The organism is Tritonibacter sp. SIMBA_163, assembly GCF_046535935.1.
Lineage (GTDB): Bacteria > Pseudomonadota > Alphaproteobacteria > Rhodobacterales > Rhodobacteraceae > Epibacterium > Epibacterium scottomollicae.
Genome location: NZ_JAWJBP010000003.1, coordinates 336027 through 391927, shown reverse-complemented (window position 1 = coordinate 391927; position 55901 = coordinate 336027). Strand labels below are relative to the sequence as shown.

Here is a 55901-nt window from a genome sequence, read left to right as displayed (position 1 = left end):
GCACGGCGGCCAGCCTCTCGATGAAACAGAGGGGCGCAGACGCCTGAACCGCCGAACCAAGGGCGTCATGAACATGAAACTGCATGCCACCTGCAACAGCCATGGGCGCACTTAGAAACGCCGGACAGGTCAGCGATCACGTCGGCACGCGGACTTAGTGCCGCGGCCTGCCAAAGGTCAGATGGATGCTCGGAAGGGGGGGGCTATGACACAATCCGACTCAGAAAAGTCCTGAAGAACGCGAGGATACGCCCCCGTCAAAAAACGACAGGCTTCGTGCCGTAAATCAGCGAAGCTTTACAGGTTGCTTGGTCGATAAAATCGACAAAACCGCGGGCCTCTTCAGCGAAAGGATCACCTTCCGCTGAAGAGATGCAATGTCAGGGAAGAAGTGACAAGCGCTTGAGAAAGAGGGATTTCACAGCCTCCGCATCAACGCCCATCGCCACATGCGTGTCGCCGCGAGCATCTTCTGCAACGCGGGTCTCACCGGATGTTTCTTGTTCGGTCGACACCGTGACCTTCACCGCGCGCGTCTCAAACAGCTCTGCATGGGTGCAGGCGATCACTGCGGCCGGATCGTGCAGGGAACAGCCATTGAGGTTTGCAACTTCCTGATAGAACTTGATGTAAAAGACGCTCATCTCCTTGAGCATGCCGCCTAGATCGGGCGAACGCTCCTTGATGGCGTCGAAATCCTCGGGCGTGCAGAGGATCTTCAGCGTTACATCCAAGCCCACCATGACCACCTTGCCCGCAGCCGCCGCGAACACCACTTCCGCCGCATGCGGGTCGTGGTAGATGTTGGCTTCGGCGTGAGGAGTGATGTTGCCGCCCGCCTCGAGCGAGCCGCCCATGATGACGATCCGTTTGCAATTCTTGACGAATTGCGCGTCACGCTGGATGGCGACGGCGATGTTGGTCAAGGGCCCGATAGGACACACCACCAGCTCGCCTTTGTGCTCCCGCGCCATGCGGATCAGGAAATCGGCGGCGTCTTCGGCCACAGCGGCGCCCTTGGGCGTGGCGGCGGGTATTTCTCCAAAGCCCTCATCACCATGCACATGAGCAGAGGGCTCGAACGGCGGCAGCACCAGCGGCTGTTCGGCGCCATGGGCCACCGGCAGGTCCAGTTCTGCTGCCTCCAGCAGGCGCAACGCGTTGCGGGTGGCGGTCTTGGTGGTCACGTTGCCAAAGATCGTCGTCAGGCCCAGAAGCTCGATATCCGGGGCGGCGGCGGCATAGAAAATCGCCATGGCATCGTCGATGCCGGGATCCGTGTCGATGATGAGTTTTGTTGTCATTGTTATCCCTACCACTGAATAATTGGATGGGTGTAGCAATGTGTTAGCGGCAACTCAAGCGCCTGCCGCGTTCGGCGAGGCGAAACACCAGTTCCAGAAAAATGCCCGCCTTTTTTCAAAGACGGGCATTGCGGACCATTCGGTTCAGAGCGCGCCGGTCAGGTGTTGAACAGGAAGTGCAGCACGTCGCCATCCTTGACGATGTAGCTTTTGCCCTCTGCGCGCATCTTGCCCGCTTCCTTGGCACCGCTCTCGCCGCCACAGGCGATGAAATCATCATAGGCGATGGTCTCGGCGCGGATGAAGCCTTTCTCAAAATCGCCGTGGATCACACCAGCCGCCTGGGGCGCGGCAGTGCCGGTCTTGATAGTCCAGGCACGGGCTTCCTTGGGGCCGACGGTGAAATAAGTCTCGAGGTGCAACAACTCGTAGCCTGCGCGGATCAGACGGTCGAGACCCGCCTCCTCCAGCCCCATTTCGTCGAGGAACATCTGCGCCTCTTCCGATTCCAGCTGGCTGATTTCCTCTTCGATCTGCGCCGAAATGATCACATGGCTGTTACCTTGGGCCGCCGCCATCTCTGCCACTTTGGCGGAATGGGCGTTGCCGTCAACGCTCTCGCTCTCACCGACATTGCAGACATAAAGCACCGGTTTGGTGGTCAGAAGCTGCAGCATCGTCCAGGCCTTTTGGTCGTCCGCGTCGACCTCCACCAGCCGGGCCGGTTTGCCATCTTCCAGCATCGCCTGCGCGGCGGCCAGCAGCCGGTCCTGCTGCTGGGCCTCCTTGTCGTTGCCCTTCAGCTTGCGCACCAGGTTGGCGCGGCGTTTTTCGATGCTTTCAAGGTCGGAGAGCATCAGCTCGGTCTCGATGGTGTCAGCGTCGGCAACCGGGTCGACGCGGCCATCCACGTGAGTGACGTCACCATCCTCAAAACACCGCAAAACATGGGCGATCGCGTCCACTTCGCGAATATTGGCGAGGAACTGATTGCCCAGCCCTTCGCCCTTGGAGGCGCCCTTCACAAGGCCTGCAATATCGACAAACGTCATCCGCGTCGGGATGATCGATTTCGATTGCGCGATCCCGGCCAGTTTCTCCAATCGGGCGTCGGGAACTCCCACCTCGCCCACGTTCGGCTCGATCGTGCAGAACGGAAAATTTGCCGCCTGCGCCGATGCGGTCTTGGTCAGTGCGTTGAACAGGGTCGACTTGCCGACGTTCGGCAGACCCACGATTCCCATTTTAAAGCCCATACCGGCCTCCTGATGCCATTTGGGAGCCAGCACTTAGGCTCTATCTGCCATTTTCGCAAGCGCACAGCGTCTGAGCAGGCGGCTCATAACTGTTGACACATAGCTGTCACATTCCTTTATCCTGATTTCACGCAACCCGCAGGCCGATGCGCCACGCGCCGGCAGCCCCAGTTCGCGAGGATCTCATGCGCAGACTTGTAACCACGTTTGCCCTTCTCCCGTCTCTGCTCTTCACATCTGTAGCACAGGCTCAGGAACTTGTTTTCGGCTTCGGGCATGCCGACTTCCTTGCGGAACAGGCCGACGATGGCGCCTATCTTTCAGCCGATTACCTCGGCACGCGAGACTGGCGCCTGCTCGGGTTTGATGCGGGACTTGGTGTCACCGCACAGGTGCATGAAACAGGTGACATTTTCCTCGGCGGCGGCCTTCAGGCCCAGCGCGACCTGGGACGGCGTTGGTTTATCGAGGCCAGCGTGATGCCGGGGGCGTTCTTCGAGGGGGAAAAAGCCAATGATCTCGGTTCTACCTTCGAGATCCGCTCGCTCGTTGGTATCGGGCGCGAGCTGCGCGGCGGGCGTCGTCTGTCGCTGGCATTCACACATATCTCCAACGCCTCCATTGGCGACCAGAATCCAGGCCTCAACGCCATCAGTTTGCGCCTTCACGTCCCCCTGCGACATCGCGCAAGAAACTGAGCTTTCCAAGACGGCTTAAAGTTAAACATCGCCCTGAGGTCTCGTCGGGATTGATTTTGCCGGGAAGTTTCGGCACATCAAACCAAGCAACAGAGATCTCAGAAGGCCCGCACATGACCCGTCCCACCACACGTATCGACGCCAAATTTGCCGAACTGTCTGCAGCGGGCAAAAAGGCCTTCGTCACCTATGTGATGGCGGGCGACCCCGACTATGACACTTCATTGGAAATGGTCAAAGGCCTGCCCGGCGCTGGCGTAGACATCATCGAACTCGGCCTGCCCTTCACTGATCCGATGGCCGACGGCCCGACCATTCAGCTTGCCGGGCAACGTGCGCTGGAAGGCGGCATGACTTTGGAGCGCACGCTCCAATTGGCGCGCGACTTCCGCAAAGAGGACGACACAACGCCGATCGTGCTGATGGGCTACTATAATCCGATCTATTCTCGCGGTGTGGAGACATTCCTTGCCGATGCCAAGGCTGCAGGCATCGACGGGCTGATCGTGGTAGATTTGCCGCCCGAGGAAGACAGCGAGTTGTGTCTGCCTGCCCAGGCAGCGGGTCTCAACTTCATCCGGCTGGCCACACCCACCACCGACAACGCCCGCCTGCCGCGCGTGCTGCAAAACACCTCCGGATTTGTCTACTATGTTTCGATCACCGGCATCACCGGTGCGGCAGAGGCCGAAGCATCGGATGTTGGCCCAGAGGTGTCGCGCATCAAAGCGGCGACCGACCTGCCCGTGATCGTAGGCTTTGGTATCAAAACACCGGAGCGCGCACAGACCATTGCGTCGATCTCTGACGGCGCCGTAGTGGGCAGTGCCATCGTTGCCGAAATTGGTGCCGGAAAATCCGCGTCCGAGGTGCTCGCTTTCGTGAAATCACTTGCGGATGGCGCACACGCGGGCTGACCCCGGCGTCCTGACACAGAATGCTAAACGGCGGCCAAGCGGGCCGCCGTTTAGCATTCTGCTGCTGAGCGTCGCCCGGGGACGAGGTTTAAGCGCTATCTTCGACGATTGGAGCATCCAGCAAGGCCTGCGCCATCACGCGAAGCAGGCGGTCCTTACGGATCGGCTTTGCCACATGGTAGTTCATACCGCTCTCAAGATAATGCCTGACTTGATGCACCAGCGCATTCGCCGAGACAGCAATGATCGGTACCGGCGTGCGATCCTGTGCACGTTCCTCGGCCCGGACCTGCCCGGCTGCAGTCACCCCATCCATCAACGGCATATTCACGTCCATCAGCACCAGATCGGGCTCGACCCGACGACAGGCCTCAACCGCTTGCTCGCCGTTCTCGACCCAAAGAAGATCCAGATCATGGTGGCGCAGGATATGGTGAAGCACCATGCGATTGGTGCGATTGTCCTCTGCCACGAGGACCCGCCAGCGCCGCCGGGCGATCACGTCCACATCCGCCTTCTGATCCGGTTCAGGCGTCTTTTCCAGCGGCGTGGCACGCGACACGCGGAAGGTGGCGCAAAATTCGCTCCCGTCGCCCATGGCACTTCGGCACTCCAGCTCACCGCCCATGCGCAGACAGATCTGGCGCGAGATCGCCAAGCCCAGTCCGGTTCCACCATGGTTGCGATGCACGCTGGCATCGGCCTGCACATAAGGCTGAAACAATCTCTCGACCTGCGCCTGCGACAAGCCGACACCGGTATCCCGCACTGTCACCGACAAGATCAGCGTGCCGTCCTGATGGTCCGTCAAATCAGCTGTCAGGGTGATCGCGCCACGATCAGTGAACTTCGCCGCATTGGACAGCAGATTTGTCAGCACCTGCTGAAATCGGGTCGGGTCGATATTCACCCAAGTCCCGCCAGCTGAAAGCGCACCACCATAAAGGCGGGTGAAATCCAACCCCTTCGCCTCCATTCGAGGCTGAAACTGGCGACAGACCGCATCCAGAAGATCCACCACGTCGATAGGCAGACGCTCCAGCTCCAGCTTGCCCTCTTCGATCTTCGACAGGTCAAGGATGTCATCAACAATACTGAGCAACAGGCGCCCGCTCTCGCGCAGGACATCGAGGATCTGCGCCTGCTCCTCGACCAGCGTGGTATCCGCCAGAGCCGAAGCCATACCCAGAACTCCGTTCAGAGGCGTACGGATCTCATGGCTCATGGTGGCGAGAAACTGTGTTTTGGCAGCGCTTTCCGCCTCTGCCTCGGCCCGATCACGTGCGAGGTCCTCTGTGCGTTCCTTCACCATCCGGTCCACTTGTCGCGCCAATGCCACCAGCGATCCATTGGCGCGGCGCAACGACTGGGACTTGCGCTCCAGCTGTGATTCCAGCTCCGCGCTCCGTTCCCTCTCCCGCTCCAACTCGATGAGAAGGTCACGATAGGACGGGTCATCTGACGCGCGTTCGGGCACCAATGGATCCTCGGGACGCAGTGTCATGACGGTCTCTGAGGGGCGGCTTCGGGACACATTGGACAACGACGCAGGGGCACGCGATGCAAAGGCACACGCGGCGCACGGGCAACCAGGGCGGCAATATCCCCGTCGTCCAGATTCGATATGAACACAACCTTCACGTTGCTTCTACCTCCAGAAGATGCCGCAGCCGTTAGGCCCTGTCTGCATGGATAAATTCCAGGCAGGACACGCATCAGGTCTAAAATCAAGAAACGACCCCGAGCGCTCTGCACGCGGGGCGGCATAAATTCAAAGCTGCGCACTGGTCAGCTCATGAAACTCCGGCAATTCTCCAGAAGCTTCGCAGGTGTCCGGTCCGCATATCATGACATCGCGATTCCGGCAGGTGTCCGTCAATAAACTTGCACAAAACCGTAAATGCAAGATTACGATGGCCTCGCTTGCCATGCCAGCGTCAGATTGGTAAGAAAACATTACCAGTCGCGCGCACGTCGAGGAGTTTATTCATGCCCGTCATTACCAATATAGAGGATCTGAAGCGCATCTACGCGCGGCGTGTGCCAAAGATGTTCTTCGATTATGCCGAGAGTGGCTCCTGGACCGAACAGACCTTTCGCGACAACACCACCGATTTCGAGCAAATTCGCCTGCGTCAACGCGTGGCTGTAGACATGGCCGGCCGCTCCACCGCCTCTCGAATGATCGGACAGGAGGTGGCCATGCCTGTGGCCTTGGCGCCCGTGGGGCTGACCGGCATGCAATCCGCCGATGGCGAGATCAAGGCCGCCCGTGCCGCAGAAGCCTTCGGCGTGCCTTTCACGCTGTCGACAATGTCAATCAATTCCATCGAAGAGGTGGCCGAGGCAACCACCAAGCCCTTCTGGTTCCAGCTATATACGATGAAGGACGAGGACTATATGCGCCGCCTGATCGGGCGCGCCAAGGCCGCCAATTGCTCGGCCCTGGTGATCACCCTCGACCTGCAAATCCTCGGCCAGCGTCACAAGGATCTGAAGAACGGCCTCTCCGCGCCACCGAAGCTGACACCGCGGACCATCGCGAACCTGATGACCAAATGGGCCTGGGGGATCGAAATGTTGAGCGCGAAGCGGCGCAACTTCGGCAATATTGTCGGCCATGTTGAAGGCATTTCCGATGCCTCATCACTCGGCGCATGGACCGCCGAACAATTCGACCCCTCGCTCGACTGGGGCAAGATCGAAAAGCTCAAGGAGATGTGGGGCGGCAAGGTGATCCTGAAGGGCATCCTCGATGAGGAAGATGCCAAGATGGCCGCCAAGGTTGGTGCGGATGCGATTACTGTGTCCAACCACGGTGGCCGCCAGCTGGATGGCGCATTGTCATCGATTCGCATGCTGCCCCAGATCATGGATGCGGTCGGCGACCAGGTCGAAGTGCATCTGGACAGCGGCATTCGCTCCGGCCAGGACGTGCTGAAGGCGCTGGCGCTTGGCGCCACCGGCACGATGATCGGGCGCGCCTTTGTTTACGGGCTTGGCGCCATGGGGCAACAGGGCGTCACCCGAGCGCTGGAGGTCATCCACAAGGAACTGGACACCTCGATGGCACTCTGCGGCGAGAAATCTGTCAGCAATCTTGGACGACACAATCTAATGGTGCCAGAGGATTTCACTGGTCGCTGGGCCTGAACGCCCAGACCTAGGCCACCACACCCGCCCTGCGCGCCGAGGCCCGCAGAGCGGGCACCAGAATGGCGGTGATGCACAGGAGCATTCCGCCCATCATCGCCAAGGCCAGCCGCAATCCAAAAGCTTCCGCCATGAACCCGATCACCGGCGGGCCGATAAAGAAACCGCAGTAGCCAATCATCACCATGCGCGAAATCGCGGCACCGCGCAGTCGGGATGGGATCGCCTTCCCCACCCAAGCCAACGCAGTTGGGCCAATGACCGACACACCCAGCCCAAGAATTGCAAACCCTGCATAGGCCAGCCCCTGCACCGGCGCGAAAGCGGCCAGCAAGAGCCCGAAAGCCGCGAGTGCTGCCGCGATCTGCATCAGCTTGCCTTCGGCAATACGGCGCACCACCTCCTGTCCGGACAAACGCCCGATCCCCATAGTCAGACCAAGGATCGCCGGCCCGATCGCACCTTCGGCGGCACTGGCTCCAAAGGCGCGCTCCAGGTGTAGGGCAGACCAGTTTTCCGTCGCCTGTTCCGCAGTGAAGGCGATCAACACGATCACCCCTGCCAGAACGACCATCAGCCCCGGCAACGCCGCAGACGATGTGCCATCCTCTTCGCCAGTGCGGTCTGATGGCACCGCATCGCGCATGCCAAGCGCCAGCAGCGCCGACACCGCAAGAATTCCCGCAAAGCACCAAATCGGCGGCACACCAGCCTCCCGTACCAGCCCGGCCACCAACGCGGCCAGCGCATAGGCCAGCGAAAACAAACCGTGATTGAGGTTCATCAGCGACCGCCCCGTGCGGGCTTCCAACCCGCTGAGCCGCGCGTTCATCACCACGTCCAGCAGACCAGCGGCTCCGGAGGCCACGAACATGGCCGCTGCAAAGGTGACCCAACTGTACGCCAACCCCGGCAACAGAAACGCTGCGGCCAACATCAGAGCGCAAATCACCATGGCTGCCGGACCAAGCCTTCGATCCACCCGCGGCGCCAGCCACATCGCGCCAACGGCCCCCACGGCCCCGACAAGAAGTGCCAGACCAAATTCGGCGTCGCCCAATCCCGCCTGTGACTTCAGTTGCGGCGCATAGGCTGCGAAGGCTCCGACACAGAACCCCATGACAGCAAAGGCCCGCCCATGCACCGCGCTGGTGCGCATATCCGTAAAAAATTCCATGCGCGTGAGGATGCACAGTGCGCACGGCGCCACAATCGGCAAATTGTACCGCTACAGATCTGGTCCATAGGTCTCGGCAGGGCTATGCCAATGAACATGCTGATCTTCACGCCCCAAGCTCTCGCATTTGTCGCGATTCCCAAAACCGGGACCACCGCCATAGAGCAGGCGTTGCGCCCGCACGCGGACATCGTGTTTCGCGGCGCCCGCAAGCATATTTCCACCAAGCGCTTTCACCGCAAGGTCCGCCCGTTCATCAGCGAAACCTTCGACGTCGCCCTGGAGAGCTTTGCGGTGCTGCGCGAGCCCGAGGACCAGATCCGCAGCTGGTATAAATATCGCACGCGTGACGAGATCAGGGACAAACCGGAATATTCTGGCCACTTGACGTTCGAAGAATTTGTCGAGGCGCTCCTCTCCGAGACCCCTCCCCCTTGCACCCAGATCGGCAGCCAGCTTCGCATGCTCAGCGGGCGCGGCGGACGGCTTCTGATTGACCATTTGTTCGCCTACGAACGTTGGGACCGACTGGAAACCTTTCTGAGTGAACGGTTCGAGCAGAGAATCACCTTCGAACCACGCAACGTATCACCACAGGTGCCGACAGAGCTGTCAGAGCAGACCCGTGCGCGCTTGCGTGTGGCGCGCGCGGCAGAGTTCGACCTTCATGCACGTCTGATGGAGTCTGACGGGAAACTGGCGCCGAGACAGGCAAAAGCGGCAGTTTAGGGCTTTCCAAACAGGGCTTTTCCGTCTAACAGAGCGGCTTCACGCGGGGTGACAGCCTTGGAGGCACCCCCGATTATATATGGAGAATAAAAATGGCGAATGAGATTCCTGATCTCGTATGCCAGGAACGCGCGGGGACGGGCAAGGGCGCCGCTCGCGCTGCACGCCGTGCGCATCTGGTTCCTGGAGTTGTATTTGGTGGTGACGTGGATCCGCTGGCGATTCAGATCCCCTACAACGAACTGCTGAAAAAGCTGAAAGCCGGCCGCTTCAAGTCGACCCTGTTCAACCTCAAGGTTGAAGGCCACGACGATGTGCGCGTGATCTGCCGCGACGTCCAGCGTGACATCGTCAAAGACCTGCCGACCCACTTCGACCTGATGCGTCTGCGTCGCACCTCGAAGATCAACCTGTTCATCCCCGTTGAGTTCATCAACGAAGAAGAATGTGTTGGCCTCAAGCGTGGCGGTGTCCTGACCGTTGTCCGCGCCGAAGTCGAACTGGTCGTGACCGCCGGTGACATTCCGGAAAAACTGACCGTAGACCTCGCAGGCAAGGCCATCGGCGATGTGATTCACATCTCCGACGTCACCCTGCCCCAGGGCTCCAAGCCGACCATCGACCGTGACTTCGTGATCGCGAATGTCTCTGCTCCGTCCGGCCTGAAATCCGCGGACGATGAAGCCGAGGACGAAGCCGAAGAAGCGGAAGCGGCTGCAGAAGAATAAGATCTCGCCCATTCCGGGCTGACGATTTTACAGAACGGGTCCCTCGCGGGGCCCGTTTTTATGTGCCGACTATTGAGGTGTCAGACCTGCTGCATGCGGCGGCGACGCGGCGGGCAGACCCACAACCGCTTGCCACCTTCTGAGGTCGCCTCACGGGCCGTCGTAGGTTGCCAATGCGCCGCCGTTGACGAGATGCGTCAGAAGCTGATCGCGCGCGTAGCGGTCTCGCTGTTTGATCGCGACAGCCTCTTGCGCGGTCAGCTCGCGACGCTCAAACCCCTGTTCCGACAGACAATCATCCACCGCATCAATCGCGCCATGACGTCGGGTGTGTTCTTCCCCGCTCGCCGCAGCGATTGCGCCGGGCAAAATACCGAGAAAGATCATCGAGGCGATATAGCTGGACGTCACCGCCGCCTTTCCGCCCTTCGGTCCCTGCGGCGCACAAAACGCCAACGACTGGCGCGCTTCGAAGACGGAGCTTCCGGTCTTAGTGGGCACCGACGGCCCCGGCTCCACCGCGCAGCCAGCCACAACTGTGCCGATGAGGAGCGCCGCAACGCCCCGCGCTCGCCCCCGAGAGCCATTCGTGCAGTCGCGTTGGTCCCGTTTCAAAAGTACTTTAAACATAATTATTGCCCCTAAATCCCCACACCATACCGCACAAACGGCACAGCCTTCGCAAGATCTGACAAACGTATTGGACCAATTTGTGGCAGAACTCGCGCGAAAGGAAGCCGACTGCCGACACTGGATTCTTGCCGACAAAACAGGCATCACTGCACCAACAGGAACCAGCGGAGCACATCATGAAACTCTTCGTCGGCCTCGGCAATCCGGGCGCGAAATATGCGGGCAACCGCCATAATATCGGCTTTATGGCGCTGGACCAGATCGCGGCGGATCATGGCTTTTCACCGTGGAAGGCCAAGTTTCAGGGACAGCTGAGCGAGGGAAGCATAGGTCGCGAAAAGTCCATTCTGCTGAAACCTCAGACCTTTATGAACAACTCCGGCCAGTCCGTCGGCGAAGCACTGCGGTTCTTCAAACTCACACCAGCCGATGTGATGGTGTTCCATGACGAGCTGGATCTGGCACCGGGGAAATGTCGTGTGAAACAGGGCGGCGGCCACGCCGGTCACAACGGGTTGCGTTCGATCCATGCTCATATCGGGGCGGACTACGGGCGCGTCCGTCTGGGCGTTGGTCATCCGGGGCATAAGGATGCTGTGGCAGGCTACGTGCTGCGGGACTTCCCAAAAGCGGATCAGGGCTGGCTCGACGACCTCCTGCGCGGCATCGCCGACGGCGCCCCCTCGCTCGCCCTTGGGGATAGCGGCAAGTTCATGAACGCGGTCGCCCTGCGCGTCGCACCACCGCGAAGCTCGACCGGAACCGAGGGCGGCAAACCTGCCAAGCGGACACAGTCGTCCCCGCAAGCCGCGCCGGAAAAAGCGGCTGCGACCAAGGCCGCAACGCCGCCCGCCCCTGAGGCGCCCCTCGCTGAGGACGCCCGTTCGCCGATGCAGAAGCTGCTGGATAAATTCAAGTAACGCGCAGACCCTGGCTACTGCCAAGCCCGGATTGAGCGGCCTTTGACTTGAAGGCGGCCGCCCTATTGGCGTAGGTCAGGGCATCGGCCAGCCGAACGCTTGCGTTGCATCAGCCAGCTTTGCTCCACACATATCTGCAAGAATGGACACTGCCACATGAGCTTTATCGCCATGAACCGATTCAAAATTCGCCCCGGCCGCGAAACCGATTTCGAAACCATCTGGAGAGAACGCGAAAGCCGCCTGCGCGAGATGCCAGGGTTTCGAGAATTTCGCCTGCTCAAGGGCCCCGAGCACGACGATCACACCTTGTACTCCAGCCATGTGATCTGGGAGTCCCGCGCGGATTTTGAGGCCTGGACGAAGTCCGACCAGTTCCGCGCATCCCACCGCGGCGCCGGAAAGCGTGACGGCGAAAGCCCCATTCTGGGTGCCCCACAGTTCGAAGGCTTCGAGACGGTCCTGCACGAAGGCTGAGCACTCTTTTTTCACCGAGGGGGCCGCGCCACGCAGGCGGACCCCTCGGTGAAATGTGGTCTGCTTCGCCCTATGACGCTTCGGTGTGCCCCGGAGGCGCGGCAGGGGATCGACGCAGCTCTTCTGCCGACCACTCTGCATCCTGCCTGTCTTCGGCGCTGTCGAGATCGAACTGCGCCACAGAGGCGCTCAGCTTGTCAGACAACGTATTGATGGCATTGGCTTCCTGCGCCAGCACGCCGGATTGCTCCGCGCTTTGTCGGGCGTCATTCTGCAGGATCGTGGCGGTGTGAGCGTTCTGCGACAGGCGCTCCTCATTACGTGTTGCGTTGCTGCGCACACTGTCGGCCTGTTGCCGCACATCCTCGATGGATCGCGCAACGGACTTGGCCTTGCTGGAGGCGTTGGCCATGCGTTCGGAAACCTGCCCCGCGACACGACGCTGCGAGTCGACTTCAGTGGTGATGCCCTCGACCGAGGCATGAATGGCCTTCATCAATTCCTTGATCCCGGAAATGACAGAAGAGGCATCGTCCGACTGCAATCGCATATTGGAGATCCGGCTTCGGATTTCCTCGGCAGCCATATTGGTTTCTGCAGCCAGGCTGCGCACCTGTGCCGCGACGATGGCAAATCCTTTGCCCGCATCCCCAGCCCGCGAGGCCTCGATCGCCGCATTGATTGCCAGCATATTGGTTTGCATGGTTATCTTCTGAATAAGCCCGACCACAGCCTCGATTTCCTCGGAGGCTTTGGACAACGCTTGCATGGTTTCGACCGCGTCGCCCGACAGCTGGTTGGCCTCATGGGTCACGCCGCTGGTCGAGCTGGCGTTTTGTGAAATATGGCTGATCGACGTCATCATATCCGAAATGGCGTCCGAAACGGCGGTAACCTCGCCCGACATACCCTCAGCGCTGGTCGATATCGTCGTCATCTCCGCCAGGATTTTCTCTGCAAGCGCACGGTTACTGCGCGCCTGCCCCACCACTTCGGTTGAGCTTTCGCTGACACTTCCGGTTAACTCCCCCGTCCGCGCCGCGCCCTCTCGAAAGGAACTGGACAGCGTTTCCAGCCCGGACGAGGACTGTTTCATTTTGCGAGCATTGTCGCGGATATCACAAACCAGAGCGTGCACCTGATCGATGAAGGGATTGAACAGGCCGGCCAGCTCCGCCGCCTCATCCCCGGCGGTTTCATCAAATCGGCGCGTCAGATCGACTCCGTTCTTCGTCATCGCTTCCAACTGCTTCTGCAGAGCCCCAGTACCCAGAGTGGCGCCATGTTCGGTGCTGTTCAGACCGATGATCTCATCTTCTTCGGGCACACGAATTCCGGCCACAAGATCAATCACCTTGAAGAACACGAGGCTCAGACCAAAAGCCCAAGCAAAGATGATCGCCACGCCCTCCAATTGCACCAGCGCCTGCGCGCCGGGCGTATCGAGCGCAAGCTTGCCCGGCAGCGCAAAAAAGACAAAAATAACCGTCCCATAAGCGCCACAGATACCATGCACAGACACGGCGCCCACAACATCGTCCAGCTTCAGAATGTTTTCCATCACCCATTCCGAGGCCACGACCAGCATGCCAGCCCCTGCCCCGATGATCACAGCCCCCTGCACGGTGACAGCATCGCACCCGGCCGTAATCGCAACCAAGCCTGCAAGGCTGCCATTGATCGGACGGTGCGGAATATTCACGGGATCAATGACCCTCCCTGTCAGAATGCCCATCACGCCGCCGAAACAAGCCGCAAGCAACGTGTTCAGCACGATGTGGGCAATGTCTGGACTGGCTGCGGTGGTGGAGCCCCCATTGAACCCGATCCACCCCACCCAGAGGATGATCGCGCCCCCCGTGGCCAACACATAGCTGTGACCGTGCAGCAGGTTGGGTTTGCCGTCCGCATTGAACTTGCCGATCCGCGCACCCAAGACCACAATGCCAGCCAGCGCCACCCAGGCGCCAACCGAATGCACCACGGTGGAGCCGGCAAAATCGATGAAGCCCTTGTCCGCCAGATAGGCCGGGTTCTCACCGTTCAACAGGTTGCCCCAAGCCCAGTGGCCGCTGATCGGGTAAACAATCAACCCGATGAACAGCGCCGCGGCAACATAGACCCCATAGCGCATCCGCTCGGCGACGGCCCCGGACATGATTGTCGCGGCCGTACCTGCGAATACCGCCTGAAAGACGAAAAAGGTATAATGCCAGTCGTCCGCCTGCTTGATCGCGAAGGTATCAGTACCAAACCAACCCGCCCGCGACGTGCCGAACATCAGACCAAAGCCAAGCACATAGAATGCGCTGACGGAGACCAGAAAATCGGTGATGTTCTTCTGCGCGACGTTAATGCTGTTTTTCGACCGCGACATCCCGGCCTCGACGAGCAGAAACCCCAGTTGCATCATCAGCACCAGTGCCGCGGCGATGATCGTCCACAAATGATCAGCGGCAAGCTGCAGCTCCTGCACGGCCTGCAAAGTCGTATCCTGCATGGGAAAACCTGAAACCAGTTAAAAAACAGCCTCAGAATGGGGTGCGAGCCTATAACATGCCGTTAAAAAAGCGGTCCTTGCCGAGTGTTCCCGGCTCCATAGTACTAGAGCATCGCCATATAAAAAAGGCACACCCCACAGGGCGCGCCTTTTTATCGGTGTATTGTCGGCGCTCAGCTGCGCGGAGGTCACTCCTCCAGATCGCGGCCTTCCTCGGTGTCGGACATGTCAAATCCGAGGTGACGCGCCACGGTAAAGATGTCCTTGTCACCGCGCCCGCACATGTTCATCACGATGATATGGTCGCGGGGCAGCTCGGGGGCGATCTTCGTCACATGGGCCAGCGCGTGGCTCGGTTCCAGCGCCGGAATGATCCCCTCCATCGCGCAGGAGAGCTGGAACGCCTCCAGCGCTTCCTTGTCGGTGATGGAGACATATTTTGCGCGCCCGGTTTCATGCAGCCAGGAATGCTCCGGCCCGATGCCCGGATAATCGAGACCCGCAGAGATCGAGAAACCTTCGAGGATCTGCCCGTCGTCATCCTGCAGCAAGTAGGTACGGTTGCCATGCAGCACGCCGGGACGGCCGCCGGTGAGCGAGGCGCAATGCTCCATCTTCTCGTCCACGCCCTTGCCGCCGGCCTCGACGCCGATGATGTTGACGCTGGGATCGTCAAGGAACGGGTGGAACAGGCCCATGGCGTTGGAGCCGCCACCGATCGCCGCGATCAACGTATCAGGCAGACGGCCTTCGCCTTCCTGCTCCGCCAGCTGCCAGCGCACCTCCTTGCCGATCACCGACTGGAAGTCACGCACCATGGCCGGATAGGGGTGCGGACCCGCCACCGTGCCGATGCAGTAGAACGTGTCGCGCACATTGGTCACCCAGTCGCGCAGGGCGTCGTTCATCGCGTCCTTGAGCGTGCCGCGACCGGAGGTCACCGGGATCACCTCTGCGCCCAGCAGACGCATACGGAACACGTTGGGCGCCTGGCGACGCACGTCATGCGCGCCCATGTAGACCACGCATTTCAGACCAAACTTGGCGCAGACGGTGGCTGTGGCCACACCGTGCTGGCCGGCACCGGTCTCGGCAATGATGCGTGTCTTGCCCATGCGCCGCGCCAGCAGGATCTGACCCAGCACATTGTTCACCTTGTGGGCGCCGGTGTGATTGAGCTCGTCCCGCTTCAGGTAGACCTTGGCGCCGCCCAGATGCTCGGTCAGACGCTCCGCATAGTACAACGGGCTGGGGCGGCCAACGTAGTGCTTCCACAGATCGTCCATCTCGGCCCAGAAGTCCGGGTCCACCTTGGCGCGTTCATATTCCTCTTCGAGCGACAGGATCAGCGGCATCAGCGTTTCGCTGACAAAGCGGCCGCCAAAGATGCCGAAACGGCCATTCTCGTCCGGTCCGTTCATGAAGCTGTTGATGAGATCATCGGCCATGGGGGTATCTCCGTCTTCCGTATGCGCTGGTTCTAAAGCGCATTTAGGGCAAGAGAAACAGGTTTCTCGGTAAATTCACAGTACATGCTGCCGAAAGCCCGGCTCGAGAAGGGTTTTCGCGTCAGGCAGAGCCTTACGCGACCCGCCGCGCGCGCCCGTTGGGCGCGCGCGGCGCCTGGCCCATCGGATCGACGGGTCCCCTGACAAGGGGGCACAAGAGCGGGCGGGAGCCGCCCGGCCCGTTTGCCCTGTCCCGTCAAGCTCTTGCTGTTCGCTTCAATCCGGCGCGACAAGACCCCTCCGCAGATCCGGATCCGTCAACACTGCCGCCAGACTGTCCAGCGCGGTGCGCAGGGGCGGGTCGTGGCGCGCCTCGTGGTGGCTCACCAGCCATTCCTCATGCGCCAGCGCGCCGATCTCCGAGCTCACCTGCTGCAGCACCGGGAACAACAGAGCTGCAAACCTCGGCAGCACCACACGCCCCGCTCCGGTACAGGCCAGATCCGCGAGCATCCGCGGCGTGCTGGCGGTCACCGTGATGTCTTCGCCATGCTGCGCCCGCACCCAGGCCGAGCTGGGCGTCTCCACCGCGCCTTCCCGCAACGCCACATAGCCCTGCACGCTGTCACGCAGCGCGTATTCCGCATAGCTGATCCGTGCCGTGCGCCGTCCCGCCAGCCAGCTTTGCTGCGGTCGCTGGTTGCGGATGCCGATATCCGCACCGCGCCGGGCAATGTCCAGTCGCGCCGAAGCCTCTAGGAAGGAGGGCCGCCAACCCGCCTGCACCTGCCAGAACCGCGGCAGCTGTGCCGCCAGATAGGCCGACGTCCAGCTACCCGCGGTGATCCGCACCTCCACCGGTGCTGGCTCCGCCGCCAGCTGCCGCACCCGCCGCGCCTCCGCCCGCAGGCCTTCGGTCTCGTCCAGCAGCGCGCGCCCGCGCGCCGTCAGTCTATAGCCTTGCGACCCCCTCTCGAACAGCTGCCAGCCGAGCTGCCCCTCCAGCGCCCGCATGCGACGGCTCAGCGTCGGCACGCTCACACCGCGCTGCCGCGACACCGGCGCCAGCCCACCTGCCTGCCCCACCAGCGCAAACAGCTCGAGATCATCCAGAGACGGAGCATGTTTCATTTATGAAAGCCCCCTTGCAAAAACACCCGCTTAACGGGGCAGGCCTCGTACATGAGACTGCAGGAACCTTGGCAAAAATGAAAGGTCATCGGATGTGCGCCCACCTGCAGTCCCATTCTCCGCCTCCCCTCGTCAGTAGCTGGGAACGGGAGCGCGACCTCGCCCGCCGGCGGCTCCGCTCCTATCACAGGCGCAAGCGCCGCCTGCGCTGGTTGCGCCTGCTGCGCTGGATTGGGTCCTATTGCGGGAGACCAAACGCCTGAGGCGCGTGTCAGAGATCGCGCGTGGCCGCCACAAAGGCCTGCATCAGCTGCGGGTCCTTCTGCGCGGGCGCGCTTTCAACGCCGGAAGCCACATCGACCTGACGGGTGCCGGTCTTGCGGATCGCCTCGGCGACATTGTCCGGCGTCAGCCCACCGGCCAGCATCCAGGGCGCCTGCCAGTATTTCTTGCCCGCCAGCAGCTGCCAGTCGAAGGCCACGCCATTGCCGCCCGGCAGCACCGCTCCCTTGGGGGCCTTGGCATCGATCATAATCTGATCAGCGACCTGGGAATAGATGTCGATGGGGTCGAGATCCGCCGCCTCTGCCACGCCAATGACCTTCATCACTGGCAGGCCATAGCGGGCCTTGACCTCGGCCACGCGCTCGGGGCTTTCGGCGCCGTGCAGCTGGATCATGTCGAGCGGCACCGCGCCGGTGATCGCATCCAGCTCCGCGTCCGTCGGATTAACCACGAGGCCAACCTTCGCCAAGCCCACCGGCGCGCCCGATGCCAGCACTGCCGCTTGGGCGATGCTGACCGAACGCGCGGATTTGGCAAAGAAGTTCAGCCCCACATAGGCCGCGCCGGCCTCAGCCGCCGCCGCGATATCCTCGGGCGTCTTCATGCCGCAGATCTTGGACCGGATCGCGGTCATGTCAGGACGCATCGTCGAGAAGAGCCAGCACCTCGTCCTTGCCTTCGTGTTTCTGGCGCTTGAGGCGCTTCACCTCGCGCGACAGTTTCTTCACCTCACCGTGTTTCACGCGGGCTTCCCGGCGATGCTTGTGCTCGCGCAGGTATTCCAGCACGTAGCCAAGCGCCACACCAAGGGCCAGTCCGCCTAAAACCACAACAAACAAGGGCAGTGTGATCGCTGGGTTGAATCCCACCAGCTCCGCGAGGGCCTCTGGCATCAGCTTCAGGTTCACGAGACCGCGATTGGCGAGGCACACGGAGACCAGAACCACGGCCAAAACGCCCCAGACTGCATAGCGGATGTAACGCATTTACTCTTCTTTTCCGTTCAATCGATCCCGGAGCAGCTTGCCCGTCTTGAAGAACGGCACGTGCTTCTCCTCCACATGGACCGTCTCTCCGGTGCGCGGGTTGCGGCCCACGCGCGAGTCGCGCTTCTTCACCGAGAAGGCGCCGAACCCCCTGAGTTCAACCCGATCCCCACGCGACATGGCGGTGGTGACCTCTTCAAAGACCGTGTTGACGATCCGCTCCACATCCCGCTGATACAGGTGCGGGTTCTCGTCTGCAATCTTCTGGATCAGTTCCGAACGGATCATGTAATGGCCCTCCCAAAGCCCGTGTCTGACACATAGGGTAGATTAACTATAGGAAGAAAGTTGTTCTGCGGAAACAGGTTAGGCAAGCACTCATGGCTGAAATCCGCGTGTCAGGGGCAAATAGGGCAGAGAATACACCGCATTTCTGCGTCCATTGGTCCCGGCCTGCCCAAGTTTCAGGCGCGACCGGGCAAATGCTGCGGCAGCAAAGTCATTGATTCGGAAGCCTTAACAGGACCGCGCCTCAATGCTTGGGACTGCATTTCGCCGAAAACTGTGTCCCGCGTGCCTTGGAATAGGACTGACCTTCAAATCGGCTGAGCCGCATCGACCGGGCGCGGCAGGCAGCCTCGGCCTCACTGCGGATATCACTCTCGGACCAACCTGGCCCATAGCGGCCGGAGATCACGTAATTCTCGCCCTGTCGCGACATGTTCATGCCCATATGATCACGATCAATGGTCCCCGAACACGCTCCGACTGAGAGCATCACAAGGGTCAGGATCATATAGCGCATCGGTCTCTCCACTGGTCGGGTCAGGTCAGGTCTTGAACGCCTCGGCCGCGTGCCTTGCACAGGTCCACCGCTATAGGCGACACCGAGCTTCATCACCGCCCTTTGTCTCATGCCAACGTAAACAGGATGTGAGCGGAAACAGACTTTGCCTCCGCCTCCGGGCTGGCCTATGGCTGGTCAAAGGATGGGATGAGGCATCGGGACGCAGGTATCATGGATTTCGAAGGCATATTGCAGCAGATCGCAACCGACATGCAGGCGGAAACGGAGCGTGGAACGGCCGCAGGCTACATCCCGGAGCTTGCCTCCGTCGACACGAACCAGTTTGGAATGGCGGTGGCGCTGGCGGATGGGCGCAGCTTTGCGGTGGGAGATTCGGACAGGCGCTTTTCGATCCAGTCGGTGTCCAAGGTTTTCACACTCGCCCTCGCACTGGGACGTCTGGGCGAGGATCTCTGGCGTCGCGTCGGGCGCGAACCCTCGGGCCTGCCGTTCAACTCGATCCTGCAACTCGAACATGAACACGGCATTCCGCGCAATCCCTTCATCAACGCCGGAGCCCTGGTGGTGACCGATGCAATCCTCGCCGGCAACGCCCCGCGCGAGGTGCTGGGCGAGATCCTGCGCTTTGTGCGCGCCGCTGCCGGCGACGATGATATCCATATCGACGATGCGGTGGCCCGTTCCGAGACCGAGCACGGCGACCGCAATATGGCGCTGTCGCATTTCCTGGCGGCCCATGGCAATTTCGAGAATAGCCCTGAGCTGACCTGCGGCACCTATTTCCACCAATGCGCCATCGAAATGACCCCGCGTCAGCTGGCGATGGCAGGGCGCTTCCTCGTCGGCTCCCCGGATCTGCCCAGTATGATCTCGCGCGACAGAGTACGGCGGATCAATGCGCTGATGCTGACCTGCGGACACTATGATGGCTCCGGCGATTTTGCCTATCGGGTTGGCCTGCCAGGCAAGAGCGGCGTGGGCGGCGGCATCCTGGTGATCGTGCCGGGGCGGGCCTCCATCGCCGTTTGGTCGCCGGGGTTGAACCGGCACGGCAACTCCAAGCTCGGCACGCTGGCGGTGGAGCGGTTTGCCCAAGCCACCGGCTGGTCGGTCTTCGGCTAACTGCCGGAGCACCCGCCCGCCTGCCCGCCCCCTCTTGCGGCGCGTCACCACCTTCAATAACTGTTACGTTATTACATACAGAATCAAAGGACCTTTCAGATGATATCCCTGTCCCGCAGCGCGCTGGCGCTTTTGACCTCCGCCACCCTGTGCCTCGCCGCCCCGGCTTCCGCTGGCAGTAACCACGACCACAATCATGACCACGCGCACAAACATGACGAGCAGGTCTACAAGGGCTATTTCGACGACGCACAGATCCAGCCCCGCACCCTCGCCGACTGGCAGGGCGACTGGCAATCGGTCTACCCCTATCTTGCGGATGGCACGCTGGATCCGGTGATGGCGCATAAGGCCGAGCATGGCGACAAGACGGCTGAAGAATATCGTGCCTACTACAACACCGGCTACGCCACCGATGTGGACGCGATCAGCTTTGACGGGCAGACCGTGACCTTCACCGCAAATGGCGAGAGCTATGGCGGCGAATATGTGTCCGACGGTTACGAGATCCTGAACTACAAAAAGGGCAACCGTGGCGTGCGCTATATCTTCAAGAAAGACAGCGGCGATGATGCGGCCCCCGCCTTCATCCAGTTCAGCGATCACCACATCGCGCCGGAAACCGTCGGTCACTACCATCTTTACTGGGGTGACGACCGCGCCAAGGTCCTGGAAGAGCTGACCAACTGGCCGACCTACTACCCCGCCGACCTCAGCGGCGAGGACATCCTGCACGAGATGCTCGCGCACTAAGACGTCCTAGGACCTCCTGGTGGCGCCTCCGATCGAGGCGCCACACCTCGAACCTCCCTCGACCCAAGACATCGAACGCAAAAAAGCCCCGCAGGATTGCTCCTGCGGGGCTTCTTAATGTCGATCTAAAGAGAGATTACTCGCTCTTCAGTGCCGCGCCAAGGATATCGCCGAGGGACGCGCCGGAGTCGGAGGAACCATACTGTTCGACGGCCTCTTTCTCTTCTGCGATCTCGCGTGCCTTGATCGACAGACCCAGACGACGGGTCTTGGAGTCGATATTGGTGACGCGCACGTCGATCTTGTCCGCAACGGAGAAGCGCTCGGGGCGCTGGTCCGCACGGTCACGGGACAGGTCGGAGCGGCGGATGAAGGACTTCATGCCCTCATATTCCACTTCGATGCCACCGTCTTCGATCGCGGTCACTTCCACGGTCACGATGGAGCCACGCTTCACGCCGCCGATGGCGTCTGCGAACTTGTCACCGCCCAGTGCCTTGATGGAGAGCGAGATGCGCTCCTTCTCGACATCCACTTCGGAGACAACGGCCGAAACCATGTCGCCTTTGCGGTAGTTCTGGATGGCTTCTTCGCCGCGCTCGTCCCAGGACAGGTCGGAGAGGTGAACCATGCCGTCGATGTCGCCTTCGAGGCCAATGAACAGACCGAATTCGGTGATGTTCTTGACTTCGCCTTCGACTTCGGTGCCCTCGGGGTGGGTCTCGGAGAAGACTTCCCACGGGTTACGCATGGTCTGCTTGAGACCAAGGGAAACGCGACGCTTGGCGCCGTCGATTTCCAGCACCATGACGTCCACTTCCTGCGAGGTGGAAACGATCTTGCCGGGGTGCACGTTCTTCTTGGTCCAGGACATCTCGGAGACGTGGACCAGACCTTCGACACCAGGCTCCAGCTCAACAAATGCACCGTAATCGGTGATGTTGGTGACGCGACCCTTGTGCACGGAGGCCAGCGGGTACTTGGCGCCAACCAGATCCCACGGATCGTCCTGCAGCTGCTTCATGCCGAGGGAGATACGGTGAGTCTCTTTGTTGATCTTGATCACCTGAACCTTGACGGTCTCGCCGATGGCGAGGATCTCGGAGGGGTGGTTCACACGGCGCCATGCCATGTCGGTGACGTGCAGCAGCCCGTCAACACCGCCGAGGTCAACGAACGCACCGTATTCGGTGATGTTCTTGACCACACCCTCGACCGCCTGGCCTTCGGACAGGTTGCCGATGACTTCGGCACGCTGCTCGGCGCGGGACTCTTCGAGGATTGCGCGACGGGACACAACGATGTTGCCACGACGACGGTCCATTTTCAGGATCTGGAACGGCTGCTTCAGACCCATCAGCGGGCCAGCGTCGCGCACGGGGCGGACGTCGACTTGCGAACCGGGCAGGAAGGCCACGGCGCCGCCGAGGTCGACAGTGAAGCCGCCTTTGACGCGGCCGAAGATCGCGCCTTCGACGCGCTGATCGTCTGCGTATGCTTTTTCCAGGCGGTCCCATGCTTCTTCGCGGCGCGCCATCTCGCGGGAGATGACAGCTTCGCCACGGGCGTTTTCAGCCGCGCGCAGGTAGACTTCGACTTCGTCGCCAACGGTGACTTCAGCCGCTTCGCCGGGATTTGCGAATTCTTTGAGTTCGACGCGACCTTCCATCTTGTAGCCGACGTCGATGATGGCCTGACCGGCCTCAATGGCAATGATCTTGCCTTTGACTACGGAACCCTCTTCGGGGGTGTCCATTTCGAAGCTTTCTTGCAGGAGGGCTTCGAATTCCTCCATCGATGTTGTTTGAGCCATGTGGTCTCAGGTTTCCTTTACAGAGTTTTGCTGGCCGTGTGGTTGTCTCCACCGGTCTGAACAGGGTTGGTCGGTTCAGGACGCGAATCGCTGACAGTGCGGGAGCAACAAACAAACACAAAGGGCCGAGGTATGCCCCGACCCTGCTCCGACTGTCCTGGTGCGTTTACGCATCTCTGTTGACAGAGCGGTTTATAGGCGGTTTTGGCCTTGCTGGCAAGGGGGCTCGTACCCGGCATCCTGCGGGGTGGCAAAGCACCCCGAATGCATTTCTCCACGCTCGAACAGTGTCACGCTTTGCGCGGCGCATCTTCGGAGTATGCCTTCGACATCTGGGAGATATATTCGCGCAACAACCTGACCCGGTTTGGCCGAAAGCTCTCGTCAGTCGGCTCGGCAGTTTCCATGCGCCACATCATGAACTTTCGAAACTCCTGCCGCAAACAACACCACGCCAGTAGCGCGGCACCCCGATCAATGTACACGATCGCCAGCGGATAGACCCGCCGATGCGTGACCGCGCCAGCTGCATCTTGGTAACAAATGTCGAGCGCGCATTCGTCCCAGCATGCCGTCCTTATCCGGGACATATCCGGCGCCACGGCGGTCGGCGCCTGATAGCGATAGACCATATGTGTTGCGTGAACGATTTGACGCTGCAAGCGCTCCGGCATGGTCGCGGCGATCTTGGCAAGCGCGGATTCTGCTGCCTGTGCCAGCTGCGCATCACCGCGCTGGCGCACGTCGCTTAAGCCCACCACCAGCGCTTCCATCTCGATCCGGTCAAACGTCTGTGGCGGCAAGGCCGGATCTTCGGTCAGCGTATAGCCAAGCCCCGGCGCGCCATCAATCAGGGCCCCACTCGCCCGAAGGCTGTCGATATCACGATAGAGGGTGCGTTCCGACACTTCGGTTTCAAGTGCCAGCCGGGCTGCGGTCACAGGTTTGGGTAAAACGCGCAAGGCATTCATCAAGCGGAAAAGACGTTCGGGGCGGCTCATGACTTCCTGACGGAAACTGACAGTATGTTCTCTGTATATCCGACTTCCGATTCAAACCAACAAGGAAGTCGCCACCATGCTCACCCTGTATCATTCGCCGCGCTCGCGGTCGTCGCGCATTGTCCGCCTGATAGATGAACTGGATATCTGGTCCCAGATCGACATTCGCATCGTCGAAGTCACGCGGCAGGATGGCACCGGCGGGCACGACCCTGCGAACCCGCATCCCGAAGGCAAAGTGCCGTTGCTGGTTCACGATGGTGTCGAGATCTGGGAATCAAATGCCATCATTCTCTATCTCACCGACCTTTTTCCAGATGCAGGCGCGGGACCAGTTGCCGGTGATCCGCTGCGCGGACGCTATCTCAGCTGGCTGGCCTGGTACGGCAATGTGGTTGAACCGGTCATCGTCTGCGGCGCTGCGGACCTATCACACCCGATTCTGGATGCCACATTCAGGGGCGTGCCGGACATGACCCGCCGTTTGGCCGATGCCCTCGAACAAGCGCCCTTTCTAATGGGCGACACGTTCACGGCGGCCGACCTGTTGCTGGTTTCGCCCTTCACCTGGTTCAGTCACGAAGCCGCTGACCATCCTGCCATCAAGGCGTGGATCGAATGCTGCGAAGCGCGCCCCTCAGCGCAGCGGGTTGCAGAGTTTGACGCAAAGAAGCTCGACCAGATCACGTTCGACTGATCGGAATTGCCGCACCGCGGCGGTCGACCGCCAGCCACGAAAAAGGGCAGAGCCTCTTGGCTCCGCCCTCCTCTTCCGGCGCGCATTCGCGCAGATCAGTCGATTTCGGTGACCAGCGCCGCCTTGGATTTGCGCACCTTCGGCATCGGCAGCAGCCAGTCGCCCTCTTCGGCGCGGGTGCCCAATGGCAGCAGCACCTTGGATCGCAGCCCCTTGGATTTCAGGTCGAGGATCTCGTCCACTTGGTCGGGGTCAAACCCCTCCATCGGAGTGCTGTCGACGCCCAGTTCCGCCGCCGCGGCAAGGGCGAACCCCAGTGCGATATAGGCCTGATGGGAGGCATGGGCGTGGTTCACCTCTGCCGAGCGCGGCAGCAGCATCTCCTTGAGGTTAGCAAAATAGCCCTGCAACATGTCGGAATCGCCGCGCTCTGCTACCATCTGCTCGACCACCGCATCGATGCGCGCCTCGGTGTAATTGTCCCAGGCGGCAAAGACCAACAGATGCGAGCCGTCGGTGATCTGCGCCTGATCCCAGGCCACCGGGCGGATCGCCTCGCGCACAGCGGTGTTGCGGATCACGAAGAGCTCGAACGGCTGCACACCGCTGGAGGTGGGGGCCATGCGGATCGCCTCGACGATCCGGGCGACCTTGTCTTCCGGCACGGGTTTGGCAGGGTCCATCTTCTTGGCAGCATAGCGCCAGTTCAGCTTATCCAGAAACATCGGGGAGGTCCTTTCAGTGTGTCTCGCTTGCACTCATTTAGTAACTGAACTGGTTCGTTCAAGTTATTTTATCTCGACGTCGAGACTTAGGTAGACATCGAAGTCTACGACTGCAACCCCTGCCCCTACAGATCGTGAAAAAACAACGGCGCCCCGCTTGGGGCGCCGCTCAGACCTCATGCCATTCGTTACGGGACATCAGCCTTTTTGACGGGCTTCGACAACCGCAACGGCCTGGCCGATGGCCTCTTCAATGCTCAGGCTGCTGGTGTCGATGGTCACGGCATCCTCTGCCGGCTTCAAGGGCGCCTCGGCGCGGTTCATGTCACGCTCGTCGCGGGCGCGGACATCCGCCAGCACCTCCTCCAGCGTGATGATGCTGCCCTTGCCGGTCAGTTCCAGGAACCGCCGCGTGGCACGCACCTCGGCGCTGGCGGTCACGAAGAGCTTCACCTCCGCCTCCGGGCAGATCACCGTGCCGATGTCGCGCCCGTCCATGACCGCGCCGCCGGAGCGACGGGCAAAGGCACGCTGGAAGTCCACCAGAGCGGCACGCACCCCGGCGATCACCGCCACCTTGGAGGCGGCTTGCGCCACCTCGGCGGTGCGCAGGTCGTCGCGCTCCAGATCCACGACTTCGAGAGCTTCGGCAGCCGCGACCGGCTCCGCTCCGTCCAGCATACGCGCGCCGACCACGCGGTACAGCAGACCGGTGTCCAGATGCCCATAGCCGAAATGATCCGACACCGCCTTGGAAATGGTGCCCTTGCCCGCCGCCGCGGGACCGTCGATCGCAATGGTAAAGGCCATGGTGTCTCTCCTTGTGGCTGGTCTGGTCACAGGGGGCGCTGCCCCCTCGCGCCAAAGGCGCTCACCCCCGAGATATTTCTGAAAAGATGAAAGGGCTCAGGTGTTGTCGCGGCTGATGTGGGCGCCAAGATCGCTCATAAGGCGCTCAAAGATCGGGAAGGATGTGGCGATCGGGCCACCATCGTCCACCGAGACCGGCGCCTGCGCCCCCATGCCCATCACCATGAACGACATGGCGATCCGGTGATCGAGGAAGCTCTCGCAGGTGGCGCCGCCCTTGACGCCATCCGGGCCACAGCCCTCGACGCTCCACCAGTCCGCGCCCTCCTCGACGGTGACGCCATTGGCGCGCAACCCGCGGGCCATGGCGTCAATGCGGTCGCTTTCCTTGACGCGCAATTCCTTCACGCCCGCCATCATGGTGGTGCCGGTTGCGAAAGAGGCCACGACGGAGAGCACCGGATATTCGTCGATCATCGAGGCAGCGCGCTCGGGCGGCACGTCGATGCCTGTCATATCGGGGGAGTATTTGGCCCGCAGATCAGCCACCGGCTCGCCGCCTTCTTCACGTGGGTTCTCGAAGGTGAGATCCGCCCCCATATCCTGCAGCGTGTAAAACAGGCCCGCGCGGGTGGGGTTGAGGCCGATGCCCGGCACCAGCACGTCCGAGCCGGGGGTGACCAGCGCGGCGCAAACCGGGAAGGCGGCGGAAGAGGGGTCTCGCGGCACAGCGATCACCTGCGGCTGCAATTCGGGCTGACCGGTGAGGGTGATGACGCGACCTTCGTCGGTGTCCTCGGTGGTGATCTCGGCACCAAAGCCCGCCAGCATACGTTCGGAGTGATCGCGGGTGGCCTCGCGTTCGATCACAACTGTCTTGCCGGGTGCATTCAGCCCGGCCAGAAGCACCGCCGATTTCACCTGCGCCGAGGGCACCGGGACCTCGTAGCGCACCGGCACCGGCTCTGCGGCGCCGACGATGGTCATCGGCAGGCGACCCCCTTCGCGGCCTACGGATTGGGTTCCGAACAGCGCCAGCGGATCGGTCACTCGCGCCATAGGACGCTTGTTCAGCGAGGCATCGCCGGTGAAGGTCACGGTGATCGGCGAGGTTGCCATGGCGCCCATGATCAGCCGCACACCGGTGCCGGAGTTGCCGCAGTCGATGACATTCTCCGGCTCGGCAAAGCCGCCGACGCCAACGCCGAAGACGGACCATTCGCCGCCGCCGTGGTTGGTGACCTCGGCGCCAAAGGCCTGCATCGCCTTGGCGGTATCCAGCACGTCCTCGCCTTCGAGCAGGCCTGAAATTCTTGTCTCGCCCACGGCCATGGCACCAAGGATCAGCGAACGGTGCGAGATCGACTTGTCGCCGGGCACATGGGCCTCGCCCTTGAGCGGGCTGGCGCGGCGGGAGGTCATCGGAATGGGCGTGCCGTGTCCGGACATGGGCGGTTCCTCTTCTCAGTCGGTCGCAAGGCTGTTAGCGCAAGACGGCGCTGTCGTCCATCACCAAGCGCGCCTTGCCCGACCGTCTGGCAGCCTCTTAAGGAGAGCACACGACCTTGCAGAGTGCGGTGACGCAGGCCGCGCCCCTGGCGCGGCCTGCCGGGCCCAAAGGGCCAGGCTGCATTTTCAATGCAGATTAGACGCGCGGGAGGCTTCCCTCTTTGCGGCACAGCGCTCCAGTTGGCGATGGCCGAATGGTTGCGAGCGGCGCGCACTCACCTCGTGCGGCGGAAGGTAAGGTAGTGCGGCGTGCGCCCCTCACGCAGGGCCTTTTGTTCGTAGCGGGTGGAAATCCAGTCCTGCCAAGGCTGGCGCCAGTCGGTCGGCCCCTCAGCCAGCCATTCGAACCCGGCCCGCGGCACCTCTTCCAGCGTCTGACGCACATAATCGGGAATATCCGTCGCCACGCGGAAGATCGCACCGGGTTTCAGCGCACGGGCCAGCGGCGCCAAATGCTCTTGGGTCACAAACCGGCGCCGGTGGTGGCGCGCCTTCGGCCAGGGATCCGGATAGAGCAGGAAAGCACGCGACAGGCTCTGCGCGGGCAATACATCCATCAGATCCCGCGCGTCGCCCGGGTGAACACGCACATTTTCGACCGATGACTTGCGCAGCTTGCCCAGAAGCATGGCGATGCCGTTCACGTAGGGCTCCGCGCCAATGATGCCCACGTCCGGATTTGCCGTGGCCTGATGCACCAGATGCTCGCCACCGCCAAAGCCAACCTCAAGCCAGACGTCACGCCCGCCAAACAGCGCCTCAAGATCGAGCGGAAGCCGGTCGGGGTTTTCATCCCACCCCACCGCACCCGGGCTCAGAGCGGGCAACATCTCATCAAGGTCGCGCACCTGATTTGGCTTCAGCTGCTTGCCCTTGAAGCGGCCATAGAAGTTCCGCCAAGGCGCACCAGAGGCATGTTTGCCCTCAGCATCAAGGCCGGTTCCAACCTCTGTGAAAGCAGTGCGGGCGTTGTCATCGGACATCTGGGGCGGGTTTCCTCTGGTAAACTCACTGAAATACGCGCCATCGACGGCCACGCAAGGCGCCCCCCTCTGCCGCAGTCAGTCGCGAAGGTCAAGCGGCACAACGCCGGCGACGGTCAGTCGGACGGCCCGGTGCGGCGTGATCCCATGGTGTCCTCGCCGTCCCAATGAAAACAATGCAGCATACGATGCGCCACCGGCGCAATCATGATCCCGGATACAGCCAAAGCCACGAACCCGCTGTAGAGCGCGAACAGACTGGTGAAGAGACGCCCCGCCCCCGTCCGGGGCATCTCGGCCAGTCCCAACCCACTGATCAGCGTGCTTGCATGCAGGACCGCCTCGGACAAGGGCAGCGTCTCGAGATGCATCAGCGCCACTGCACCTGCAAAGACCGAAACGGCCAGCAGCATGACCGCAGTCAGGACATGCCACCACAGGCGGCGCAGAAAGCGAGGGCGCGAGAGCGGCGGCACATGCCGTTGTTCATACATTGCGATAGCCTCCCCCCTGCCCCGCCTGCGGCTGGCAGCGCAAATGACCCCGACCGGTGCGCTCAGGGCGCTTCGTCACGCAACACCCCTGCCTCGATCAGCTGCATGCGGGTGGGATACCATTCGTCACCCGAGTCTACCTGCAACGTCTGGATGGCAAATCCCGGCTCAACACCGTTGTCGACCATGTAGCTGAGGTACTCAAACATTTCGCGCTGCGTGTCGGTGTAGATCCAGGATCCAAAAACGAAGGGTGTGGCCCAGCCACGGCTTTCGCGCAGATCTTCATAGTAGCCTTCTACCGCCTGCGGCGGCCAGGAACGGCGATGAAATCCAATCTTCGAGCCCAGCGTCATTTCGCGACGCGCGCCTGCAAGGAACACGTCGACACAGGCACTGACGCATTCACCATCCACCTGCGTGTTCAGACCATAATCCGATACGATCCACGCGATTTCAGAACTGGCGTAAATGCTGCCACCGCTGGAGTTAAGCTGCAGCGTGCTGACGTCCGGATGTTCCTGCAGAAGGCTGCGGAACAGGTCGATATCGGAAATCACGATCTCGCCGGGTTGGTCGTCCGCAACCGCCTCGGTATCAAAGGACAGCGTGCTGCCATCCACGAACAGACGACCCGCCCCGTCGTCCAGTGCCGATGCCGGCGCGGCCAAGATCAAGGCCGCGAGGCTCAGCAACGCCCTGACTGGCCTCGTTTTGCATCCCAGTATCGCCATATTGGCCCCCTTGCCCGATCTGCTACGCCCCCTTGAATAGCGGGCGAAGGGTATAAGGAGCAAACCCGTTCTGCAGTTCAAGAAAAAGAGAGCAACAGAACGGCCCTGCGATATCACTTAGGCAAAGATGAGCATATGAGCGGCCCAGCTCGCGCGGCCTCCCTGTCATAGACAGCGCTGTCTGCCCTCGCGCAACGGCGGGCAATACCTGTCAGTTGCATTGGCCAGTCCGGCGGACCTGCGCGAGATCTGCTCCAGATGGCCGATACAAAAACGGGCGAGGGTTTCCCCCGCCCGTGATTCTGCGTGACGTGATTGTAGTGCCGCGCTCAGACCGCGCCCTTCAGCGCGCCGGTCAGGTCAGTGCGCTCCCATGAGAAGCCGCCATCGTCCTCCGGCGCACGACCAAAGTGGCCGTATGCGGCGGTGCGCTGATAGATCGGCTTGTTGAGACCCAGATGCGTGCGGATGCCGCGCGGTGTCAGGTCCATGCATTTGCGCACGGCAAACTCGATCTGTTCGTCCGGCACGACACCGGTCTCATGAGTGTTCACATAGATCGACAGCGGCGCAGCCACGCCAATCGCATACGAAAGCTGCAGCGTGCATTTATGCGCAAGACCGGCAGCCACAATGTTCTTGGCCAGGTAGCGCGCGGCATAGGCTGCAGAGCGGTCCACCTTGGTCGGGTCTTTGCCGGAGAACGCGCCGCCGCCATGCGGCGCGGCGCCACCATAGGTGTCCACGATGATCTTGCGACCGGTCAGGCCCGCATCACCATCGGGACCACCGATCACAAACTTGCCGGTCGGGTTCACGTGCCAGACGGTGTTGTTGGTCAGCCAGCCCTCGGGCAGAGACTCGCGAATATACGGCTCTACCATGGCACGGATGTCGGCAGAGGTCAGTGTCTCGTCCAGATGCTGTGTCGACAGCACCAGCGACGACACCTCGACCGGTTGGCCGTTTTCATAGCGCACAGAGATCTGCGATTTGGCGTCCGGACCAAGTGCCGGCTCGGTGCCGTTCTTGCGCACTTCGGCAAGGCGACGCAGAATTGCATGCGAGAACTGGATCGGCGCAGGCATCAGCGCATCTGTTTCATCGGTGGCAAAGCCGAACATGATGCCCTGGTCGCCCGCCCCCTCGTCCTTGTCGCCAGCCGCGTCGACACCCTGCGCGATATGGGCGGATTGCTCGTGCAGCAGGTTGGTGATCTCAACCGTTTCGTGGTGAAACTTGTCCTGCTCGTAGCCGATGTCCTTGATGCAGGCGCGGGTGATCTCGTCGATCTTGCCCATGTAGTCCTTCAGCTTGTCCTGGTCCGCCAGGCCAACCTCACCCCCGATCACCACACGATTGGTGGTTGCGAAGGTCTCCGCGGCAACGCGCGCCTCCGGCTCTTCGGCGATCAGCGCGTCGAGGACGGCATCGGAAATCCGGTCGCAGACCTTATCCGGGTGACCCTCGGATACGGACTCCGAGGTGAAGGTGTAGTTATTTCGACTCATAAGAGATGTGCTCCGCTAAATGAAGTCCGCCACGTCAGGAAGCCGTTGTGGCGGCGATGTAGAACGCAGTAGGCGCGCTCACTCCTTGGGTCAATCTATAGCTTCAACAGATTAAGCAAGTGTTCGCCGCCGGTTCATGCCCAGCCGTGGCAGACTGACGACACAAAGCAGCAGCAGGGAAACGAACAGCGCCGGCCAATCGCCACTGCGACTGTAAAGCGTCGGCGGCAAGGGGCGGGGCAAGCGTGCGTCAAGGTAGCCTGCGGTATTGAGCGCAAGACTGTCCCGGACATGACCATAGGGATCGATGACCGCAGAGACGCCGGTATTTGCAGCCCGCAGCATCGGCAAACCCTGCTCGGCGGCGCGCAACTGTGCCTGAACGAGGTGCTGATAGGGGCCGGAGTAGTTGCCGAACCACGCATCGTTGGTGATCAGAACCAGATAATCCGGCCGAGAGGGCGTGGCATTCACATCCTGCGCAAACACGCCCTCGTAGCAGATCAGCGGCAGCGCCCGGCCTGCGATCGTGTCCAGCAGCCGCCGTTGCGTCCCGGGCGCATAGCCACCGGCAGCGCGGGAGGCGAGGCCGAAGACGCCGAACCTCTCCCATAGCTTCGGGAGCGGCATGTATTCGCCGAAGGGCACGAGATGCACCTTGTCATAGATGTCGAGCGCCTCACCTTCCGCACTCATCACCACGGCAGAATTCATATAGCGCCCGTTTTCCTCGCGCTGGATGCCATAGATCACCTCTGCCCCTCGCGCGGCCTCGACCAATGCCGGGCGCACCTCGTCGATGTAGTTTTGCAAGGTGGGGATCGCCGTCTCTGGCCAGATCACCAGATCCGGACGTCCGCTTCCGGCCTGAGCCGGAGCGGCGGCGGTAAAATCGAGCATCCGCTGCACGAACATCCAGCGTTTCTCGGGCAGCCATTTTTCAGCCTGTGGCGCATTGGGCTGCACCAGACGCACGGTCTGGCTGGTCAGCGGCAGATTGCCACCAAACGGACGTCCATCGGGCAGCCAGCCTGACGCAATCACCATCAGGCCGATGGGCAGCACTGCAAACAGGGGACGCCGGGCCAGCAGCACGCAAGGCAGCACCGCCAGCAAAAGCAGCACCGCAAACCCATGCGATCCAACCCAGGGCACGGCCCGCAAGACCAGATCGCGTGGAAATGCCAGCTGCGCAAAACCCGCCCACGGAAAGCCCGTCAGAACATAGGCACGGGCCAGCTCGGCCAAACTCCATGTGGCCACCAACGCAAACACCCGCCAGTCACCGCGAGACATCCTTACGCCAGCCCAGAAGGCGAGCGCCCAGAACAATGCCAAACCTGCCGCCATCAGCACCAACGCAAAGGGCGCCATCCAGCCAAATGTGGCCGCGTCAATCTGAAACGGCTCCATGATCCAGCTGAGACCAAAACCGAAATAGCCGCAGCCAAACAGCCAGCCTATCCCGCCTGCGCGACGCGGCTGGTCCGAGCGCAAGAACAAGAGCGCAACGATCAGCAATGCCACCGGCGTCGTCCAGACCGCGGACACAGGCGCCAATCCCGGCGCCATCAGCGCACCCGCACCAAAGGCCAGCCCATAGGGGCCAAACCGACCAAGCGCGGGCGGCAAACTCATTCCGCGACGATACCGGGCAGGCGCACACGCAGGCGCTTGATCCGGCGGGGATCAGCGTCGACCACCTCGAACTCCGGACCTTCTGGATGCTGGATCACCTCGCCACGCGCTGGCACGCGCCCCGAGAGCATGAAGACCAGCCCGCCAAGCGTATCGATTTCCTCGCCATCCACATCTTCGTGACGGGTCAACGGAATGCCGATCTCACTCTCGAACTCGACCAGCGGTGTACGGGCCTGCGCAACATAACAGCCGGGCTTTTCCTGCACCCAGGTCTGATCCTCTCCGCTGTCGTGCTCATCCTCGATTTCGCCGACCACCTGCTCGATCAGGTCCTCGATCGTCAGCAGGCCGTCGACGCCACCATATTCGTCGATCACCAGCGCCATATGGCGGCGCTCGGCCTGCATCTTTGTCAGCAAGACACCAATCGGCATGGACGGCGGCACGAAGAGCAGCGGCCGCAACATATTGGCAAGGTCAAACCCTTCGCGCTCACAATCGAAGCCATAGGTCAGAGCAAAATCCTTGAGATGTACGAATCCCAGCGGCGTGTCCAGTGTGCCTTCGTAGACCGGAACGCGGGTGAAACCAGTGTCACGAAACATCTGCACCAGCTCTTCGCGTGCGATCGTCACGGGCACGGCATCAATCTCGGCGGTCGGAATTGCGACATCCTCGACCCGCAGCCGGCGGAGGTTCATCATGCCCGGTGGAGGGTCCGCGAGGATTTCACCGCCATCTTGCTCCGGCGCGTCATCCTCGGTGGTTTGGGAAAAACTCCCGAAAATCTTACTCAGGAACCCGGGCGTCTCCGCCCCGTTCAACGTTGGTTCCATCGCTTCAATGTCCTGCAGCGCGCTCTGCGCTGCGTTAGAACTGCCTTCTATATCGCCCATTGTTCCATTCCAAAGTGGCCGCTCACGGCCCGTCCTCCAAGATATATGGGTCAGGAATACCCAGTTTGCCAAGTATCCTGACCTCCAATGTTTCCATGACCGTGGCGTCGCTGTCACGAATGTGATCATAGCCCAATAAATGCAACGTTCCGTGAACGAGCAAATGTTGCACATGATGCAGCGGATCTTTGCCCGCTGCGGCCGCCTCGGCCATGCAGGTGTCATATGAGATCGCGATGTCGCCCAACGCCGCATCTCCCATGAAATCCATCTCCGGCTCTCGCGGCGTCGCGCCCGCCTCCTCGGCGGCCAGCTCTTGCGCCGGCCAACTGAGGACATTGGTGGCTTTGGACTTCTGACGAAAGTCCGCGTTCAGCTCGGCGATGCGCGGGTCATCACAACCGAGAATGGAGACCTCCCAGTCCTCGCCCCCGAGACCCAGACAGTCCAGCGTGGCCGCGATCGCGACCTCCGCCTGCTTTTCCAGCGCCACTGTTTCCCAGCGGCCATCTTCGATCACAACATCCAGTATCATCACCCCGCCTTACCTCGACCTTAATCGGAACAAAAGCACCGAAGATACGACACCGCACTGGCACACCCCGCCAGCACCGTCATCCGCCCGCTGCGCCTGACTTATACCGCAGTTAATGACGAGCAAGCGCAGCGCAGGCGGCGAACATCCGCCGTCCCGCCGGTGCTAGGGGCGGTTGCTCTGACGCGAAGTCCGCCGGGGGCGTTGATCAAAGACCACTGGACGGCGCAGCACAGCATGCCGAACGCGTTGTCCTGCCGCTCGACCTTACGCATTGGCCCAACTTCAGCTTTTCATAAATATCTCCGCCGGAGGCTCCTGCGTCGGCCCCTACCACCTAATCCGGCGACAGGACGAGTGTCAGACCAGGCAGATCACCCCGTCATTTCGTCCTTGTCATAGGCCTCGATGATCGCGGCCACGAGCGGGTGGCGGACCACATCCTTTGCGGTGAAATAATTGAACGAGATCTTCGGGATCGGCGCCAGCAAACGTTCGGCATCCTGCAGCCCGGATTGCACGCCACGCGGCAGATCGACCTGGGTCCGGTCGCCGGTGATCACCATGCGAGAGCCCTCACCCAGACGGGTCAGGAACATCTTCATCTGCATGGTGGTGGCGTTCTGCGCTTCATCAAGTACCACATAGGCATTCGACAGCGTGCGCCCGCGCATGAAGGCCAGCGGCGCGATCTCGATGGTCTTTTCTTCCTTCAGCTTGGCCAGCTGCTTGCCCGGCAGAAAATCATTCAGCGCGTCGTAAAGCGGCTGCATGTAGGGATCGACCTTTTCCTCCTGCGTACCGGGCAAAAAGCCCAGCCGCTCGCCCGCCTCAACAGCAGGCCGACAGAGGATGATCTTGTCCACATGGCCCTGGATGAACATCGACACGCCCACGGCCACTGCCAGATAGGTCTTGCCGGTGCCCGCGGGCCCGATGCCGAATGCCATCTCGTTTTCATAGAGGTTCTTCACATAGGCCTTCTGCGCGTCCGTCCGTGGCTCGACCAGCTTTTTGCGGGTCTTGATCTCCACCTTGCCGCCGGTGAACATCTCCATCTGGCTGTCTGGACCAGAGGCCGCAGCCTCCTCGTCAGAACGATCCAGACGCAGCTCGCGATCAATGTCTTCCCGCTCAACCGGACGCCCGCTCTCCAGGCGTTCATAAAGCAAAGACAGCAACTCCGCAGCCTGCTGACACAGCTCAGGATCGCCATGCACGATCAGCTGGTTGCCGCGCCGGATGATCTGCACGCCCAGGCGTTGCTCGATCTCGGCGAGGTGACGGTCGAACTCGCCGCACAGCTCTATCAGAAGTCGGTTGTCAGGAAATTCCAGCAGCACTTCGGGTGCTGGGGCGTGCTCGGAGGACGGGGGCAGAACACTAGTGGCCAAACGGCTCTCCTGTTGTCAAATTGCCTCTTCAGTCTGCATCTCCGCGCGCGCCCGCGCAAGGGCTAGCCCGCTGGGAAACGCCGGATTTCACGCAACTGCTACATTGGACCGGCAAGGCACCGCGCAAAAGACCCGCCCAGCGCGAAAAAGGCGGCGCCGTGAGGCACCGCCTGGACATCTGCCAAAGCAATCGGATCAAATCGGGTCGGTGAAGGTCGACCCGCTCTTGAAGGGTCCGACCGCCACATTGCGCGGCAACTCACTGTTGCAGACCGGCTTGCCGTCCGGGGTCATGCGCGGATCCAGATAGCCCTCTACGCCATCATCGACGATCCAGTGTTCGCACCCCTGCGGGTCAACCCATATGCCGGCCGTCAGACCGGCAAGGTCGCCATCACCACCGTCAAAAAAGTTCTGATCGCGGGTCTTGTCAGACACATCGCCACATGCTGCAAGCACAAGCCCGAGCGTGATCACTGAGACCCCTTTGATAATCTTCATACTCCAGCTCCCTCAGCGGCTTACGCAGTAAATTTCGACTCGGCGATTCTGCGCCCTGTTGGCAGCCCCACGATTGGGAACGCGTGGACTGCGCTCGCCATAGGCCCGGATGTCCCTGATACGCGCCCCGACCGAACGACCAACCTGCGCCACCGCGTTGGCGCGACGCTTGGAGAGGGCCATATTGTATTCATCCGAGGCACGGCTGTCGGTATGACCGGCGACGATAAAGTAACGGGTCCCCGGCATCGTGGACTTAAACCACTCCTGAAGGCGCTTGCGCCCTGCGGCATTAATGGCGCTGCCGTCGGTGGCAAAGAACTGATCGGTCGGCATCATGCCGCAGAGCTGACCTCGGCGGCAAACAGGTTTACCGTCCGGCGTCATATGCGTGGTCATGTAGCCCTCGGCACCATCATCCATGACCCAGTGCTCACACCCGTCTGGATCAACCCAGATGGTTGGTACATATCGTTCGCCACGCAGCGGGGCGGTCTCTTGCGCGGCAACGGGTGCGGCCAGAGCGAGCGAAACGACGGTCGCGGCGCAGGCAAGAGGCGCACAGGCTTTGCTTAATATTCGATTAAACACAACAGGCATCCTTCAATTGGCCCACTTGGGAATGATCCTTTCTGAACCTTCCGTGTCTTATGTATGTCCCTAATTTACACTAATTTTCCCTGAACATGAGGCCACTCCATGGGGAATTTCGCGGCGTTCACAGCGCGCGTGCGAAACAGTTCCGCACTTGGCGACTTATTGCTGACGCACCGCGATCAATGAGGCCGCCAGCCCTTCAGAATGTGAAAGTAAGTTCTGCCCAGCCGCCACCACCGAGTCGCACAGCGCTCTGGCGGTCGCAGCCTTCAACACCTGAATTGTGCGCGTGGCTGCACATCGACCATACGCCTAGTCCGCCGACGCAGCCGCCGTCGCGCTCAGCCGATCAGCTCGCCAGCCAGCGAGTTGGTCCCGGAGGACAGGATCCGCACCCGGCGCAGGTCGCCCACGGCGGCATCGCAGTCAGCCACATGAACCGCGTGCAGATAATCGGACTTGCCCACCATCTGGCCTGCAAAGCGCCCGGGCTTTTCGAACAGCACGCCAACCTCGCGGCCCACCATGCTGTCCTGCACCTCGCGCTGCTGGCGGGTCAGCAGGGCCTGCAGCCGCTGCAACCGGTCGTCTGCTTCCTTCGGGTCCACCTGCGCACGTTCTGCAGCCGGTGTGCCCGGACGGGTGGAGTATTTGAACGAATAGGCGGTGCCGTATTTCACCTCTTCCACCAGATCGAGTGTGGCCTGGAAATCCGCTTCGGTCTCTTCCGGAAAGCCGACGATGAAATCGCCGGAAATCAGGATATCGGGCCGCGCTGCCCGAATGCGCTCGATCAGGCGCAGATAGCTCTCGGCTGTATGAGCCCGGTTCATCCGCTTCAGGATCTTGTCCGACCCCGCCTGCACCGGCAGATGCAGATAGGGCATCAGCTTGGCACAGGTGCCATGCGCCTCGATCAGATCATCCATCATGTCGTTGGGGTGCGAGGTGGTGAAGCGGATGCGCTCCAGCCCGTCGATCTTGTCAAGCTGCCAGATCAGCTGCGCCAGCGTCGTGTCACCGTCGGCACCCGCGCCGTGATAGGCGTTGACGTTCTGCCCAAGCAGGGTGATCTCGCGCACGCCGCGTTCCACCAGATCCTCCGCCTCGCGCAGGATGCGGTCAGCCGGGCGGGACACCTCGGCACCGCGGGTATAGGGCACCACGCAGAAGGCACAGAATTTGTCACAACCCTCCTGCACGGTAAGAAATGCGGTGGGGCCACGCTTGGCCTTGGGGCGGCGTTTCAGCTGCTCGAACTTGTCTTCCTCGGGGAAATCGGTGTCGAGCACCTTTTCACCCGCACCCGCCTTGGCTTCCATCTCCGGCAGGCGGTGATAGCTCTGCGGACCAACCACCAGATCCACCAGCGGCTGGCGGCGCATGATTTCCTCGCCCTCGGCTTGGGCGACACAGCCCGCCACGCCGATTTTCAGATCCGGCTTATCAGCCTTCAGCCCCTTGAAGCGGCCCAGCTCGGAATAGACCTTCTCGGCCGCCTTTTCGCGAATGTGGCATGTATTCAGCAGGATCATGTCCGCGTCGTCGGGGGATTGCGTTTCCACATAGCCCTGACCGCCCAGCGCCTCCGACATGCGTTCGCTGTCATAGACGTTCATCTGACAGCCGTAGGTCTTGATATAGAGCTTCTTGGGCGCGGTCATGGCGGGGCTACCTTCTAGCGACGGGGAGCAAGGCGAAAGAACAGCGGCAGCGCATAGCGCGAATTGTGGCCGCTTGCAATGGCAGGGCAATTACCCGATTTTAACCGCGAACACCAGACAAGGCACCGGGGCACAACCGGGGCGGAGCAGAAGGACAGGCCCGATGATCTATGCCTCGCTGGAGGATTTCCTGCAGACCGGCAAATCGGTGCTCGCCAAAGGACCGGTGGCGCTGATCTTCGTCGAGGATGAGGTGGAGATCGGCACCAGCTTACGCCATCACCTGGATTGCGGCTTCAAGGCGGTGGTGGCGTTGATGCCCGATGCTTTCGACCTGCCCAGCGACGTGGCGGAAAGGGTGCATCGCGTGCCCTTCGACTGCGGCCCGGCCGAGGCGGTGGTGGAAGGCGTCAACAGGGTGATCGCGGCGGCCAGCCCGGGCTGCTGGCTCTATTACTGCTATAACGCCGAATACCTCTTCTACCCGTTTTGCGAGTCGCGCACAGTAACCGAGATGCTGACCTTCCACGCGGAGGAACGGCGCGATGCGATGCTGACCTATGTAATTGACCTCTATGCCGGCGATCTGGAGACCCATCCCAACGCGGTCTCGATCGAGGACGCTTGCCTGGATCGCTCCGGCTATTATGCGCAGGGACGCAAGGACCCCATTACCGGTGATCCGCGCGACCGGCAGCTGGATTTCTTCGGTGGCATCCGCTGGCGACACGAGGAACACATCCCCGACGCCAGCCGCAAGATCGACCGCATCGCATTGTTTCGCTCCAGGAAAGGCTTGCAGCTGCGCGCCGATCACACGTTCAACGAACAGGAATACAATACCTACGCCTGCCCATGGCACCACAACCTGACTGCAGCGATCTGCTCCTTTCGCGCCGCCAAGGCACTGAAGCGCAACCCCGGGTCCACATTCGAAATCCAGAGCTTCAAATGGCACAACTCCACGCCGTTTGAATGGCACTCGCGCCAGCTCCTCGACCTCGGCCTGATGGAGCCCGGCCAGTGGTTCTGAACGCCCCGCACCCGCGAAACATGACCTCCGGCAGAGCTATGAACAAAACGACGCAGGCCCTGCGCCTGTCAATTTCATCTTTTCCCCAAATACCTCGGGGGTGAGGCGCCCTGGCGCCGAGGGGGCAGCGCCCCCTGCCCCGCTCCCTGACCCGCCCTAGCGTTGCAACAACAACGGAAACCAATCCTCGCGCAGACGCTGGCCCGGGGTCATGTCATGGCCCGGAAACGGCGGCGAGGTCGGCCCCGGACGCTCCACATACCGCGCATCCTGCCCCACCAGCCGCAAAGAGAACGCCCGGCGGCGCATGTCAGAGGTATTGCCGCGCGCGCCGTGCAGGGTGCGAAAGTGGAACGCCACCGCATCGCCGGGCTCCATCTCCCACTCCATCACCCGCATGCCCTCCGCGTCCGGGTCCGGCACCGCCATGTACTGCCCTTCATCGGCAAAGAACCCCTCTTGCGAGACCCAGCGGGTGGGCAGCACTTCCTTTTCCCAGCGATGAGATCCGGCCACGCAGCGCAGGCTCGCCTCCCGCACCGGGTCGAGCGGCGACCAGAAGCTGACGGTCTGCTGACCCTCGACAAAATAATAGGGTCCGTCCTGATGCCAGGGGGTCGCCATCGAGGTCCCCGGCTCCTTGACCAGCACATGGTCGTGAAACATCTGCACCAAATCCGAACCCATCAGATCCGCGGCCACCTCCGCTACCGGCGAGGCCTCAATGGCGGCGGCAAACTCCGGAATGCGGGTCCAGTTGCAGTAGTCATCGAAGAAACGACCGCTTTCGCCCCGCTTATCGTTATTGGAGGCATAGGGACCGGGTTCCGCCATATTGGCCGCCACCCCCTTGCGCAGCAGTTCCACCTGATCGCGGAACAGCCCCTTGATCATCACCACGCCGTCGCGCTGATAGGCCTCGATCTGATCTTCGCTCAGCAACGGATGTACCATGATGTACCTACTCCCTCTGACTATCTGTTCTTCTGACCGTCTCAGGCGGCGTGCATAGTTTCAAATCATATCTTTCTAAGATAGCCTTCTGCTGATGTTATACCTGACACTACGCCACTACGAATATGTCACCGCCATTGCCCATCACGGCAGTCTGTCGGGCGCGGCGGCGGCCCTGCATGTCAGCCAGCCGGCACTGTCGGCGGCGCTGTCGCGGATCGAGGCGCATCTGGGCCGGGTGCTGTTCCTGCGCCGCAAGGGCGCGCCGCTGGAACTGACACCGCAGGGGCGCGATTTTGTCACGGGGGCGGAGGCGCTGCTGGTGCAGGCGGCCCAGCTGGAGCGCGCAGGCACCGCCGTGCAGGCCGCACAGCACCTGACCATCGGCTGTTTCAGTGATCTCGCGCCCTTCCTGCTGCCACGCGCCCTCGCCACCCTGCGCGCCACTCTGCCGCAGGTCCGGCTCGATATCATTGAGGGTCACTTTGAGGATCTGATCACGGCCCTCAGGGCGGGCAGCTGCGATCTGGCGCTGACCTATGACCTCGGACTTGATTCGAGTTTCACCCGGCAGGACCTGCACCACATCACACCTAAGGCGCTGATGCCGCCAGATCACCCGCTGGCCGCGCAGGAGGATATCAGCCTTGCCGAACTGGCCCGGGCGCCGCTGATCCTGTCGCGTGAGGGCCTGTCGATCGCCCATATGATGCGGCTGTTCAAAACTCTGGGACTGGTGCCGGAGGTGGCCCATCGCGCCGCCTCGCTGGAACTGTTGCGCAGTCTGGCGGCCCGAGGCGAAGGGATCGGACTGGCCTACAGCCTTCCGCCCGGCGACCTCACCTACGACGGCATGCCGCTCATCGCGCGTCCGATCCGCGATGCCCATGCCCGGGAACCAGTGGTGCTGACCTGCCATGCGACACCGGCGGACGGGTCGCCCACCGCACAGGCCATGACGGCGCTCACCTCGGCGCTGACAGGAAATTCTTCAGAAAGTTGAGCCGCTTACTTCTTACGCAGACGGATGACTACATCGACCGAGGCGATCTCCATCCCCTCGGGCGGCTGCGGCAGGGACTGGATCACCAACTCCTCGGACGGGGCATCGCTGACGCGGCCCTCGCCTTCCCAGTAATAATGCGGATGGTCATGCACATTGGTGTCGAAATAGCTCTTGGAGCCATCAACAGTGATCTCCTGCAGCACGCCTGCCTCGCAGAAGGCGCGTAGCGTGTTGTAGACCGTCGCCAGCGACACGGCTGCACCATCGTCCTTGGCCGCATCAAACAGGCTCTCGGCGGTGACGTGACGGTGCTGGCCATCGCCCACCAGCAGAGAGGCCAGCGTCACGCGCTGGCGGGTCGGGCGCAGGCCCGCCTCCATCAGCCACTTGTTGGCGTTCTCTTCATGGGTCGGCGTCATGATCACCTTCCTACTGTTCACATCCACTGGCGTTCTATATGGCAGAATACTGCCCGTTTTCAATCCGATTTGCAAAGACAGCCGCCCGTTCTTCCGGCACAGACCTGATAAAACCTCACCTCACCCTCGCACATGCAGCATCGCGCTGCCCTTGCAGGACATGTAAACGCGGTGCTAATGGGGTCGTTGAACCTATTTTGAGACCCACAGGCAGGAGTTGCCCCGCACATGGCCCAATATCCCAGCAGCTTTGACAAGGAAGACCTGCTCAAATGCGCAAGAGGCGAGCTGTTTGGACCCGGCAATGCACAGTTGCCGGCGCCCCCGATGCTGATGATGGACCGCATCACCGAGGTGAGCAGCGACGGCGGTGAGCATGGCAAAGGCCATATCATCGCGGAATTCGACATCACCCCGGACCTGTGGTTCTTCGAGTGCCATTTCCCCGGCAACCCGATCATGCCCGGCTGCCTCGGCCTTGATGGCCTGTGGCAGCTCACCGGCTTCAACCTCGGCTGGCGCGGCTGGCAGGGGCGTGGCTATGCGCTTGGCGTTGGCGAGGTCAAACTGACCGGCATGGTGCGCCCGGAGCGTAAAATGCTGACCTATCGCATCAATTTCACCAAAGCCCTGCAAACCCGCCGCTTGACCATGGGCGTCGCAGACGGGATCGTGGAAGCGGATGGTGAGGTGATCTATCAGGTCAAGGACATGAAAGTGGCCCTCTCCGAGAGCTGATCCGCACCGCGGGTCGCCACGACAGGAACACGGGCACAGGAACGGGGCCAGCCCCCTTTCACACGAGTACACAGGAGTACGCATCATGCGTCGCGTCGTCGTCACCGGTCTGGGAGTCGTCTCTTCCATCGGGAACACTGCCGAAGAGGTCATTGCCTCCTTGAAGGCCGGCAAGTCCGGCATCACCGCCAGCGAAGAGATGGCGGAACACGGGTTCCGCAGCCAGATTGCAGGTACGCTGAAAATCAACCCCGCCGAGCACGTGGACAAGCGCACCCTGCGCTTCATGGGCCCCGGCGCCGCCTATGCGCATATCGCCATGCAACAGGCGATTGCCGATTCCGGTCTGGGCGAGGATCAGGTGGTGAACGAACGCACCGGCCTGATCGCAGGCTCCGGCGGGCCGTCCACCTCCTCGATGCTGACCGCGCATCAGACCGTGCTGAAGACCGGCGCCACCAAGCGCATCGGCCCCTTCGCGGTGCCGAAATGCATGTCCTCGACAATCTCGGCCAACCTGGCGACCGCGTTCAAGATCAAGGGCATCAACTACTCGATCACCTCTGCCTGCTCCACCTCGCTGCACTGCATCGGCAACGCGGCTGAGCAGATCATGATGGGCAAGCAGGACGTGATGTTCGCCGGTGGCGGCGAGGAACTTGACTGGACCCTCTCCTGCCTGTTCGACGCCATGGGCGCGATGTCCTCGAAGTATAACGACACGCCGGAAAAAGCCTCCCGCGCCTTCGATCAGGACCGCGACGGATTTGTGATCTCCGGCGGCGGCGGCATCGTGGTGCTGGAAGATCTGGAGCATGCGCTGGCGCGTGGTGCCAAGATCTACGCCGAGGTGACCGGCTTTGCCGCGACGTCTGACGGCCACGACATGGTGGCACCCTCCGGCGAAGGCGGCGAGCGCGCGATGCGTCTGGCTCTGCAAACCCTGCCCGAAGGTCGCAAGGTCTCCTATATCAACGCGCATGGCACCTCGACACCGGTTGGGGACGTGGGCGAGGTCGAAGCCGCCCGGCGCGTCTTTGGCGCCGGTCAGGTGCCGCCGATCTCCTCCACCAAGTCGATGACCGGCCACGCGCAGGGTGCGGCAGGCGCGCTGGAGGCGATCTTCAGCCTCCTGATGCTGGACAATGATTTCATCACCCCTTCGATCAACGTCGAAACCCTCGCCGAGGGTATCGAGGACGGCGAAGTGGCGACCCAATATGTTGAAAACGCAGGGCTCGACAGTGTCATGACCAACAGCTTCGGCTTTGGCGGCACCAATGGGTCCATGGTTCTCAGCAAGTACAAGGATTGACAACGTGACAGGAGTATTGGCCGGCAAACGGGGCCTGATCATGGGGGTGGCAAATGACCGCTCCATCGCCTGGGGGATCGCCAAGGCGATGCATGAGGCCGGGGCCGAGCTGGCCTTCACCTATCAGGGCGAGGCCTTCGGCAAACGTCTGGAGCCGCTGGCGGCCTCAGTCGACAGCGATTTCATGGTGGATGTGGATGTCACCGACGATGCGTCGCTCGACACCGCGTTCGAACAGCTGGGCGCGCGCTGGCCGACGATCGATTTCATCGTCCACGCCATCGCCTATTCCGACAAAACGGAGCTGACCGGCCGGTTCATCAACACCAGCCGCGCCAACTTCAAGAACTCGATGGATATCTCCGCCTATTCCTTCATCGAGGTGGCGCGCCGCGCCTACCCTTTGATGCAGGAAAACGGCGGCGGCACCATGCTGACGCTCACCTATGGCGGCTCCAACCGGGTCACCCCCAACTACAATGTGATGGGCGTGGCCAAGGCCGCGCTGGAGAGCACCACGCGTTATCTGGCCAACGACCTTGGCCCCGATGGCATCCGCGTCAATGCGATCTCCCCAGGCCCGATGAAAACGCTGGCCGGTGCTGCCATCGGCGGCGCGCGCAAGACCTACAAGCACACCGAGCAGAACGCCCCCTTGCGGTCCAATGCGACGCTGGAAGCGGTCGGTGGCACAGCGGTCTATCTGGCTTCGGACGCCGGCGCCTACACCACCGGCGAGATCATCCGCGTCGATGGCGGCTTTCATATCCTGGGCATGCCGCAGCAAGATCACCTCTGATTTAACATGATATATCAGTCAGTTAAGGCGCCCTTCAGGGCGCCTTTTCTTTTTGCCTCAGGTCATCTTGAGCTTCGGTGCTTTTATTTTATACCGAATCGCATAATAAAAGAGAAACCGTCTTAATCAGGATCTCTCAGATGTTTCTCACCGACCTTGTGACCCCGCCCGACACCGCGCTCTGCACCGCCGCCGAGGAAATGGCGCGAATGGCCAGCGATCCGTTTCTCTACAACCACGTCAGCCGGTCATTTGTCTTTGGCGCCCTCACCGCTCGGGCAACAGGCATGCAATATGATCCGGAGCTGTTTTACATCGCCGCCATGCTGCATGACCTCGGCCTGACCGAAACCTATATGGCGGATGACCGGTTTGAGGTGGACGCAGCGGAGGCCGCCGCCACCTTCCTAACGGCGCAAAACGTCGAGCAATCGCGCATCGACCGGGTCTGGGACGCGATTGCGCTGCACACCACATTTTCGATCCCGCAGAAAAAATCACCCGAGGCCGCGCTGGTGCAAATCGGCGCCGGTCTGGATGTGGGCGTCATCCCACATGATCAGATCACCCCGGAGGTGATGGAACAGGTGCTTGACGCCTACCCCCGTCTGGGCTTCAAAAAGGCAATGGAACACGCGCTCACCCGGATCTACAAAGCCAAACCCATGACCGCGATGCATAATTTTGGCGCAGACGTGGCCCACCGCCATGTGCCCGGCTTTCACCAGCCACATTTCTGCGATGTGCTGCATGGGGCGGATTTCCCCGAATGAGCAAGGCGGGGCAGACACGCGGTCGGGGCCGCCCGCGCAAGTTCGATGAACGTGCGGTGCGCCAGACGATCATGGAGACCTTCTGGCAGAAGGGCTATGCGGCGACCTCGCTGGACGACCTTTCAAAGGCCACCGGCCTCGTGCGCCCCAGCCTCTATGCCGCCTTTGGCAACAAGGAAACGATGTTCCTGCGCGCGATGGATGATTTTGTCATCCGCGTGCAGGGCGATCTGGCGCAGCAGATCCCGCGCGATGCCACACCGGAGGAGGCGCTGCGGGCCGTCTACATGGCCATGCTTGCAATCTATCGTGACGAGCCCCTTGAGCAGGCGCGCGGCTGCCTTGTGTTCTCCGCCGCCGTTGCCGCCGCCCCCCTGCATCCGGAGATCCGCAGCCGACTGATGCAGCGGGTTACGCAGACTGACGCTCAGTTCCGTCGCCTGCTTGAACACCTGGCACCGGACGCAACGGAGGACACCCGTCAGGCCGCAGCTGAACTGGCGGCTGCCACACTGCATTCGCTGGGTCTGCGGGTGCGGGCCGGCACCGATCCCGCGGATCTAAGCCGTTTTGCGCAGCACGCGGCCCGCAGTATCTCACTGCTGCTGCAGCACTGACGGTCGACCCATTCCCCGCCGCATTCCGAGCCGTGCAGACGACATTGCCAGCGACAGCGCTTCGCCTCCCTGCCCACAACCACGACAAAGGGGCGCCGCAGCGCCCCCTCTCTTCTAGCTTTCACACTGGCGGTTTCGGTCAGCTACCCGCTTCCGACGCCCGCTTGGACAACATGTTCATCACGTTGTTGGCCAGTTTGGTATAAGGCGGCCAGAACAGCTCTTCGGCAAAGAACTCCGGGTTGTCATCCAGCATCGGATTCGCATCCACCTGCGTGGTCGCCGCCACCATGCCAAGACCGTTCACGATGCGCTCCTGCACGTCCTTGCCGATGAAGTAGTTGGCAAAGATCTCGGCTGCTTCCAGTTTTTTGCCCTCAAGCTTCTTGGAAAAGTTGATGGTGTCGAGCCAGACGGTGTTGCCCTCGTCGAAGTTCACGATGCTCCAGTTCCCACCGGAGGCCACATGAGCCGCTGCACCGGGACCGTAGGAGGCAACAAAGGCCAGATCGTCGCGGAATTCCGGGCCTGCACTCCAGAAGAAGCCGACCTGATCGTGCAGCGCGTTCATCGTCTGCTGCAACTCACCATCTGCTTTCTGTAGCGCCGCCATTTTCTTGCGGTCACCGGAGGCATCCTGCACCGCAAAGGGCGACTGCCCCATGGACATCAACGCCAATGCCACATTCGGCTGCACCTGGCCGGAGGTCAGCGAGATCTGCCCCTTCCACTCGGGCTTCAGCAGGTCAGCAACCGAGGTCGGATGCTCTGCAACCACATCGTCATTGGCCCAGATCCCGTAGGAGCCACCGCCAAACGGCAGGTACAGCGGACCGGCGTCGGACATGCCCATCGGGATCGCACTCAGCTCCGGCAGAAGTGCCTCGGCATTGCTCAGACGGGGCGAGGACGTGTCGATCGGCTGCAGCAGGTTGGAGAACGGAAAGCCTTCCATATTGATGTAGTTCAGCGTCAGGAAAGAGACATCCACATCGCCTGAACGGATCACGTCAAACATCTGCTCCGGACCTTCGGCCAGAGTGTCCAGCACGCGGACCTCAATATCATAGCCTTCGGACGCAAGGATGTCGTTGACCGCGGCAACCTCATCCGGCTGAACATAACCATCCCAAGTAAAAATATTCAAATATTCAGTAGCTTGCGCCATGGTGGCACCCATGGTCAGAACAGTGCTGAGAAGCAGATTACGCATATTTCAAAACTCCGGTTTTAACTTTTCCACCCACCGCCCCAAAGATGCAGCAGGGCTGGCGCAAGCGTCGCCGGGAGAAATGAACACCAGATGAAGACGCCTCAGGTCGCCCCGAAAATGCGTCGCGCAATTTAAACAAGTTTTGGGTGGTTTTGATGCCCCGATCGCATGACAGTTTGCCCCCCTAAGGGCCCCAACATTGGCGCAACGGAGTGCGCCGCGCCGCAGGCGCGGCGCCCGGCCCAACCGGGAGGGACGCGTATTCGCGTCTGCGAGCGGGCGGGAGATCTCCCCCGCCGGCCCGCGTTTTCAGATGAGGTCCGCCCTCAGGCGATCGCCACCAGCTCCACGTCAAAGACCAGATCCTGGCCCGCCAGACGGTGGTTGGCATCAAGCGTCACATTTGCCTCGTCCACTTCGACCACGGTCACCGGCAGCACCTGACCCTCGGGGGTCTGCATTTGCAGCATGGTGCCGATTTCCAGCGGAATGTCCTCCGGAATACCTTCGCGCGGCACCGCCTGACGGGCAGAGGGGTTGATCGGCCCGTAGGCGTCCTCGCAAGCGATCTCCAGCGTCTTTGAATCGCCCTCGGCCATCTCCAGCATGCCATCATCCATGCCCTTGATGACATGGCCGGCGCCAACAGTGAATTCGAGCGGATCACGCCCTTCGGAACTGTCAAAGACGGTGCCGTCTGTCAGCTTTCCGGTGTAGTGGATGCGAACCGTGTCGCCATTTTTTACCGCGGTCATGATGACCCCCTTTCGGGTTCTCAGGTGTGTTTTTGGGCCGAGGGCCCGAATGATAAGAGGCCACCCTAACGCTCATGGCAGCAGAGTAAACCCGTACCAACACAATTTAGCCCATTGAGCCCGGCCCCGCTTGTGGCAGTTTCGCTGCCAACACGGAGGCCTTCCAAATGACGATCAAGACCTGCATTTTCGACGCCTATGGCACGCTGTTCGACGTCGCCGCCGCCGCCCGACAGGCCGCAGCAGAGCCGGAATTCCCGCAGCTTTCGGACAGTTGGGCGACACTGGCGCAGACCTGGCGACTGAAACAGCTCCAATATACTTGGCTGCGCGCCGTCACCGAGGCGCATACGGATTTCTGGCAGGTCACGCAAGACGGCCTTGACTGGGCGCTGGAGGCCGCCGGCCTTGATGCTCAGCCCGCCCTGCGCCAACGGCTGCTGGACCTTTACTGGGAACTTGCCGCCTACCCGGAGGTGCCCGCAATGCTACGCGCGCTCAAGGACGCGGGCTATCAGACCGCCATCCTGTCGAACGGGTCGCCGCAGATGCTGGCCGGGGCTGTGGACTCCGCCGGGCTTGGCGACGTGCTCGATGATGTGCTCTCGGTCGAAAGCGTCGGTATCTTCAAACCCGCGGCGGCCGTCTATGATCTGGTCGGCCAGCGATTTGGCGATGAACGGCCCGAGGTGCTGTTTGTCTCCTCCAACGGCTGGGACGCGGGCTGCGCCACCGGCTATGGCTTCACCACCGCATGGGTCAATCGCGCGGATGAGCCGGTGGACCGCCTGCCTTGGCGCCCGGCGCATGTCCTGAGCGACCTGACCCCGATCCCGGACATCGCCGCCAATGCCTGAACCACTGCCCGCTACACCACCTGAGAAAGACATCTTCATGAGCCGTTTCACCACCCCAGATGGGCTGTCGCTCTACTATGAGACCCACGGCAATCGCGACGGGCTGCCGCTGATCTGCCTGCCCGGCCTGACCCGCGACGGGCAGGATTTCCGTTATGCGCTGCCGCATCTCTCTGCCTATCACGTCATCCTGCTGGATCTGCGCGGGCGCGGGCGGTCGGATTATGCCGAAGACCCCTCCAGCTACAACATCCTGACCGAGGCCGGGGATGTGATCGCCTTGATGGACCACCTCGGGCTGGCTCGCGCGGCCCTGCTTGGCACCTCGCGCGGCGGGCTGGTGGCGATGGCGATCGCCGGTACCGCCCGCGACCGGTTGTCGGCGGTAATCCTCAACGACGTTGGCCCCGATATCGCCGAGGAGGGTCTGGGCCGCATCTTCGACTACCTCGGTCGCCGCCCTTCCGCGAACACCCATGCCGAGGCCGCCCAGACGCTGGAGGCCGTGATGGCGCCGGCCTTCCCCGGTGTCCCGTCGCAACGCTGGCTGGAGGAGGCGCAGACCTTCTACAAAGAGACGCCGGACGGGTTGGAGCTGCGCTATGATGCCCGCCTGCGCGATGCCATGCTGGCCCAGGCCGCTGCCCTGGCCGAGATGGAGGAGAAACCCAGCCTCTGGCCGTGGTTTGCCGCCCTCGACGGGCTGCCCGCCGGGGTCATTCGGGGCGCACACTCCGATATCCTGTCGGCTGAGACCTATGCCGAGATGCAGCGCCGCCTGCCCGCCCTGCGCGCCGTGGAACTGCCGGATCGCGGCCATATCCCCTTCCTTGACGAACCCGCCGCCCTCGCCCTCATCCACGATGTATTGAAAGACGCCCAATGACCACGCTCGCCATGATCGAGGCCGCCGCCGCGCGCCTCAAGGGCCACGCCCGCCGCACGCCGCTCCTCTCCTCGCCCTTCCTTGACGAGATCGCCGGTCGGCGCCTCTTCGTGAAGGCCGAATGCCTGCAGCACACCGGATCGTTCAAGTTCCGCGGCGGCTGGGCGGCGCTGTCGGCTCTGGACCCCGACCTGCGCAAACGCGGTGTCATCGCCTATTCCTCGGGCAACCACGCGCAGGGTGTCGCCGCGGCGGCCAAGGCCCATGGCGCGCCTGCGGTGATCGTGATGCCCGCTGATGCGCCCCGGCTCAAGATCGACAACACCCGCGCCCTGGGTGCCGAGGTGGTGCTCTATGATCGCGCCGCTGGAGAAAGCCGCGAAGCCGCCGCCGCGCCGCTGGTCGAGAGCCGCGGCCTCACCCTCATCAAACCCTATGACGAACCCGAGGTGATCGCGGGCCAGGGCACCACCGGGCTGGAGATCGCCGAACAGGCCGCCGAACAGGGCGTCACCCAAGGCGATGTGCTGGTCTGCTGCGGCGGCGGCGGACTGACCTCGGGCATCGCGCTGGCCTTGCAGGACCGTGCGCCGGGGCTGCGTGTGCGCCCGGCAGAGCCAGAAGGCTTCGACGATGTGGCACGTTCGCAGGCCTCGGGCCGGATCGAGAGTAACGCCGCCCCCACCGGCTCCATCTGCGATGCCATCCTGACCCCGGCCCCGGGCGAGATCACCTGGCCGATCCTGTCGCGCCTTTGCGGGCCCGGCCTCACCATCACCGACACCGAAGCCCAGCACGCCATGGCGCTTGCCTTCCAACGGCTGAAGATCGTGCTGGAACCCGGTGGTGCCGCCGCCCTCGCCGCCGCGCTGTTCCATGGCGACCAGATCGAAGGCGATGCGGTGATCGCTGTTGCCACCGGCGGCAATGTGGACCGGGATACCTTTGTCGAGGCCCTTACCCGCTTCTCCTGAGTGGTCCTTCAACCGGCAACATTCCGGTGAGCGCGAAGGGGAAGCCCCCTTCGTCTCTCCCATCGCTGGCCTCTCGCGACGCATCTGTTTATGGTCGCGCGGCAACAGATAGCAAGAGCCCGCCCATGCCCCTCGCAGACCTTGGCGATGTTCAGTTGAACTACACCCTGCATGGCCCAGCCAAGGCGCCGCCCGTGGTACTTGTGCATGCGCTTGGCACCGACCAGCGCATCTGGGACCGGGTGATCCCGACGCTGCCCGACGGCCTGCGTATTCTGACGTTCGACCTGCGCGGCCATGGCGGGTCTTCGGTGCCCGATGGCCCCTATTCGATGGGCGCTTTGGTGCGCGACGCGGAACGGCTGATGGAGTTCTGCGAGATCCGCGACAGCCTGTTTGTCGGCCTGTCCATCGGCGGCATGATTGCGCAGGGGTTGGCGGTGAAACGGCTCGATCTGATCCGCGCGCTGGTGTTGTCCAACACCGCCGCCAAGATCGGCACGCCGGAGATCTGGCAGCGCCGGATGGCGGCGATCCGCGCCGATGGCCTTGCCGCCATCGGGGCCGAAACCATGCAGCGCTGGTTCCCCCGCGCCTATCTGAAATCCGGCGCCCATGCCCCGACACAGGCGATCGTCGAAGGCACCAGCGTCGAAGGCTACCTTGGCTGCTGCGCCGCGGTGGCGGGCACCGATTTTTACACGCCCACCTCTGGCCTGCGCCTGCCCACGCTTGGCATTGCCGGGTCGGAGGACGGCTCTACCCCGCCCGATCTGGTGCGTGAAACCATCGACCTGATCCCCGGCGCGCAGTTTGCGCTGATGCGGCGCAGCGGCCACGTGCCCCCCATCGACCAGCCCGAAGCCTACGGCGCGCGGCTCACTCAATTCCTGCAAGAGGTTGGACACATTGGCTGATATCCTTCTCGTTCACGGCTCCTGTCACGGAGCATGGTGCTGGCGCGACCTGACCCCGGCGCTGGCCGCCCGTGGTCATTTTGTGCGCGCCATAGACCTCCCCGGCCACCGCGATGACCGCGCGCCTGAAACCGTGACGCTTGATGAAACCTGCCGGGCCGTCGCAGATCACATCACGCCCGAGACCATTGTCCTCGGCCATTCCTGGGCCGGCTTTCCGATCACCGGCGCGGTGGCATACGCACGTCCGCACGCCCTGATTTACCTCTGCGCCTATGTGCCAGTCTCCGGCCTCTCGCTGATCGACATGCGCAAGGCGGGTCCACGCCAGACCATCGGCGATGCGGCGGTGAAATCGGACGACGGCCACAGTTACACGATCCGCCCGGACGCCGCGCCGGAGCTGTTCTATCACGACTGCCCGCCTGAAGCGGTCTCCTTCGCGCTGGAACACCTCTGCCCGCAGCCGATCCCGCCACAGGCCACGCCGCTTACCGTGCCGTCGGCCTGGGCGGAGCTGCCCAAGGCCTATATCCGCTGTACTCAGGACCGCACCATCCCGCCGGAATATCAGAGCAGCATGTGCGCCGACTGGCCGCAAAAGGATGTACATATGCTCGAAAGTTCGCATTCGCCATTCCTGTCGCAGCCCGGTCCACTGGCAGAACTGGTCGACCAAATTGCCCTTCAGTTCACCCGATAGCGCCGTCACGCCACCCCCCGCAACCGGCGCACAACAGACAGCGCTCCGTGTCTCCAAGGCGGCGATCCCGATGCATCACCGCTGCACTCTCCTGACATGCCGTGGCGTAAAACCGACAGATCCGCGCCGCTTTCCGCATTGCAGTGCCCAGTGGGCAACGTCACCCTGAACAAGAACGACGGGGAGACCGACCATGAAAACCATCAAAGCCGCCGTGTGCCACACATTCGGTGCACCACTGACACTCGATGACATTCAGATCGCGCCTCCCGGACAGGGCGAGGTCGAAGTCACCCTGGATGCGGTGGCCATCTGCCACAGCGATATCTCCTTTGCCGAAGGCGCCTGGGGTGGTCACCTGCCAGCCGTCTACGGGCACGAGGCCGCCGGGCGCATCTCCGCTATCGGCGCTGGTGTGGAAGGGTTCGACCACGGCGATGACGTCATCGTCACGCTGATCCGCGCCTGCGGCAGCTGCCCCACCTGCGCCGGTGGCCAGCCAGTGAGTTGCACCACGCCCTATGATGGTCTGGACGGGCCGCTGTCCACCGCAGCGGGCCAGCCCCTGCTTCAGGCCATGGCATGCGGCGCCTTTGCCGAAAAGGTGGTGGTCAGCGCCCGCCAGATCGTCAAGATCCCTGCCGATTTGCCCAAGGAGGTGGCAGCGCTGATCTCCTGCGGCGTCATCACCGGCATCGGCGGCGCGGTGAACGCCGCCAAGCTGCGCGCCGGCGAGGACGTGGTGGTGATTGGTGCCGGCGGTGTTGGTCTCAACGCCATACAGGGCGCGCGCATCGCAGGTGCCCGCCGCATTGTGGCCGTGGACATGAGCCCGGAGAAGCTGGAAATTGCGCGCGAATTTGGCGCCACTCACGGGGTGCTGGCGACCGAGGCCAAACCCTGGCGCGGCGCATTCAAGGCGCTTGGCGGAAAGGGCGCCGATGTGGTGCTGATCACCGTCGGCGCCATCCCCGCCTATGACCAGGCGCCGCGCTACCTTGGCCCTGGTGGACGCGCGGTGATGATCGGCATGCCGCATTCCGGGCAGACCGCGGAGTATGAACCTGTGGTCATGGCCGCCCTTGGTCAGGGGCTGCAGGGCTCCAAGATGGGCGATGTGGTGATCCAGCGCGATGTGCCCTGGATCGTCGACCTCTACCAGCAGGGCCGCCTCAAGCTTGACGAGCTGATCTCCGGCCGCTGGTCGCTGGAGGAGATCAACGAGGCCATCGCCGACACCAAGACCGGCAGCGCCAAACGCAATGTGATCCTGTTCAACCACTGAGACCAGCCCCAGAATGCCAGGTTCCGGGCCCATTGGCCCGGACCCGCGCGCGCCGGGGCCTCGATGGCCCCGGCGCGCGCTCCCCCTCCACCCGATTGCCAAGCCTCAAAGGACCGAGAGACATGAAACTCCAGGACCTCGACATCATCATCACCGCGCCCCCGGCCCCCGGCTGGGGCGGGCGCTACTGGATTCTCGTCAAAGTCACCACCGATACCGGCATCACCGGCTGGGGCGAATGCTACGCGTCCACCATCGGCCCCAAGGCCATGACCGCCGTGATCGAAGATGTCTTTGGCCGCCACATGCAGGGCGAAAACCCGGAAAACATCGAGCTGATGTTCCGCCGCGCCTATTCCTCAGGCTTCACCCAGCGCCCCGACCCCACCGTCATAGGCGCGTTTTCGGGGCTGGAAATCGCCTGCTGGGATATCCTCGGCAAGCAGCGGGACCGCCCGGTGCATGCGCTCCTCGGCGGCCGCATGAATGATCGCATCCGCGCCTATACCTACCTCTACCCGCTGCCAGAGCATGACATCAGCGCCTTTTGGACCTCGCCCGAGATGGCTGCGGAGTCCGCCGCCGATGCGGTCGCGCGCGGCTATACGGCAGTGAAATTCGACCCCGCCGGTCCCTATACCATCCGCGGCGGCCATATGCCCGCAATGTCCGACATCTCCCAGTCGGTTGCCTTCTGCAAGGCCATCCGCGCGGCAGTCGGAGACCGCGCCGACCTGCTGTTTGGCACCCACGGCCAGTTCAACACGGCTGGCGCCATCCGCCTCGGCCAGGCCCTGGAGCCCTACAGCCCCCTCTGGCTCGAAGAGCCCACGCCTCCCGACATGGTCGAGGACATGGCCCGTGTCGCCCGTGGCGTGCGCATCCCGGTGGCCACCGGAGAGCGGCTCGCCACCAAGGCGGAGTTTGGCGCCATCATGCGAGCGGGTGCCGCGGAGATCCTGCAGCCCGCTTTGGGCCGGGCCGGTGGCATCTGGGAAATGAAGAAGGTCGCCGCCATGGCGGAGGTCTTCAACGCGCAGATGGCGCCCCATCTTTACGCCGGACCGGTGGAATGGGCCGCCAACATCCAGTTCGCCGCCTCGATCCCCAACATCCTCATGGCCGAATGTATCGAGACCCCATTCCACAGCGCGCTCATCAAGAGCAGCATCACAGTCGAGGGCGGTTATATCACCCCACCCGACGCGCCGGGCCTGGGTATTGACGTCGACGAGGACCTGGCCCGCGCCCACCCCTTCACCGGGGATGACCTGCATCTGAACATGCAGGAAGCGCCCTGTGATTACGCGAACGGCAATGCATTTGAGGGCGGCGCACCACCTGCCAAGGGTTGAAAACACACCAACCGCCTCCCTATATAAAGTGAGGGCGAGAAGAAAAGCGTAAGCAAAGGTTTGCTAAAAAGAATAAATTTTTATCGAAACTCTTGCGAGGCCACGGAGATCCGTGGCCTTACTCTATTAAGCGTCAGTGATTGTTCTGATGCATTCCTTCCTGCTCCCCAGGAATCCAGACGGCTGCGAAAGAAGACCCTATATGATGACTGACACACTGGACATGCCTGTAGCCTCCATGGCGGATAACGCATCGGAAGCCTCAGCACTGCTGAAAGCCCTGGCGCATGAGGGGAGGTTGATGATCCTGTGCTATCTGGCCGGGGAAAAGGAACTCTCGGTCGGCGCCCTCGAAGAGCTGCTGGATAAACGGCAGGCCGCCGTGAGCCAGCTGCTGTCACGCCTGCGCGAAGATCGCCTGGTGGTGGCACGCCGTTCTGGAAAGACAGTTTATTATTCGCTGGCCGACGGACCGGCGACCAAAATCCTCGAGAGCCTGCACGAGATCTATTGCCGCTGAGACCCGGCAAACACCGACCGGGCCTCGCCTTTTTCTGCGATCAGTCGTCCGCGCGCACAGGCTGCCGCTGACGCCCAAGCCCTTGAATTTCAAGTTCTATCACGTCACCATCGCGCAGGAAGATGGCATTGGGCTTTTGCCCCATTCCGACACCCGGAGGCGTGCCCGTTGCGATCACATCGCCCGGGTGCAGCGTCATCAGCTGGCTCAGGTGGCTGATGACCTCGGCCACCGAAAATATCATCTTGTCGG

The 55901-nt window shown here is 62.0% G+C and carries 58 protein-coding genes and 1 riboswitch (1 of these 59 only partly in view); of the genes, 25 read left to right on the top strand and 33 right to left on the bottom strand.

What is annotated here, in order from left to right:
- Positions 1-380 precede the first annotated feature (380 nt).
- Together R0J92_RS08825 and ychF are read right to left on the bottom strand one after the other, a co-directional pair.
- Positions 381-1304, bottom strand: a complete 924-nt coding sequence (locus R0J92_RS08825; protein ID WP_411051407.1) for a nucleoside hydrolase — start codon at positions 1302-1304, stop codon at positions 381-383.
- Between the two features lie 158 nt (positions 1305-1462).
- Positions 1463-2560, bottom strand: a complete 1098-nt coding sequence (gene ychF / locus R0J92_RS08820; protein WP_106161941.1) for a redox-regulated ATPase YchF — start codon at positions 2558-2560, stop codon at positions 1463-1465.
- A gap of 185 nt (positions 2561-2745) precedes the next feature.
- On the opposite strand from ychF, the gene R0J92_RS08815 reads away from it, so the two are divergent.
- Both R0J92_RS08815 and trpA read left to right on the top strand, forming a co-directional pair.
- A complete protein-coding gene (locus R0J92_RS08815; protein WP_411051406.1) occupies positions 2746-3258 on the top strand; it encodes an acyloxyacyl hydrolase in 513 nt (170 codons plus the stop codon).
- A gap of 113 nt (positions 3259-3371) precedes the next feature.
- Positions 3372-4175, top strand: a complete 804-nt coding sequence (gene trpA, locus R0J92_RS08810) for a tryptophan synthase subunit alpha (protein WP_411051405.1) — start codon at positions 3372-3374, stop codon at positions 4173-4175.
- A gap of 88 nt (positions 4176-4263) precedes the next feature.
- Here the strand turns inward: trpA and R0J92_RS08805 are convergent, their stop codons facing one another.
- On the bottom strand, positions 4264-5679 hold the full coding sequence (locus R0J92_RS08805) for an ATP-binding protein (protein ID WP_411051404.1): 1416 nt from the start codon (positions 5677-5679) through the stop codon (positions 4264-4266).
- Positions 5680-6164: 485 nt separating this feature from the next.
- Here R0J92_RS08805 and R0J92_RS08800 point away from each other — a divergent pair, with 485 nt between their 5' ends.
- Positions 6165-7328, top strand: a complete 1164-nt coding sequence (locus R0J92_RS08800) for an L-lactate dehydrogenase (RefSeq protein ID WP_411051403.1) — start codon at positions 6165-6167, stop codon at positions 7326-7328.
- Between the two features lie 10 nt (positions 7329-7338).
- On the opposite strand, the gene R0J92_RS08795 is transcribed toward R0J92_RS08800, so the two are convergent.
- Positions 7339-8505 carry an MFS transporter gene (locus tag R0J92_RS08795; protein WP_411051402.1) on the bottom strand — a complete coding sequence of 389 codons (1167 nt, stop codon included), beginning with the start codon at positions 8503-8505 and terminating at the stop codon, positions 7339-7341.
- Between the two features lie 90 nt (positions 8506-8595).
- Here R0J92_RS08795 and R0J92_RS08790 point away from each other — a divergent pair, with 90 nt between their 5' ends.
- Both R0J92_RS08790 and R0J92_RS08785 read left to right on the top strand, forming a co-directional pair.
- The gene (locus R0J92_RS08790) at positions 8596-9234 is read left to right on the top strand and encodes a hypothetical protein (RefSeq protein WP_411051401.1); all 639 of its coding nucleotides are present in this window, start codon (positions 8596-8598) and stop codon (positions 9232-9234) included.
- A gap of 92 nt (positions 9235-9326) precedes the next feature.
- Positions 9327-9962, top strand: coding sequence for a 50S ribosomal protein L25/general stress protein Ctc (locus tag R0J92_RS08785; RefSeq protein ID WP_106161935.1), 636 nt, complete (start codon positions 9327-9329; stop codon positions 9960-9962).
- Positions 9963-10112: 150 nt separating this feature from the next.
- Here R0J92_RS08785 and R0J92_RS08780 read toward each other — a convergent pair whose 3' ends face one another.
- Complete coding sequence (locus R0J92_RS08780; protein WP_317384279.1) at positions 10113-10592, bottom strand: hypothetical protein; 480 nt, start codon at positions 10590-10592, stop codon at positions 10113-10115.
- Between the two features lie 179 nt (positions 10593-10771).
- Between R0J92_RS08780 and pth the strand changes: the two genes are divergently transcribed.
- Together pth and R0J92_RS08770 are read left to right on the top strand one after the other, a co-directional pair.
- A complete protein-coding gene (gene pth / locus R0J92_RS08775) occupies positions 10772-11515 on the top strand; it encodes an aminoacyl-tRNA hydrolase (protein WP_411051400.1) in 744 nt (247 codons plus the stop codon).
- Positions 11516-11671: 156 nt separating this feature from the next.
- Positions 11672-11992, top strand: coding sequence for an antibiotic biosynthesis monooxygenase family protein (locus tag R0J92_RS08770; RefSeq protein WP_106161933.1), 321 nt, complete (start codon positions 11672-11674; stop codon positions 11990-11992).
- 70 nt (positions 11993-12062) lie between these two features.
- Here the strand turns inward: R0J92_RS08770 and amt are convergent, their stop codons facing one another.
- The 7 genes from amt to R0J92_RS08735 form a co-directional block, all read right to left on the bottom strand.
- Positions 12063-14492, bottom strand: a complete 2430-nt coding sequence (gene amt / locus R0J92_RS08765) for an ammonium transporter (RefSeq protein WP_411051399.1) — start codon at positions 14490-14492, stop codon at positions 12063-12065.
- A 188-nt stretch (positions 14493-14680) separates the two neighbouring features.
- A complete protein-coding gene (gene trpB / locus R0J92_RS08760) occupies positions 14681-15940 on the bottom strand; it encodes a tryptophan synthase subunit beta (RefSeq protein WP_317384283.1) in 1260 nt (419 codons plus the stop codon).
- 276 nt (positions 15941-16216) lie between these two features.
- The gene (locus tag R0J92_RS08755; protein WP_411051398.1) at positions 16217-17071 is read right to left on the bottom strand and encodes a LysR family transcriptional regulator; all 855 of its coding nucleotides are present in this window, start codon (positions 17069-17071) and stop codon (positions 16217-16219) included.
- Between the two features lie 271 nt (positions 17072-17342).
- Positions 17343-17990: a phosphoribosylanthranilate isomerase gene (locus tag R0J92_RS08750; protein ID WP_317384285.1), complete on the bottom strand. Its 648-nt coding sequence runs from the start codon at positions 17988-17990 to the stop codon at positions 17343-17345.
- A gap of 1 nt (position 17991) precedes the next feature.
- Entirely contained in the window at positions 17992-18342 is a 351-nt protein-coding gene (locus R0J92_RS08745; RefSeq protein WP_106161928.1) for a lipopolysaccharide assembly protein LapA domain-containing protein, read from the bottom strand.
- A complete protein-coding gene (ihfB, locus tag R0J92_RS08740) occupies positions 18343-18630 on the bottom strand; it encodes an integration host factor subunit beta (RefSeq protein ID WP_106161927.1) in 288 nt (95 codons plus the stop codon).
- A 244-nt stretch (positions 18631-18874) separates the two neighbouring features.
- The gene (locus R0J92_RS08735; RefSeq protein WP_411051397.1) at positions 18875-19147 is read right to left on the bottom strand and encodes a hypothetical protein; all 273 of its coding nucleotides are present in this window, start codon (positions 19145-19147) and stop codon (positions 18875-18877) included.
- Positions 19148-19360: 213 nt separating this feature from the next.
- Here R0J92_RS08735 and R0J92_RS08730 point away from each other — a divergent pair, with 213 nt between their 5' ends.
- Both R0J92_RS08730 and R0J92_RS08725 read left to right on the top strand, forming a co-directional pair.
- Positions 19361-20272 (top strand): glutaminase, encoded by a 912-nt coding sequence (locus R0J92_RS08730; RefSeq protein WP_411051396.1) that lies wholly within the window; start codon positions 19361-19363, stop codon positions 20270-20272.
- Positions 20273-20371: 99 nt separating this feature from the next.
- Complete coding sequence (locus R0J92_RS08725) at positions 20372-21025, top strand: metal-binding protein ZinT (RefSeq protein ID WP_411051395.1); 654 nt, start codon at positions 20372-20374, stop codon at positions 21023-21025.
- Positions 21026-21161: 136 nt separating this feature from the next.
- On the opposite strand, the gene rpsA is transcribed toward R0J92_RS08725, so the two are convergent.
- Together rpsA and R0J92_RS08715 are read right to left on the bottom strand one after the other, a co-directional pair.
- On the bottom strand, positions 21162-22838 hold the full coding sequence (gene rpsA, locus R0J92_RS08720; RefSeq protein ID WP_106161923.1) for a 30S ribosomal protein S1: 1677 nt from the start codon (positions 22836-22838) through the stop codon (positions 21162-21164).
- Positions 22839-23128: 290 nt separating this feature from the next.
- Entirely contained in the window at positions 23129-23839 is a 711-nt protein-coding gene (locus tag R0J92_RS08715) for a helix-turn-helix transcriptional regulator (RefSeq protein WP_411051394.1), read from the bottom strand.
- 76 nt (positions 23840-23915) lie between these two features.
- Between R0J92_RS08715 and R0J92_RS08710 the strand changes: the two genes are divergently transcribed.
- Entirely contained in the window at positions 23916-24536 is a 621-nt protein-coding gene (locus R0J92_RS08710) for a glutathione S-transferase family protein (protein ID WP_411051393.1), read from the top strand.
- A 95-nt stretch (positions 24537-24631) separates the two neighbouring features.
- On the opposite strand, the gene R0J92_RS08705 is transcribed toward R0J92_RS08710, so the two are convergent.
- The 14 genes from R0J92_RS08705 to miaB all read right to left on the bottom strand — a co-directional run bounded on the left by R0J92_RS08705 (position 24632) and on the right by miaB (position 38530).
- A complete protein-coding gene (locus tag R0J92_RS08705) occupies positions 24632-25261 on the bottom strand; it encodes a nitroreductase family protein (RefSeq protein ID WP_411051392.1) in 630 nt (209 codons plus the stop codon).
- 198 nt (positions 25262-25459) lie between these two features.
- Entirely contained in the window at positions 25460-26071 is a 612-nt protein-coding gene (gene cmk, locus R0J92_RS08700; protein ID WP_106161919.1) for a (d)CMP kinase, read from the bottom strand.
- Positions 26072-26167: 96 nt separating this feature from the next.
- Positions 26168-27520: a 3-phosphoshikimate 1-carboxyvinyltransferase gene (gene aroA, locus R0J92_RS08695; protein ID WP_411051391.1), complete on the bottom strand. Its 1353-nt coding sequence runs from the start codon at positions 27518-27520 to the stop codon at positions 26168-26170.
- A gap of 275 nt (positions 27521-27795) precedes the next feature.
- Positions 27796-28563 carry a tRNA (guanine(46)-N(7))-methyltransferase TrmB gene (trmB, locus tag R0J92_RS08690; protein WP_411051390.1) on the bottom strand — a complete coding sequence of 256 codons (768 nt, stop codon included), beginning with the start codon at positions 28561-28563 and terminating at the stop codon, positions 27796-27798.
- Positions 28564-28679: 116 nt separating this feature from the next.
- Positions 28680-29057 (bottom strand): hypothetical protein, encoded by a 378-nt coding sequence (locus tag R0J92_RS08685; RefSeq protein ID WP_106161916.1) that lies wholly within the window; start codon positions 29055-29057, stop codon positions 28680-28682.
- A gap of 62 nt (positions 29058-29119) precedes the next feature.
- Positions 29120-29791: a hypothetical protein gene (locus R0J92_RS08680; protein ID WP_411051389.1), complete on the bottom strand. Its 672-nt coding sequence runs from the start codon at positions 29789-29791 to the stop codon at positions 29120-29122.
- 329 nt (positions 29792-30120) lie between these two features.
- On the bottom strand, positions 30121-31302 hold the full coding sequence (gene metK / locus R0J92_RS08675; RefSeq protein WP_106161915.1) for a methionine adenosyltransferase: 1182 nt from the start codon (positions 31300-31302) through the stop codon (positions 30121-30123).
- Between the two features lie 8 nt (positions 31303-31310).
- Positions 31311-31359, bottom strand: a riboswitch (SAM-SAH riboswitch).
- Between the two features lie 54 nt (positions 31360-31413).
- Complete coding sequence (gene lnt, locus R0J92_RS08670; RefSeq protein ID WP_411051388.1) at positions 31414-32940, bottom strand: apolipoprotein N-acyltransferase; 1527 nt, start codon at positions 32938-32940, stop codon at positions 31414-31416.
- Positions 32937-33839: a hemolysin family protein gene (locus tag R0J92_RS08665; protein WP_106161913.1), complete on the bottom strand. Its 903-nt coding sequence runs from the start codon at positions 33837-33839 to the stop codon at positions 32937-32939. The genes lnt and R0J92_RS08665 overlap by 4 nt, the downstream gene beginning before the upstream one ends.
- Before the next feature lie 22 nt (positions 33840-33861).
- The gene (gene ybeY / locus R0J92_RS08660; protein ID WP_317384297.1) at positions 33862-34374 is read right to left on the bottom strand and encodes an rRNA maturation RNase YbeY; all 513 of its coding nucleotides are present in this window, start codon (positions 34372-34374) and stop codon (positions 33862-33864) included.
- Positions 34375-34748: 374 nt separating this feature from the next.
- A complete protein-coding gene (locus R0J92_RS08655; protein WP_317384298.1) occupies positions 34749-35768 on the bottom strand; it encodes a PhoH family protein in 1020 nt (339 codons plus the stop codon).
- Positions 35769-35963: 195 nt separating this feature from the next.
- A complete protein-coding gene (locus R0J92_RS08650; protein WP_411051387.1) occupies positions 35964-36269 on the bottom strand; it encodes a hypothetical protein in 306 nt (101 codons plus the stop codon).
- A gap of 12 nt (positions 36270-36281) precedes the next feature.
- The gene (locus R0J92_RS08645; RefSeq protein ID WP_411051386.1) at positions 36282-36869 is read right to left on the bottom strand and encodes an OmpA family protein; all 588 of its coding nucleotides are present in this window, start codon (positions 36867-36869) and stop codon (positions 36282-36284) included.
- A 338-nt stretch (positions 36870-37207) separates the two neighbouring features.
- A complete protein-coding gene (gene miaB / locus R0J92_RS08640) occupies positions 37208-38530 on the bottom strand; it encodes a tRNA (N6-isopentenyl adenosine(37)-C2)-methylthiotransferase MiaB (protein ID WP_106161909.1) in 1323 nt (440 codons plus the stop codon).
- A gap of 163 nt (positions 38531-38693) precedes the next feature.
- On the opposite strand from miaB, the gene R0J92_RS08635 reads away from it, so the two are divergent.
- Complete coding sequence (locus tag R0J92_RS08635) at positions 38694-39563, top strand: hypothetical protein (protein WP_411051385.1); 870 nt, start codon at positions 38694-38696, stop codon at positions 39561-39563.
- Positions 39564-39719: 156 nt separating this feature from the next.
- On the opposite strand, the gene R0J92_RS08630 is transcribed toward R0J92_RS08635, so the two are convergent.
- The gene (locus tag R0J92_RS08630; protein ID WP_411051384.1) at positions 39720-40517 is read right to left on the bottom strand and encodes a phytanoyl-CoA dioxygenase family protein; all 798 of its coding nucleotides are present in this window, start codon (positions 40515-40517) and stop codon (positions 39720-39722) included.
- A 94-nt stretch (positions 40518-40611) separates the two neighbouring features.
- Here R0J92_RS08630 and R0J92_RS08625 point away from each other — a divergent pair, with 94 nt between their 5' ends.
- Positions 40612-41520, top strand: a complete 909-nt coding sequence (locus R0J92_RS08625; protein WP_411051383.1) for a LysR family transcriptional regulator — start codon at positions 40612-40614, stop codon at positions 41518-41520.
- A gap of 5 nt (positions 41521-41525) precedes the next feature.
- Here the strand turns inward: R0J92_RS08625 and irrA are convergent, their stop codons facing one another.
- Positions 41526-41942 (bottom strand): iron response transcriptional regulator IrrA, encoded by a 417-nt coding sequence (irrA, locus tag R0J92_RS08620; protein ID WP_317384303.1) that lies wholly within the window; start codon positions 41940-41942, stop codon positions 41526-41528.
- A 228-nt stretch (positions 41943-42170) separates the two neighbouring features.
- Between irrA and fabA the strand changes: the two genes are divergently transcribed.
- The 5 genes from fabA to R0J92_RS08595 all read left to right on the top strand — a co-directional run bounded on the left by fabA (position 42171) and on the right by R0J92_RS08595 (position 46184).
- Complete coding sequence (fabA, locus tag R0J92_RS08615; protein ID WP_106161900.1) at positions 42171-42680, top strand: bifunctional 3-hydroxydecanoyl-ACP dehydratase/trans-2-decenoyl-ACP isomerase; 510 nt, start codon at positions 42171-42173, stop codon at positions 42678-42680.
- Between the two features lie 85 nt (positions 42681-42765).
- A complete protein-coding gene (fabB, locus tag R0J92_RS08610; protein ID WP_411051382.1) occupies positions 42766-43995 on the top strand; it encodes a beta-ketoacyl-ACP synthase I in 1230 nt (409 codons plus the stop codon).
- A gap of 4 nt (positions 43996-43999) precedes the next feature.
- A complete protein-coding gene (locus R0J92_RS08605; RefSeq protein ID WP_411051381.1) occupies positions 44000-44794 on the top strand; it encodes an enoyl-ACP reductase in 795 nt (264 codons plus the stop codon).
- A 140-nt stretch (positions 44795-44934) separates the two neighbouring features.
- Positions 44935-45567 carry an HD domain-containing protein gene (locus R0J92_RS08600; protein ID WP_411051380.1) on the top strand — a complete coding sequence of 211 codons (633 nt, stop codon included), beginning with the start codon at positions 44935-44937 and terminating at the stop codon, positions 45565-45567.
- Complete coding sequence (locus tag R0J92_RS08595; RefSeq protein ID WP_411051379.1) at positions 45564-46184, top strand: TetR/AcrR family transcriptional regulator; 621 nt, start codon at positions 45564-45566, stop codon at positions 46182-46184. Before R0J92_RS08600 ends, R0J92_RS08595 begins: the two co-directional genes overlap by 4 nt.
- Before the next feature lie 139 nt (positions 46185-46323).
- Here the strand turns inward: R0J92_RS08595 and R0J92_RS08590 are convergent, their stop codons facing one another.
- Together R0J92_RS08590 and R0J92_RS08585 are read right to left on the bottom strand one after the other, a co-directional pair.
- Positions 46324-47397, bottom strand: coding sequence for an ABC transporter substrate-binding protein (locus R0J92_RS08590; RefSeq protein WP_411051378.1), 1074 nt, complete (start codon positions 47395-47397; stop codon positions 46324-46326).
- A 326-nt stretch (positions 47398-47723) separates the two neighbouring features.
- Positions 47724-48152 carry an FKBP-type peptidyl-prolyl cis-trans isomerase gene (locus R0J92_RS08585; protein ID WP_411051377.1) on the bottom strand — a complete coding sequence of 143 codons (429 nt, stop codon included), beginning with the start codon at positions 48150-48152 and terminating at the stop codon, positions 47724-47726.
- A gap of 167 nt (positions 48153-48319) precedes the next feature.
- On the opposite strand from R0J92_RS08585, the gene R0J92_RS08580 reads away from it, so the two are divergent.
- The 8 genes from R0J92_RS08580 to R0J92_RS08545 all read left to right on the top strand — a co-directional run bounded on the left by R0J92_RS08580 (position 48320) and on the right by R0J92_RS08545 (position 55649).
- Positions 48320-49009 (top strand): haloacid dehalogenase type II, encoded by a 690-nt coding sequence (locus R0J92_RS08580; RefSeq protein ID WP_411051376.1) that lies wholly within the window; start codon positions 48320-48322, stop codon positions 49007-49009.
- 37 nt (positions 49010-49046) lie between these two features.
- Positions 49047-49895 carry an alpha/beta fold hydrolase gene (locus R0J92_RS08575; RefSeq protein WP_411051375.1) on the top strand — a complete coding sequence of 283 codons (849 nt, stop codon included), beginning with the start codon at positions 49047-49049 and terminating at the stop codon, positions 49893-49895.
- On the top strand, positions 49892-50869 hold the full coding sequence (locus R0J92_RS08570; protein ID WP_411051374.1) for a threonine/serine dehydratase: 978 nt from the start codon (positions 49892-49894) through the stop codon (positions 50867-50869). Before R0J92_RS08575 ends, R0J92_RS08570 begins: the two co-directional genes overlap by 4 nt.
- A gap of 125 nt (positions 50870-50994) precedes the next feature.
- The gene (gene pcaD / locus R0J92_RS08565) at positions 50995-51786 is read left to right on the top strand and encodes a 3-oxoadipate enol-lactonase (protein WP_411051373.1); all 792 of its coding nucleotides are present in this window, start codon (positions 50995-50997) and stop codon (positions 51784-51786) included.
- Complete coding sequence (locus R0J92_RS08560; RefSeq protein WP_411051372.1) at positions 51779-52489, top strand: alpha/beta fold hydrolase; 711 nt, start codon at positions 51779-51781, stop codon at positions 52487-52489. Before pcaD ends, R0J92_RS08560 begins: the two co-directional genes overlap by 8 nt.
- A 193-nt stretch (positions 52490-52682) precedes the next feature.
- A complete protein-coding gene (locus tag R0J92_RS08555; protein ID WP_411051371.1) occupies positions 52683-53774 on the top strand; it encodes a Zn-dependent alcohol dehydrogenase in 1092 nt (363 codons plus the stop codon).
- Between the two features lie 122 nt (positions 53775-53896).
- Positions 53897-55129: a mandelate racemase/muconate lactonizing enzyme family protein gene (locus R0J92_RS08550; RefSeq protein ID WP_411051370.1), complete on the top strand. Its 1233-nt coding sequence runs from the start codon at positions 53897-53899 to the stop codon at positions 55127-55129.
- A gap of 202 nt (positions 55130-55331) precedes the next feature.
- On the top strand, positions 55332-55649 hold the full coding sequence (locus R0J92_RS08545) for an ArsR/SmtB family transcription factor (protein WP_106161872.1): 318 nt from the start codon (positions 55332-55334) through the stop codon (positions 55647-55649).
- A gap of 40 nt (positions 55650-55689) precedes the next feature.
- Here R0J92_RS08545 and R0J92_RS08540 read toward each other — a convergent pair whose 3' ends face one another.
- Positions 55690-55901, bottom strand: partial view of a fumarylacetoacetate hydrolase family protein gene (locus tag R0J92_RS08540; protein WP_411051369.1) — the final stretch only. The gene runs 637 nt beyond the window's last position; only the last 212 of its 849 coding nucleotides appear in the window; the start codon falls outside the window, past its right edge — the gene reads right to left on this strand; the stop codon is at positions 55690-55692.

Excerpts from the sequence above, each read along its gene's own strand:
- R0J92_RS08800 (WP_411051403.1), top strand. The coding sequence starts at position 6,165 with ATGCCCGTCATTACCAATATAGAGGATCTGAAGCGCATCTACGCGCGG.
- R0J92_RS08725 (WP_411051395.1), top strand. The coding sequence starts at position 20,372 with ATGATATCCCTGTCCCGCAGCGCGCTGGCGCTTTTGACCTCCGCCACC.
- R0J92_RS08555 (WP_411051371.1), top strand. The coding sequence starts at position 52,683 with ATGAAAACCATCAAAGCCGCCGTGTGCCACACATTCGGTGCACCACTG.
- lnt (WP_411051388.1), bottom strand. The coding sequence starts at position 32,940 with ATGAGTTTGCCGCCCGCGCTTGGTCGGTTTGGCCCCTATGGGCTGGCC.
- R0J92_RS08735 (WP_411051397.1), bottom strand. The coding sequence starts at position 19,147 with ATGCGCTATATGATCCTGACCCTTGTGATGCTCTCAGTCGGAGCGTGT.
- R0J92_RS08710 (WP_411051393.1), top strand. The coding sequence starts at position 23,916 with ATGCTCACCCTGTATCATTCGCCGCGCTCGCGGTCGTCGCGCATTGTC.
- R0J92_RS08795 (WP_411051402.1), bottom strand. The coding sequence starts at position 8,505 with ATGGAATTTTTTACGGATATGCGCACCAGCGCGGTGCATGGGCGGGCC.
- R0J92_RS08750 (WP_317384285.1), bottom strand. The coding sequence starts at position 17,990 with ATGACCGCGATCCGGTCCAAGATCTGCGGCATGAAGACGCCCGAGGAT.
- irrA (WP_317384303.1), bottom strand. The coding sequence starts at position 41,942 with ATGACGCCGACCCATGAAGAGAACGCCAACAAGTGGCTGATGGAGGCG.
- pth (WP_411051400.1), top strand. The coding sequence starts at position 10,772 with ATGAAACTCTTCGTCGGCCTCGGCAATCCGGGCGCGAAATATGCGGGC.
- R0J92_RS08595 (WP_411051379.1), top strand. The coding sequence starts at position 45,564 with ATGAGCAAGGCGGGGCAGACACGCGGTCGGGGCCGCCCGCGCAAGTTC.
- metK (WP_106161915.1), bottom strand. The coding sequence starts at position 31,302 with ATGAGTCGAAATAACTACACCTTCACCTCGGAGTCCGTATCCGAGGGT.
- ihfB (WP_106161927.1), bottom strand. The coding sequence starts at position 18,630 with ATGATCCGTTCGGAACTGATCCAGAAGATTGCAGACGAGAACCCGCAC.
- R0J92_RS08630 (WP_411051384.1), bottom strand. The coding sequence starts at position 40,517 with ATGGTACATCCGTTGCTGAGCGAAGATCAGATCGAGGCCTATCAGCGC.
- R0J92_RS08550 (WP_411051370.1), top strand. The coding sequence starts at position 53,897 with ATGAAACTCCAGGACCTCGACATCATCATCACCGCGCCCCCGGCCCCC.
- miaB (WP_106161909.1), bottom strand. The coding sequence starts at position 38,530 with ATGACCGCGCCCAAGAAGCTCTATATCAAGACCTACGGCTGTCAGATG.
- R0J92_RS08635 (WP_411051385.1), top strand. The coding sequence starts at position 38,694 with ATGATCTATGCCTCGCTGGAGGATTTCCTGCAGACCGGCAAATCGGTG.
- R0J92_RS08625 (WP_411051383.1), top strand. The coding sequence starts at position 40,612 with ATGTTATACCTGACACTACGCCACTACGAATATGTCACCGCCATTGCC.
- rpsA (WP_106161923.1), bottom strand. The coding sequence starts at position 22,838 with ATGGCTCAAACAACATCGATGGAGGAATTCGAAGCCCTCCTGCAAGAA.
- R0J92_RS08585 (WP_411051377.1), bottom strand. The coding sequence starts at position 48,152 with ATGACCGCGGTAAAAAATGGCGACACGGTTCGCATCCACTACACCGGA.
- amt (WP_411051399.1), bottom strand. The coding sequence starts at position 14,492 with ATGCAGGATACGACTTTGCAGGCCGTGCAGGAGCTGCAGCTTGCCGCT.
- R0J92_RS08715 (WP_411051394.1), bottom strand. The coding sequence starts at position 23,839 with ATGAGCCGCCCCGAACGTCTTTTCCGCTTGATGAATGCCTTGCGCGTT.
- R0J92_RS08645 (WP_411051386.1), bottom strand. The coding sequence starts at position 36,869 with ATGCCTGTTGTGTTTAATCGAATATTAAGCAAAGCCTGTGCGCCTCTT.
- R0J92_RS08680 (WP_411051389.1), bottom strand. The coding sequence starts at position 29,791 with ATGGCGATACTGGGATGCAAAACGAGGCCAGTCAGGGCGTTGCTGAGC.
- R0J92_RS08770 (WP_106161933.1), top strand. The coding sequence starts at position 11,672 with ATGAGCTTTATCGCCATGAACCGATTCAAAATTCGCCCCGGCCGCGAA.
- R0J92_RS08790 (WP_411051401.1), top strand. The coding sequence starts at position 8,596 with ATGAACATGCTGATCTTCACGCCCCAAGCTCTCGCATTTGTCGCGATT.
- cmk (WP_106161919.1), bottom strand. The coding sequence starts at position 26,071 with ATGGCCTTTACCATTGCGATCGACGGTCCCGCGGCGGCGGGCAAGGGC.
- fabB (WP_411051382.1), top strand. The coding sequence starts at position 42,766 with ATGCGTCGCGTCGTCGTCACCGGTCTGGGAGTCGTCTCTTCCATCGGG.
- R0J92_RS08575 (WP_411051375.1), top strand. The coding sequence starts at position 49,047 with ATGAGCCGTTTCACCACCCCAGATGGGCTGTCGCTCTACTATGAGACC.
- R0J92_RS08745 (WP_106161928.1), bottom strand. The coding sequence starts at position 18,342 with ATGCGTTACATCCGCTATGCAGTCTGGGGCGTTTTGGCCGTGGTTCTG.
- R0J92_RS08685 (WP_106161916.1), bottom strand. The coding sequence starts at position 29,057 with ATGTATGAACAACGGCATGTGCCGCCGCTCTCGCGCCCTCGCTTTCTG.
- R0J92_RS08825 (WP_411051407.1), bottom strand. The coding sequence starts at position 1,304 with ATGACAACAAAACTCATCATCGACACGGATCCCGGCATCGACGATGCC.
- R0J92_RS08785 (WP_106161935.1), top strand. The coding sequence starts at position 9,327 with ATGGCGAATGAGATTCCTGATCTCGTATGCCAGGAACGCGCGGGGACG.
- R0J92_RS08590 (WP_411051378.1), bottom strand. The coding sequence starts at position 47,397 with ATGCGTAATCTGCTTCTCAGCACTGTTCTGACCATGGGTGCCACCATG.
- R0J92_RS08580 (WP_411051376.1), top strand. The coding sequence starts at position 48,320 with ATGACGATCAAGACCTGCATTTTCGACGCCTATGGCACGCTGTTCGAC.
- R0J92_RS08815 (WP_411051406.1), top strand. The coding sequence starts at position 2,746 with ATGCGCAGACTTGTAACCACGTTTGCCCTTCTCCCGTCTCTGCTCTTC.
- R0J92_RS08730 (WP_411051396.1), top strand. The coding sequence starts at position 19,361 with ATGGATTTCGAAGGCATATTGCAGCAGATCGCAACCGACATGCAGGCG.
- R0J92_RS08600 (WP_411051380.1), top strand. The coding sequence starts at position 44,935 with ATGTTTCTCACCGACCTTGTGACCCCGCCCGACACCGCGCTCTGCACC.
- R0J92_RS08650 (WP_411051387.1), bottom strand. The coding sequence starts at position 36,269 with ATGAAGATTATCAAAGGGGTCTCAGTGATCACGCTCGGGCTTGTGCTT.
- R0J92_RS08570 (WP_411051374.1), top strand. The coding sequence starts at position 49,892 with ATGACCACGCTCGCCATGATCGAGGCCGCCGCCGCGCGCCTCAAGGGC.
- ybeY (WP_317384297.1), bottom strand. The coding sequence starts at position 34,374 with ATGATACTGGATGTTGTGATCGAAGATGGCCGCTGGGAAACAGTGGCG.
- pcaD (WP_411051373.1), top strand. The coding sequence starts at position 50,995 with ATGCCCCTCGCAGACCTTGGCGATGTTCAGTTGAACTACACCCTGCAT.
- R0J92_RS08665 (WP_106161913.1), bottom strand. The coding sequence starts at position 33,839 with ATGGGCGATATAGAAGGCAGTTCTAACGCAGCGCAGAGCGCGCTGCAG.
- trmB (WP_411051390.1), bottom strand. The coding sequence starts at position 28,563 with ATGTCCGATGACAACGCCCGCACTGCTTTCACAGAGGTTGGAACCGGC.
- ychF (WP_106161941.1), bottom strand. The coding sequence starts at position 2,560 with ATGGGCTTTAAAATGGGAATCGTGGGTCTGCCGAACGTCGGCAAGTCG.
- R0J92_RS08545 (WP_106161872.1), top strand. The coding sequence starts at position 55,332 with ATGATGACTGACACACTGGACATGCCTGTAGCCTCCATGGCGGATAAC.
- aroA (WP_411051391.1), bottom strand. The coding sequence starts at position 27,520 with ATGTCCGGACACGGCACGCCCATTCCGATGACCTCCCGCCGCGCCAGC.
- trpA (WP_411051405.1), top strand. The coding sequence starts at position 3,372 with ATGACCCGTCCCACCACACGTATCGACGCCAAATTTGCCGAACTGTCT.
- R0J92_RS08705 (WP_411051392.1), bottom strand. The coding sequence starts at position 25,261 with ATGTTTCTGGATAAGCTGAACTGGCGCTATGCTGCCAAGAAGATGGAC.
- R0J92_RS08780 (WP_317384279.1), bottom strand. The coding sequence starts at position 10,592 with ATGTTTAAAGTACTTTTGAAACGGGACCAACGCGACTGCACGAATGGC.
- R0J92_RS08755 (WP_411051398.1), bottom strand. The coding sequence starts at position 17,071 with ATGAAACATGCTCCGTCTCTGGATGATCTCGAGCTGTTTGCGCTGGTG.
- fabA (WP_106161900.1), top strand. The coding sequence starts at position 42,171 with ATGGCCCAATATCCCAGCAGCTTTGACAAGGAAGACCTGCTCAAATGC.
- trpB (WP_317384283.1), bottom strand. The coding sequence starts at position 15,940 with ATGGCCGATGATCTCATCAACAGCTTCATGAACGGACCGGACGAGAAT.
- R0J92_RS08805 (WP_411051404.1), bottom strand. The coding sequence starts at position 5,679 with ATGACACTGCGTCCCGAGGATCCATTGGTGCCCGAACGCGCGTCAGAT.